The 57,671-nt window shown below is 68.5% G+C and carries 43 protein-coding genes and 3 pseudogenes; 31 read left to right on the top strand and 15 right to left on the bottom strand.

Annotated elements, in window-relative coordinates; genetic code table 11:
• Positions 1–1,178 precede the first annotated feature (1,178 nt).
• Together ABZ914_RS04020 and ABZ914_RS04015 are read left to right on the top strand one after the other, a co-directional pair.
• A pseudogene (locus ABZ914_RS04020) lies at positions 1,179–1,988 on the top strand (PIN-like domain-containing protein); the annotation flags it as partial.
• Between the two features lie 60 nt (positions 1,989–2,048).
• Positions 2,049–2,423, top strand: coding sequence for a hypothetical protein (locus ABZ914_RS04015; protein WP_500191490.1), 375 nt, complete (start codon positions 2,049–2,051; stop codon positions 2,421–2,423).
• A 713-nt stretch (positions 2,424–3,136) separates the two neighbouring features.
• On the opposite strand, the gene ABZ914_RS04010 is transcribed toward ABZ914_RS04015, so the two are convergent.
• Entirely contained in the window at positions 3,137–3,442 is a 306-nt protein-coding gene (locus ABZ914_RS04010; protein ID WP_500191484.1) for a hypothetical protein, read from the bottom strand.
• 361 nt (positions 3,443–3,803) lie between these two features.
• On the opposite strand from ABZ914_RS04010, the gene ABZ914_RS04005 reads away from it, so the two are divergent.
• The 4 genes and pseudogenes from ABZ914_RS04005 to ABZ914_RS03990 all read left to right on the top strand — a co-directional run bounded on the left by ABZ914_RS04005 (position 3,804) and on the right by ABZ914_RS03990 (position 7,385).
• Complete coding sequence (locus ABZ914_RS04005) at positions 3,804–4,265, top strand: pyridoxamine 5'-phosphate oxidase family protein (protein ID WP_500191483.1); 462 nt, start codon at positions 3,804–3,806, stop codon at positions 4,263–4,265.
• Positions 4,266–4,386: 121 nt separating this feature from the next.
• Positions 4,387–4,950, top strand: a complete 564-nt coding sequence (locus ABZ914_RS04000; RefSeq protein WP_500191482.1) for a DUF4158 domain-containing protein — start codon at positions 4,387–4,389, stop codon at positions 4,948–4,950.
• Positions 4,951–4,972: 22 nt separating this feature from the next.
• Positions 4,973–5,914, top strand: a complete 942-nt coding sequence (locus ABZ914_RS03995) for a hypothetical protein (RefSeq protein ID WP_500191481.1) — start codon at positions 4,973–4,975, stop codon at positions 5,912–5,914.
• Positions 5,915–5,966: 52 nt separating this feature from the next.
• Positions 5,967–7,385 (top strand): annotated as a pseudogene (locus ABZ914_RS03990) (Tn3 family transposase).
• Positions 7,386–7,419: 34 nt separating this feature from the next.
• Here ABZ914_RS03990 and hemE read toward each other — a convergent pair.
• On the bottom strand, positions 7,420–8,562 hold the full coding sequence (gene hemE / locus ABZ914_RS03985) for a uroporphyrinogen decarboxylase (RefSeq protein ID WP_500191480.1): 1,143 nt from the start codon (positions 8,560–8,562) through the stop codon (positions 7,420–7,422).
• 327 nt (positions 8,563–8,889) lie between these two features.
• Here hemE and ABZ914_RS03980 point away from each other — a divergent pair, with 327 nt between their 5' ends.
• Positions 8,890–9,882 carry a tyrosine-type recombinase/integrase gene (locus ABZ914_RS03980; RefSeq protein ID WP_500191479.1) on the top strand — a complete coding sequence of 331 codons (993 nt, stop codon included), beginning with the start codon at positions 8,890–8,892 and terminating at the stop codon, positions 9,880–9,882.
• Between the two features lie 50 nt (positions 9,883–9,932).
• Here the strand turns inward: ABZ914_RS03980 and ABZ914_RS03975 are convergent, their stop codons facing one another.
• Together ABZ914_RS03975 and ABZ914_RS03970 are read right to left on the bottom strand one after the other, a co-directional pair.
• Positions 9,933–10,130: a hypothetical protein gene (locus ABZ914_RS03975; RefSeq protein WP_500191478.1), complete on the bottom strand. Its 198-nt coding sequence runs from the start codon at positions 10,128–10,130 to the stop codon at positions 9,933–9,935.
• A complete protein-coding gene (locus ABZ914_RS03970; RefSeq protein ID WP_500191477.1) occupies positions 10,130–10,372 on the bottom strand; it encodes a hypothetical protein in 243 nt (80 codons plus the stop codon). Before ABZ914_RS03970 ends, ABZ914_RS03975 begins: the two co-directional genes overlap by 1 nt.
• Positions 10,373–10,577: 205 nt before the next feature.
• Here ABZ914_RS03970 and ABZ914_RS03965 point away from each other — a divergent pair, with 205 nt between their 5' ends.
• Genes ABZ914_RS03965 through ABZ914_RS03955 form a run of 3 tightly spaced genes read left to right on the top strand, consistent with a single transcriptional unit; the run spans position 10,578 to position 12,265 of the window.
• Positions 10,578–11,387 (top strand): alpha/beta fold hydrolase, encoded by an 810-nt coding sequence (locus ABZ914_RS03965; RefSeq protein ID WP_500191476.1) that lies wholly within the window; start codon positions 10,578–10,580, stop codon positions 11,385–11,387.
• A complete protein-coding gene (locus ABZ914_RS03960; RefSeq protein WP_500191475.1) occupies positions 11,384–11,938 on the top strand; it encodes a TetR/AcrR family transcriptional regulator in 555 nt (184 codons plus the stop codon). Before ABZ914_RS03965 ends, ABZ914_RS03960 begins: the two co-directional genes overlap by 4 nt.
• 3 nt (positions 11,939–11,941) lie before the next feature.
• Complete coding sequence (locus tag ABZ914_RS03955; protein WP_500191487.1) at positions 11,942–12,265, top strand: SDR family oxidoreductase; 324 nt, start codon at positions 11,942–11,944, stop codon at positions 12,263–12,265.
• A gap of 51 nt (positions 12,266–12,316) precedes the next feature.
• On the opposite strand, the gene ABZ914_RS03950 is transcribed toward ABZ914_RS03955, so the two are convergent.
• Entirely contained in the window at positions 12,317–13,213 is an 897-nt protein-coding gene (locus ABZ914_RS03950) for a LysR family transcriptional regulator (RefSeq protein ID WP_500191474.1), read from the bottom strand.
• Between the two features lie 147 nt (positions 13,214–13,360).
• Here ABZ914_RS03950 and ABZ914_RS03945 point away from each other — a divergent pair, with 147 nt between their 5' ends.
• Both ABZ914_RS03945 and ABZ914_RS03940 read left to right on the top strand, forming a co-directional pair.
• Positions 13,361–14,125, top strand: coding sequence for an alpha/beta fold hydrolase (locus ABZ914_RS03945; RefSeq protein ID WP_500191473.1), 765 nt, complete (start codon positions 13,361–13,363; stop codon positions 14,123–14,125).
• A gap of 36 nt (positions 14,126–14,161) precedes the next feature.
• A complete protein-coding gene (locus ABZ914_RS03940; protein WP_500191472.1) occupies positions 14,162–14,668 on the top strand; it encodes a recombinase family protein in 507 nt (168 codons plus the stop codon).
• A gap of 177 nt (positions 14,669–14,845) precedes the next feature.
• On the opposite strand, the gene ABZ914_RS03935 is transcribed toward ABZ914_RS03940, so the two are convergent.
• Positions 14,846–15,064, bottom strand: coding sequence for a TetR family transcriptional regulator C-terminal domain-containing protein (locus ABZ914_RS03935; RefSeq protein WP_500191471.1), 219 nt, complete (start codon positions 15,062–15,064; stop codon positions 14,846–14,848).
• A 29-nt stretch (positions 15,065–15,093) separates the two neighbouring features.
• Between ABZ914_RS03935 and ABZ914_RS03930 the strand changes: the two genes are divergently transcribed.
• Entirely contained in the window at positions 15,094–16,104 is a 1,011-nt protein-coding gene (locus ABZ914_RS03930; protein WP_500191470.1) for an MFS transporter, read from the top strand.
• 88 nt (positions 16,105–16,192) lie between these two features.
• On the opposite strand, the gene ABZ914_RS03925 is transcribed toward ABZ914_RS03930, so the two are convergent.
• Positions 16,193–16,501: a 2'-5' RNA ligase family protein gene (locus ABZ914_RS03925; protein ID WP_500191486.1), complete on the bottom strand. Its 309-nt coding sequence runs from the start codon at positions 16,499–16,501 to the stop codon at positions 16,193–16,195.
• Positions 16,502–16,784: 283 nt separating this feature from the next.
• Here ABZ914_RS03925 and ABZ914_RS03920 point away from each other — a divergent pair, with 283 nt between their 5' ends.
• The gene (locus ABZ914_RS03920; protein ID WP_500191489.1) at positions 16,785–17,030 is read left to right on the top strand and encodes a hypothetical protein; all 246 of its coding nucleotides are present in this window, start codon (positions 16,785–16,787) and stop codon (positions 17,028–17,030) included.
• 63 nt (positions 17,031–17,093) lie between these two features.
• On the opposite strand, the gene ABZ914_RS03915 is transcribed toward ABZ914_RS03920, so the two are convergent.
• Positions 17,094–17,255, bottom strand: coding sequence for a hypothetical protein (locus ABZ914_RS03915; protein WP_500191469.1), 162 nt, complete (start codon positions 17,253–17,255; stop codon positions 17,094–17,096).
• Between the two features lie 211 nt (positions 17,256–17,466).
• Positions 17,467–18,876 (bottom strand): hypothetical protein, encoded by a 1,410-nt coding sequence (locus tag ABZ914_RS03910; protein ID WP_500191468.1) that lies wholly within the window; start codon positions 18,874–18,876, stop codon positions 17,467–17,469.
• A 338-nt stretch (positions 18,877–19,214) separates the two neighbouring features.
• Between ABZ914_RS03910 and ABZ914_RS03905 the strand changes: the two genes are divergently transcribed.
• The 3 genes from ABZ914_RS03905 (at position 19,215) to ABZ914_RS03895 (ending at position 22,942) form a co-directional block, all read left to right on the top strand.
• Entirely contained in the window at positions 19,215–20,411 is a 1,197-nt protein-coding gene (locus ABZ914_RS03905; RefSeq protein ID WP_500191467.1) for a tyrosine-type recombinase/integrase, read from the top strand.
• Between the two features lie 1,346 nt (positions 20,412–21,757).
• Positions 21,758–22,744, top strand: coding sequence for a DUF4190 domain-containing protein (locus ABZ914_RS03900; protein ID WP_500191466.1), 987 nt, complete (start codon positions 21,758–21,760; stop codon positions 22,742–22,744).
• Positions 22,745–22,816: 72 nt separating this feature from the next.
• On the top strand, positions 22,817–22,942 hold the full coding sequence (locus tag ABZ914_RS03895; protein ID WP_500191465.1) for a hypothetical protein: 126 nt from the start codon (positions 22,817–22,819) through the stop codon (positions 22,940–22,942).
• Positions 22,943–22,947: 5 nt separating this feature from the next.
• Here ABZ914_RS03895 and ABZ914_RS03890 read toward each other — a convergent pair.
• Positions 22,948–23,322: pseudogene (locus ABZ914_RS03890) on the bottom strand (serine hydrolase); the annotation flags it as partial.
• Between the two features lie 158 nt (positions 23,323–23,480).
• On the opposite strand from ABZ914_RS03890, the gene ABZ914_RS03885 reads away from it, so the two are divergent.
• A complete protein-coding gene (locus ABZ914_RS03885; protein WP_500191464.1) occupies positions 23,481–24,122 on the top strand; it encodes a hypothetical protein in 642 nt (213 codons plus the stop codon).
• Between the two features lie 164 nt (positions 24,123–24,286).
• On the opposite strand, the gene ABZ914_RS03880 is transcribed toward ABZ914_RS03885, so the two are convergent.
• The 4 genes from ABZ914_RS03880 to ABZ914_RS03865 all read right to left on the bottom strand — a co-directional run bounded on the left by ABZ914_RS03880 (position 24,287) and on the right by ABZ914_RS03865 (position 36,741).
• Positions 24,287–24,631: a hypothetical protein gene (locus ABZ914_RS03880; protein ID WP_500191463.1), complete on the bottom strand. Its 345-nt coding sequence runs from the start codon at positions 24,629–24,631 to the stop codon at positions 24,287–24,289.
• 946 nt (positions 24,632–25,577) lie between these two features.
• Complete coding sequence (locus tag ABZ914_RS03875) at positions 25,578–26,039, bottom strand: hypothetical protein (protein ID WP_500191462.1); 462 nt, start codon at positions 26,037–26,039, stop codon at positions 25,578–25,580.
• A gap of 85 nt (positions 26,040–26,124) precedes the next feature.
• On the bottom strand, positions 26,125–33,057 hold the full coding sequence (locus tag ABZ914_RS03870; RefSeq protein ID WP_500191461.1) for an RHS repeat-associated core domain-containing protein: 6,933 nt from the start codon (positions 33,055–33,057) through the stop codon (positions 26,125–26,127).
• Positions 33,058–33,237: 180 nt separating this feature from the next.
• Positions 33,238–36,741 (bottom strand): LamG-like jellyroll fold domain-containing protein, encoded by a 3,504-nt coding sequence (locus ABZ914_RS03865; RefSeq protein WP_500191460.1) that lies wholly within the window; start codon positions 36,739–36,741, stop codon positions 33,238–33,240.
• A 1,039-nt stretch (positions 36,742–37,780) separates the two neighbouring features.
• On the opposite strand from ABZ914_RS03865, the gene ABZ914_RS03860 reads away from it, so the two are divergent.
• The 9 genes from ABZ914_RS03860 to ABZ914_RS03820 all read left to right on the top strand — a co-directional run bounded on the left by ABZ914_RS03860 (position 37,781) and on the right by ABZ914_RS03820 (position 52,699).
• The gene (locus ABZ914_RS03860) at positions 37,781–38,092 is read left to right on the top strand and encodes a hypothetical protein (protein ID WP_500191459.1); all 312 of its coding nucleotides are present in this window, start codon (positions 37,781–37,783) and stop codon (positions 38,090–38,092) included.
• Complete coding sequence (locus tag ABZ914_RS03855) at positions 38,089–39,225, top strand: NUDIX hydrolase (protein ID WP_500191458.1); 1,137 nt, start codon at positions 38,089–38,091, stop codon at positions 39,223–39,225. Before ABZ914_RS03860 ends, ABZ914_RS03855 begins: the two co-directional genes overlap by 4 nt.
• Before the next feature lie 989 nt (positions 39,226–40,214).
• Positions 40,215–40,694: a helix-turn-helix domain-containing protein gene (locus tag ABZ914_RS03850; protein ID WP_500191457.1), complete on the top strand. Its 480-nt coding sequence runs from the start codon at positions 40,215–40,217 to the stop codon at positions 40,692–40,694.
• Between the two features lie 85 nt (positions 40,695–40,779).
• Entirely contained in the window at positions 40,780–42,423 is a 1,644-nt protein-coding gene (locus ABZ914_RS03845; RefSeq protein WP_500191456.1) for a hypothetical protein, read from the top strand.
• A gap of 312 nt (positions 42,424–42,735) precedes the next feature.
• Complete coding sequence (locus tag ABZ914_RS03840; protein ID WP_500191485.1) at positions 42,736–46,296, top strand: helicase-related protein; 3,561 nt, start codon at positions 42,736–42,738, stop codon at positions 46,294–46,296.
• A 669-nt stretch (positions 46,297–46,965) separates the two neighbouring features.
• Positions 46,966–47,361, top strand: coding sequence for a helix-turn-helix domain-containing protein (locus tag ABZ914_RS03835; RefSeq protein ID WP_500191455.1), 396 nt, complete (start codon positions 46,966–46,968; stop codon positions 47,359–47,361).
• A gap of 207 nt (positions 47,362–47,568) precedes the next feature.
• Entirely contained in the window at positions 47,569–50,799 is a 3,231-nt protein-coding gene (locus tag ABZ914_RS03830) for an NACHT domain-containing protein (RefSeq protein WP_500191454.1), read from the top strand.
• 572 nt (positions 50,800–51,371) lie between these two features.
• Positions 51,372–51,656 (top strand): hypothetical protein, encoded by a 285-nt coding sequence (locus tag ABZ914_RS03825; protein WP_500191453.1) that lies wholly within the window; start codon positions 51,372–51,374, stop codon positions 51,654–51,656.
• A gap of 329 nt (positions 51,657–51,985) precedes the next feature.
• Complete coding sequence (locus ABZ914_RS03820) at positions 51,986–52,699, top strand: hypothetical protein (protein WP_500191452.1); 714 nt, start codon at positions 51,986–51,988, stop codon at positions 52,697–52,699.
• A gap of 773 nt (positions 52,700–53,472) precedes the next feature.
• On the opposite strand, the gene ABZ914_RS03815 is transcribed toward ABZ914_RS03820, so the two are convergent.
• On the bottom strand, positions 53,473–53,598 hold the full coding sequence (locus ABZ914_RS03815; protein WP_500191451.1) for a hypothetical protein: 126 nt from the start codon (positions 53,596–53,598) through the stop codon (positions 53,473–53,475).
• Between the two features lie 512 nt (positions 53,599–54,110).
• Here ABZ914_RS03815 and ABZ914_RS03810 point away from each other — a divergent pair.
• From ABZ914_RS03810 to ABZ914_RS03795, 4 genes are all read left to right on the top strand, one after another.
• Positions 54,111–54,638: a hypothetical protein gene (locus ABZ914_RS03810; protein ID WP_500191450.1), complete on the top strand. Its 528-nt coding sequence runs from the start codon at positions 54,111–54,113 to the stop codon at positions 54,636–54,638.
• Positions 54,639–54,689: 51 nt separating this feature from the next.
• Positions 54,690–55,301, top strand: coding sequence for a hypothetical protein (locus ABZ914_RS03805; protein ID WP_500191449.1), 612 nt, complete (start codon positions 54,690–54,692; stop codon positions 55,299–55,301).
• A gap of 129 nt (positions 55,302–55,430) precedes the next feature.
• Complete coding sequence (locus ABZ914_RS03800; protein WP_500191448.1) at positions 55,431–56,243, top strand: tyrosine-type recombinase/integrase; 813 nt, start codon at positions 55,431–55,433, stop codon at positions 56,241–56,243.
• An 825-nt stretch (positions 56,244–57,068) separates the two neighbouring features.
• Positions 57,069–57,239, top strand: coding sequence for a hypothetical protein (locus ABZ914_RS03795; RefSeq protein ID WP_500191447.1), 171 nt, complete (start codon positions 57,069–57,071; stop codon positions 57,237–57,239).
• Positions 57,240–57,671: the final 432 nt, after the last annotated feature.

The raw sequence follows: 57,671 nt of genomic DNA, 5'->3' as shown, positions 1-57,671 counted from the left end.
GACGCCGGCGGTGGCGGCGGCCGTGGCGGGGCGATGCGGCGCCGCGCTGCCGCTGCATCCTCCGCACCAAGCGCGCCGGGGTCCGTCCCACGGGACGAGGCGATCTCGCGGGCGTTCGATGACGCGAAGTCGTTCGTGCCGCCGCACCCCGGACGTGCCGCGGCACATGCTGCTGGAGCGGGCCGCGATGGTCCAGAAGAAGCAGGTGTGGAGAGCCTGACGCGGCGGCTGGCGCATCTGTCAGACGAGGAAGTACTCGGGCCGGCGGCGGCGAAGGTCCTCGACGACGTGCGGGCTGAGCCGGGGCTGCGGTACCCCCGGCCGTCGTCGAACTGCGCCCCGGCGAGACCGTGCTGGATCTCGGGTCGAGCGGCCGGCTGGATGTATCGCCGCCACCGCCGTCTCCGACCGGTGCGCCTACGCCGGCATCTGGACCGTCCAGTCCGGCGTCCTCCCTCACAGAGCCGCCAGCCTCCGCCTGCACGCCAAGGCAGGATTCGGCACCGTCGGCACCCGCGAGAAAATCGGCTGCCACCACAGCCGCCGGCGCGACATCGTCCTTATCGAGCGCCGCAGCCTCGAGATTGAGCCCATTCCGTAGCGCATCCACGGTTGGGCTGCTGCGGGACTGCCTTCACCGGCCGGCCCTATCGAAGGCCCGGGCGCGGGCAATTCGGTTACAACGTTCCGGCATCGGGTGGCGCAGCGGATCGATCCGGAGCGGCGCGCGGCCGCGGTGGCGCGGTTGCTGGATCTGCGTGAGGCGGAACGCTGACGTCCGGGCATGTGCGGGATCATGTTCGGCGCGGGACTGGCCCTGCTGTGAGGCCTGGCGGCGCTTCGGGGGCCAATGGCGCCGCCAGCGCCACTTCGTCCCGTCCCGACCTGCCTGCCTCCCGCTGGTCTCCAGTTAGGGGTACAGAAGGCCACAGACCGGAAGGGCATTGCCCGCCCCGGGCCGCTTCCGAGCGCCACGAGGAACACCCAACAGGGCCCGCTCATCGGCTCGACTGTCGTGGCGACTATGACTGACCAGCAGCACGTGGACGATGGTGAAAGGCCCGTGACGATCGGAAGCGTCACTCCCCTCCCCCGGCGCGGCACACCGGGCGCCCGTGGTGCCAAACCGTTACGAAAACCCCGCGCGGCAAGTGAGTGCAGCGCTCTATCCTCGCCCCATGTCCACCGCTGACAGCCCGGACGAGCAACAGCCGCCCGCACCGGCGTCTTCATTGCGGGACCTGTTCCCTTGGCATTTCGCGCCCGACCGCACGCAACTCAAGGAGCATCTCACTCGCGGGTTGGTGGTGTTCGACACCAATGCACTCTTCGACGCCTATCGACTCAACAGCACAAACCGTCGCGAGTTCCTTGACACGCTGAAGCTCTTCGGTGACCGCCTGTGGGTCCCCCATCAGGTTATGGAGGAGTTTCTGTCGCGCCGCCTGAGGGTTATCCACGAATGCGCCCAGGCCGTCAAGAAGTTGAGGGACGACCTTAGCAAGGAGGCGGCAACGGCTTTTAACAAGGCCAAGGCTGCAGTGGAGGACTTCGGTAAGCGTCGCGGCCTTTCCCAGGACGCCGTCAAAGACATGATTGGTTTGCTCGACACTGCCCGGCAGTTGACCACCAGCGGCGTCGCCGATAAGGCCGCCGAACTTTACGAATTCGACCTTACGGCCAGGGATAACCGGCTCAACGACCCAATATTAGAGGAGATCGACAGCATCTTTCGTGGCCGGATAGGCCCGCCACTGCCTGATATGTAGCGTGCGCGCACGCAGGCCGCCTACCGTTACGAGCACGGCATCCCTCCCGGCTTTGCCGACGCAGACAAGCCGGACGGCGGCATCGGCGACTACCTGCTATGGGCTCAGACATTGGTCGAGGTCCGCAGGAGACAAGTTCCCATCCTACTCGTTACAAACGAAAGTAAGTCCGCGGAGGACTGGATCACCCAGCAACCAGGTGGAGTCTCTCCCCGTCCACGAAGCGAACTGGGCGCAGAGATGAGAGCCGAGACTGGGCAGCCGTTTCACTTGGCGAACGTGCAGAGCTTCCTGCGACTCGCCAATGAACACATGAATGCACGTGTCAGCGACGCAACGATCGCTCAGGCCGACAAGCTTCTAAGTGCCGAACCGGGCCCCATCGCCAATCGCCGGCGCGATCTTAACCTCGCTACGCAGAACGTGGGTGCGGCATCCGCTAGATATCACGCGGCTCTTGAGCGGATGGCCATGATCCAAGATCAACTCAAGCTGGCGTCACGGCATGACCCCCAGTACCCATCATTGGCCGCCGAGTTCGAGGTCGCACGTGCCGAGGTCCTCGCCGCAGAGGACGATCTCACTGACGCCCGGCGGTATCAAACAATGACGCAGACTGCATTGATGGAAATGGAAAGCAAGAAATTCCTTTAATGGGGCCTCGGCCTCATAAGGTGCGGACACTTCAGATGGAGTATGGCGGCGGCGCGAGTAGCGTATTCCGGTACTGTGCAGCAGTTCGTTATCGCCGCGATGTTCCAGCCCGCGGAGGCGATCGACACCCGGATGGCCAGCGGCAGCCGTTTGGCGGGGGGCCGCCCATCCCGTTGCGGCCCCACCGCCGCCAGCGGCCAGCCATCGAGGTCGTAGAGGGCATGCCACCAGTGGGTGGGGTTGGCGGCGGCGGTCGCTCCGGAGGTAGCGCCAGGCTGGTGACGGCCTCACCGCGCGCCAGGAAGATCCGGACGCGATCGTGGAGCGCCAGACACTGCGGTGCCCAGGCCGACGGGCGGTGACGCCGATGAGTGCACGTTTTGCGGTTCGGCCAGGTAAGGACGGGTCCTGGTGGCAGGCAGACTCGGGCGTCTGCCCGCTCGCGTGATCGGCCTGGGGATGCAAGGACCGTCTCGCCCACCGCTGCGACTGGGATGCCGTGTTGTGCACGGCCTCAAGATCCGCCGCTACCAGGTGGTTCCCCGGGGGGCGCTCCGAAGAACGTGCGGCCACTGTTCGACCACGACCTCATCGTCGTCGAACTGGAACTCGACTGTCACCCGGCCGCACGACCACAGACACTCGACCAGCTCTCGCGACGGCCCTGCTCTGGACTGCTGTAGCTATTAAGAAGTCATAACAAAATGACGCTCCTATGTCTGCGCAACCCGTGGCAGGAGTGCCGTCGAGCGGATGATCACCTGATAGACCTCACGTGCGACGTAGCGCTTGAGGCAGCGGACGATCTCCTTCTTGGTCTTGTCCTCGGCTGTGCGGGCGCGGTCCCGGTCGGCCTTGGCGGTCTGCAGCGCGGCGCGCAGCCGGTCCAGTTCACGCTTGGCGGCGGTGAGCTGCTCGGCGAGGGGCTTGGTGGGCGTGCTCGGCCGGTGTGCCCGGCCGACCGTTGCGCCCCCGCTGGCCCCCCGCGCGCCCGCGGCCGCCGACATCTGGCCGGTCACCGGCCGAGGCCGGCTGTCCTACCCGCGCACCGAGCACCCATTCAAGAGCGCCACCGGCGATCTGGTGCCTTCACGCCCGCAGTTGGACGCTCCGCCAGCTCCGCTCTACAACACCTGGCGGCGCCGGACGCACCGCCGCAGATCTGCAGGCCAAATCCCGCTACGCCCATCTGGCCAGCCTCGGCGCCTACATCTCCCTCGGAGAGTAGACCTCCGCCCGCCGCCGACCTAACCGCCTGTCTTAATCCCCTGCACGATCTTGTCCTCAGCGGCCCATCATCACCTCGTTTGCGGCTCGTGAAACATCCGTTAACGGCTCCCCTCATGCGCGCTTTGAGCGTGCTGGCTATGGTCGGGACCCATGCAGACCCCCCCGGGGATCGTTCGCCGCCGGGCGGCTGAGCGTAAGCGCGACACTCTGGAACGGCTCGTCACCGAGCGGGATGTATGGGTGTCGACAGCACATCCAGATCACGGCCCGCACCAGGTGCCGCTGTGGTTCATGTGGGACGGGCGAGCAGTGTGGATGTGCACCAGCGCCACCTCCGCGACTGCGCGGAACGCCCGCGAGGAGCCGCGCGTGCGCCTGGCACTGCCGGACACCTTCGACGTGGTGCTTCTCCCGGGTGAGGCGGAATGCTTTCTGGACCAAGACGTGCCCGAAGACGCGGCCGAGGCGTTCGCCGCCAAGCTCGGGTGGGACCCGCGTGCGGAGGAAGGTTCCTTTCTGTACGTACGCGTGGTGCCGAAGAGTGTCCGCGCTTGGCGCGGCGAACCGGAACTAGGCCCTCCGCTCGGGTCCGTGTCACCAGCCCCAAAGTAGCTGTGGGTAGCGTTTCTGATTCGACACGTGGTGATCACGAGTGAGTGGTACTGATCGGTAGCGGCGTGGTCGCGGATCAGGGTTTTCCCGACGTTCAAGGCGATTCCGGAGGCTTGGGGCGATGCGTCGGGAGTGGGAGCTTGAGGACCTCATCGAGTGCTGGACGCTGGATGAGGAGGAGCGGGGGCTGCTGAGCAACAAGTCGGGTGCGACCCGGCTGGGGTTCGCGTTGATGTTGAAGTTCTTCGAGCTGGAGGCCAGGTTCCCGCGTCGGGAGGACGTGCCGCGGGCGGCGGTGGAGTTCATGGCCGGGCAGGTCGGGGTGGCGTCGGAGCTGTTGGGGGATTACCGCTGGTCGGGCAGCACGATCGAGTATCACGGCAAGGAGATCCGCGATTTCCACGGGTTCCGTCCGGTGACGGTGGCGGACGAGGACAAGCTGATCTTCTGGCTGGCGGGTGAGATCTGCCCGGAGGAGGTGTCGCGGGACCGGCTGCGGGCGGCGCTGCTGACGCGGTGCCGGGAGAACAGGCTGGAGCCGCCGACGGCGGGCCGGATCGAGCGGCTGCTGGGCGCGGCGGAGGCAATGTTCGAGCGGCAGTTCACCGAGCGGACCTTGCAACGGCTAGAGGCTGGGCCGGTGGCCAGGCTGGAGGACCTGGTCGATACCGGCGCCGGTTTCTGATGAGGGTGCCGCGGCGGGGAGCGTGGGCGGGGGCCGGGCGTTCCTGCAGGAGTTGAAGGAGGATCCGGGGCCGCTGGGGCTGGACACGCTGCTGGCCGAGATCGGCAAGCTGGGACGGGTGGAGGCGATCGAATTGCCAGACACCTTGTTCGAGGGGGTGTCGGAGAAGATCGTGGCCAACTGGCGGGCGCGGGCGATGAAGATGTACCCCTCCGACTTCACCGCCGCCTCACAGGAGGTGCGGATCACGCTGCTGGCGGCGCTGTGTCATGTCCGCAAGACCGAGCTGATCGACGGGCTGGTGGAGCTGTTGATCCAGCTCGTCCACAAGATCAGTGTCCGGTCGGAGCGGAAGGTCGAGGGAGAGATCAACGCCGAGTTCCGGCGGGTGTCGGGCAAGAACGGCATCCTGGTGAAGATGGCCACCGCGGCGCTGGCCCTGCCGGAGGAGATCGTACGCAGGGCGATATACCCGGTGGTCGGGGAGCGGACGCTGGCCGACATCATCGCCGAGGCCAAGGCGAATGAGAAGGCGTTCCAGACCCGGGTGCGGACCAAGCTGCGCGGCTCCTACTCCCACCACTACCGCCGGGGGCTGCCGAAGCTGCTGAAGGCGGTCACCTTCGGCTCCTCCAACGAGGCGTTCCAGCCGGTCATGGACGCCCTGGCGCTGCTGAAGCGGTATGAGGACTCCGACGCCGACTTCTACGACGCCGCGGAGACGATCCCGATCGAGCACGTGGTGCCTGAGGACTGGGTGGAGGCCGTGATCGACGCCGACACCTGGCTGGTGGAACGCATCCCCTATGAGTTGTGCGTGCTGGTCGCGCTGCGCAAGGCGATCCGCCGACGGGAGATCTGGGTGGAGGGCGGCAACACCTGGCGCAACCCCCGAGGAGGACCTGCCCGCCGACTTCGACGCCAACCGCGACGTCCACTACGGAGCGCTCAAGAAGCCCCGTGACCCGGCCGAGTTCATCGCCGATCTGAAGAAGCGGCACACCGCCGCGCTGACCATGCTGAACAAGGCGCTAAAGAAGGGCACCACCGGCGGCGTGAAGATCACCGCCAAGAAGGGCGAGCCGTGGATTAGCGTTCCGCCTGTGGCCAAGCAGCCCGAGCCGGAGAACTTGGCGGCGCTCAAAGCGGAGATCGGCCGCCGGTGGGGCGTGATCGACCTGCTCAACCTGCTCAAGGACGTCGACCACATTACGCACTTCACCGGCGACTTCGCCTCGGTGGCCTCTCGCACCGTCACCGACCCCGCCGTCCTGCAGCGCCGGCTTCTGCTCTGCCTGTACGGGCTGGGCACGAATGTTGGGATCAAGCGGGTCGCCGACGGCGTCGCGACAGCGCCCGGCGCTGATGAGTCCCAAGTGGATACGGAGGCGGCGCTGCGCCGCACCCGCCGCCTGTTCATCAACCGGGACAACCTGCGCGCGGCGATCCGCACCATCGTGAACAAGACCCTAGAGGCCCGCGACACCACGCTGTGGGGTCCGGGGACCTCGTGCGCGTCGGACTCGCGCAAGTTCGGGTCCTGGTCGGCGAACTTCATGACCGAGTGGCATCAGCGGTACGGCGGTCCGGGGATCATGGTGTATTGGCACGTGGAACGTAAGTCGGTGTGCATCTACTCCCAGGTCACCAGCACCACCGCGTCCGAGGTGGCCTCCGTGATCGAGGGGCTGCTGCGCCACCTGACCTCTGCCGAGATCGACCGGCAGTACACCGACACCCACGGTGCCTCGATCGTCGGGTTCGCGTTCGCGCACCTGCTGGACTTCCAACTCCTGCCCCGGCTGAAGAACATCGGATCGGCCCGCCTGTACCGGCCCGGCGTCGGCGAGGACGAGGCGTGGCCGTAGCTGGGCGGTGTGCTGTCGAACAAGACCATCGACTGGGACTTGATCGCCAACAATTACGACGTCATGGTCAAGTACGCCACCGCCCTGCGGCTCAAGACCGCCGCGGCGCACCAGATGCTGCGCCGCTTCACCCGCGGCGGCCCCAAGCACCCCGCCTATCAGGCCGTCGAGGAGCTCGGGCGGGTGATCCGCACCATCTTCATCTGCGACTATCTCGCCCACGAGGAACTTCGCCGCGAGATTCACGAGGGCCTGAACGTGGTGGAGAACTGGAACAGCGCCAACAAGGACATCTTCTACGGCAAGGCCGGTGACCTGACCGGCGACGATCGTGAGAGCGTCGAGATCTCCGCCCTTGCCCTGCACCTGGTCCAGGCAGCCATCGGCTACCTCAACACCCAGATGATCCAGATCGTCCTGCGCGACCCCGCGTGGCGCGGCCGTCTCAACGACACCGACCTGCGCGGCCTGTCGGCCCTGTTCTGGGGCCACCTCAACCTGTACGGCCGGTTCGATCTGGACATGACCCGTTTCATGGATCTCGATGTCGGCGAACCGGCCGCCTGACCCCGGGGTTCTCCGCGCCTGCCGGCATCGGGCGTCAGGTCTCGGGCGGAGCGAAGGATGGCGGTGGCGCGGGCGTGGTCCATGCGCGCACCTGCTCGGCCAGGGCAGTGACATGCTCCGGGGGCGTGGTCTTGACGATGCCGTGTCCCAGGTTGAACACGAACGGCCCCCCGCTCAGGGCGCGCAGGATGCGCTCTGTCTCGGCGTAGAGCGCGGGGCCGCCGGCGACCAGGAGCTGAGGATCGAGGTTGCCCTGCACGCAGCGCCCCAGGCCGTGCTGCAGCCTCTTAGCGGCCCATTCGAGAGGAACTGTGGCGTCCAGGCCGATGCAGTCCGCGCCGGTTGCCCCGGCGAACCCGTCGTAGGCTAGCCCGGCGCCCCGCGGGAAGGCGATGACCGGAATGTTCGGATGTTTGGCCTTCAGCGCTGCGACGATGGCGGCAACCGGCTTGACGCACCAGCGCTCGAAGAAGGCGTCCGGGAGTATCCCGGCCCAGGTGTCGAACAACTGGACTGCTTCCGCGCCCGCCTCGATCTGGCGGTCAAGGAACTGGATGACGGCGGTCGTGAGCAGGTCGATCAGGGGCTGGAATCCATCGGGGTCGCTCAATGCCCACTGCTTGACGACGGAGTGCTCCGACGTGCCGCCGCCGCGTCCTTCGACCATATAGGTGGCGATGGTCCACGGTGCGCCGGCATAGCCGATCAGGGCCACTTCGGGGGGCAGAGCGCGGGTCAGCTGCCTGACCGTCTCGTAGACCGGGGCCAGTTCCTCGTGGAGGCGGGAGGCGCTCAGGAAGCCGGCTATGTCCGCAGCCGAGCGGACAGGGGGCGTCAGAACCGGCCCGTCGCCGGGCCGGTAGTCCAGGGTCTGGCCCAGTGCGGCGGCGACCTGCGGAAGGTCCGCGAAGATGATGGCGGCGTCGAGCGGGAAGCGGCGGATCGGCTGCAGGGTGACCTCGACAGCGTGCTCGGGCGAATTGCAGAGCCCCACCATGCCCCCGGCAGCCTCACGGACCCGGCGATACTCGGGCAGATACCGTCCCGCCTGCCGCATCAGCCATATCGGCGGCCGCTCGGTCCGCTCACCAGCGAGCGCGCGCAGGAGCAGCTTCTTAGACTGGACGCTGCCGGACATCGGCTTCGGACTGACTTCTTCCCGGGTACCGATGTCCACGCTGTTCCATCCTGTTGAATTGCCCCGGGTATCGACGGGACTCAAGTAGCAGACTCCAGCCCCCTGTAAGGGGACGTTGTTATCGTAGCCGCGCCCAGTCTGGGTGGCCCGGCAGGGCGTCAGAGCCGAGCGGCGTCCCGGTACGCGGAGTTCTAGGCCCTGAACGCCGGCCGCAGAACCTGGCTCAGTCTGCGACCCGCGAACGCGCATGTCACAGATAAGGGTCCTTTACCTGTGGCATGGTGGATCACGATCTGCGGATCCCGCGACGGCCGAGTGCCCGAAGCGGTCCCTTTATCTGTGGCAATGGATGAGGAGGCGGAGCCCGTGCCGACCGTGATCACTCTGCGTCCCGGCGACACCCGCCCCGGCTCTACCGTCCGGTCGGCGGCCGACGCCTTCCTCGACTCACCCGCCTGCGCCAACCCCAACACCCGCCGCTCCTACACCACCACCCTCGACAAGCTCGCCGCCGAGCTCGGCGAGAGCCGGCCGCTGGCCACCGTGGCCGACGGGGAGATCGGGCAGGCCCTTGAGCTGCTGTGGGGCGAGGCGTCGGTGGCCACATGGAACACCCGCCGCGGCGCGGTCGGCGGCTGGCTGAAATGGTGCGCCGAGCACGGCGTCGCCGACGCGGCCGACGTCCCGGCCATCCCGAACTGGTGCAAGTGCCTGCCCCCGCCCGGCTCCGACACCCCCGTCCGCTCTCGGACCGCGATCGACCGGCTCATCGCCCGCCGCGAGGTCCACCTGCGCGAGAAGACGCTGTGGCGGATGCTGTACGAGACCGCCGCCCGCTCCGAGGAGGTCCTTTCCGTCAACATCGAGGACCTGGACCTGACGGGCCGCACCTGCCCGGTCAAAGCCAAGGGCGCCAAACCCAGGGCTCGAAAGCGCGGCACCACCCGGGAGCAGTACGTCATGGAACGTGTGTGGTGGGACGCCGGCACCGCCCGCCTCTTGCCCCGCTTGATCGGCGATCGCACCACCGGCCCACTGTTCATCGGCCACCGCCGGCCCGGGCCCGGCAGGAAGGTCGACGCCCGCGACCTGTGCCCCGACACCGGACGGGCACGCCTGTCCTACGGCCAAGCCCGCCTCCTCCTGGATGCGGCCACCTGCATCGGCGGCGAGGCCGGCACCGGATGGGACCTGCACGAACTCCGCCACTCCGCACTCACCCACCTCGGCGAGTCGGGGGTCTCACTACTGCTGTTCATGGCCAAGTCCCGGCACAAGAAGGAGCAGTACGCCCGCCGGTACTTCAAACCGTCGGCCGCCGTCATGGCCGAAGTCACCGCCGTCCTCGGGCCAGCCTGACCCCACGACCCAACCGCGACTACCCAATGTCGCGATCCAAAGCGCGAACGTTACTCACAGCTACTTTGGGGCTGGTGACACGGACCCGAGCGGAGGGCCGTCAGCGGGATCTCCAGGCGGTAGTCGGCGATCACGGCGGGCTGTTCCCGGGTCTCGATCAGCCCGAGCTTCGCCATCCCGGTGATCGTCGCGCCGGCGCCCTTGTCGCGGACTCCCGCCGCCTGCAGACGCTGCCGCAGCGCCCCCATCACGCCGAAGGTGTTCCCGACCGGCCCGTAGGGCCAGCCAGCGCCACTCCGACGCTTTCGAGCGGCGGCCGCCGCTGAACCACGTCGCTTTCTGGGCGGCTTCCGGGAAGGGTGCCGTGCGCGAACGCGGTCAGCACGTACCGGCCGAGCGCGTCGCGGATCTTGCGGTCCGAGCCGGACGCGGGCCCGAAGCGGCCGTGCCATTTCAGCAGGTAGGCGGTGCGGGTGAGGTCGTCCAGCAACGCCCGCTCGCCGCCTCCAGCTCCTGCGCCGAGGGGCGCCGCTCGGCGCCCTTGCGGCGGCGCAGAGCGGAGGGCTGGATCGGTCGGACCTGACACATCAAGCCCGCGATCCAGGACACACAGCGCAGAAGTTGTCTTCGCTCGGACAGGGAGTAGTCTAGTTCAAGAATGACCGACCGGTCGGTCAATGAATCGAGGGTGTGCGATGCCTTTCGTCCGAAGCAGAGCGGGGCAGGTGTTCTATGCCGAGCGGGGCCGTGGTCGGCCGGTGGTGCTGCTGCACGCCGCGCTGCACGACCACACCGACTTCGACGCGGTGGCCGAGCCTCTGGCGGCCGCCGGCCATCGCGTGCTGGCCGTGGACTGGCCGGGTCACGGTCGTTCCGAGCTACCGACCGGGGGGCCGCGGTCGGTGACCGCGCCGCTGCTCGCCGGTGTTCTCGCCGATCTCGTCGCCGAGCTGGACCTAGAGCGCGCCGTCTTCATCGGCAATTCGGTCGGCGGGTACGCCGCGGCCAGGCTCGCGCTGGACCACCCGGACCGGGTCGCCGGGCTGGTCCTGGTCAATGCCGGCGGGTTCGTCAAGGTCCCCCGCCTCGCGGCCCGCGCTTTGGGTGTCCCAGCCGTCAACCGGGTTGTGTTCCCCCGGCTCGTTCCCCGGTACATGAAGCCGGACAGCGACCGGCTGCACGCCATCACCCGCCGGGTCCAGGACAGGGCGCGCGGCAGGACGGGCGCCGCGGTGTCCGCCGCGCTGTGGCGCAGCATCGCCGATCCGGCCTACGACCTGCGGGCCGACGGGCCCCGGCTCGGTGTACCCGTGCTGCTGGCCTGGGGGGCCCTCGACGTCATCCTCCCCATGTCGGCCGCACGCCAGACGCAGGCGGCGATACCCGACGCGGACCTGCGGACACTGGAGACCGGGCACGTGGCCTTCGCCTCCGATCCGGACGGCTTCCTGGAACTGGTACTGCCCTTCCTGGAATCGGTGGAGACCGCCGGGAGCGCGCAGTGAGCACCGGCGTCCGGCAGCAGCGCGCGGCGGCCACCCGCCAGCAACTCATCACCGCGGGCCTGTCCCTGGCAGAGCGGACCGGCCTGGCAGGCATGAGCGTCAACCTCATCGTCGCCGAGGCGGGCGTGGCCAAGGGCACCTTCTTCCACCACTTCCGCGACCGGTCGCAATTCCTGCTGGCGCTGCACACCGAGTTCCACGACCGCGCATTCACAGAGATCAACAAGACAATCGCGGGGATGGCACCAGGCCGAGGCCGGCTGCTCGCCGCCGCGAACGCCTACCTGGACGAATGCCTGCGCCATCGCGGTGTCCGCGCACTGCTGCTGGAGGCCCGCGTCGACCCGGCGATCATCGAGGCGATCGCGTCCCGGAACAGAACAGTCGTCCAACTGACCAGTCCCGACTTCGCCGCCATGGGCCGGACGCACCCCGAGCCGAGCGCGGCCATGTGGAACAGCGCCGTCGTGGAGGCCGCCATCCTCGAACTCAACCAAGGCGGCCACCAGCCCCACATCCGAACGGCACTGGCCCAGTTCCTCCCCGAATAGCGGATTCCAGCGAATGGCGAAGCAAAGACCATCATCGCGGCGATCAACAGAGCGGTGGAAGCCCTCGTCAAGCCCATCGCGGTGGAACTGGCACCCATCCAGGTCAACGGCGTCTCACCCGGCCTCGTCGACACGCCCTGGTGGAGTGGCCTGCCCGACGACGCCCGGCAGGCCTACTTCGCCCAGGCCGCCCAGGCGCTACCCGCCCGCCACATCGCGACCGCTGATGACGTCGCCGACGTCGTGGTCCTCGCAGCGACCAACGCCAACATCACCGGCACCATCATTGAGACCGACGGCGGAGCTCGCCTGGTCTCCCTGGGCTGAACGAGCTCTGCAACCGGGTAAGCCGGTGCTCGGCATAGCCCAGATGTGCGGTCAGTTCGGTCTCCATCGGTCGAGTTCGTGGCAGGCGTCCAGGAGTGCGGCCAGCCGGCTGGACGGTGGACCGGGACGTACGGCCAGATAGGTCCGGGCGACCGGGGCGGGCGCCGCGAAGGGCCGGAAGGCGATGCGAGGAGCGGGCTGGATCTCGGCCTGGGCCGCGTAGTAGACCGTCCAGCTCGGTCTGCCGGAGGCGATGGCGGCGAGCGTGTCCTGGTCGGTGGTGAAGGCCGGACCCATGATCGGTTCGAATCCGGCCGCCCGGCAGGCGCCGACGACCGTGTCGACCAGGTGCGGGTTGGCGTCCCGGGGCACGATCCGCAACGGCAGGTCGGCCAGGTCAGCGAGCGCGACCTCCTCCTGGGCGGCCAGCGGATGCCGCGCGGGCAGGGCCACGACCAGGGCATCGCTCCAAAGAGAAAGGAGCTCCAGACCCGGACCGTGGTCGGCGCCCCGGATGAAGGCGGCGTCCAGGTCCCCGTCGCGCACCTGCTGGAGCCGGGACGCCGGAGCCGCGCTGACCAGCTCCACCATCAGCCGCGGCGCCCGTTCGGTGAGCGCGGTCAGCAGGGCGTCCAGGCGGCCGCCCAGCCCGACGTTCGTACCGAGCCGCAGGGTCGACTCCTGCTCGGCCCGCAGGGCGGCCATCGCGTCGGTCGCCGAGAACACGCTCCGCAGTATGGCGTGGGCGTGCGGCAGGAAGGCCCCGCCCGCGGCGGTGAGCGTCACGTTCCGCGTGGTGCGGTCGAACAGGTCCAGCCCGAACTCGCGTTCCAGCCGCCGGATCTGCTGGCTCACGGTCGGCTGCACGATGTGCAGCCGTTCGGCGGCCCGCCCGAAGTGCAGTTCCTCAGCCACCGCCACGAAATACCGAACCTGCCGGAGCTCCACACCCACCGTCCATTCATCACGATCCTTGATCAGTCTAAGAGCGGACTGCTCATTGGGCGCCGCCGGTATCTCCGCTGGAATTGCTCAACGTCAGCCCCGGCTCAACGGGCGATCCCGGGAACGGACCGCCGCGAAAGGAAGACGACGATGGCCTACGCGAATGTCAACGGGACCCGGCTCTACTACCAGGACCTCGGCGCCGGCCGTCCCCTGGTGTTCCTGCACGGCTGGGGCACCAGCGGCCGGGTGTGGGACGCCCAGGCGGCCGACCTGATGACCGGCCACCGTGTGATCACCGTCGACTGGCGGGGCTGCGGCCGCGCGGACCGGCCCGCCACCGGCTACACCATCGCGGACGTCACCCGTGACATCCTGGAGTTCATCGACGTCCTGGCACTGGAGCAGCCGGTGCTGATCGGTTCCTCGATCGCGGGTGCGTTCACCATCGAGGCCGCCCTCGCCGCCCCCGACAGGATCGGCGCGATCATCCCGGTCGACGCCGGCGTCCACCATTTCTCCGGGATGCGCGAGGCGATGGACGAACTGCTGATGGACCTGCGCGCCGACCGGGCGGGCACCCTCGCCGAGTTCGTTCCGCACTGGTACCGTCCCGGGGCCAGTGCCGCCGTGATCGACTGGACGGTCCGCCAGCTCCTGGACTCGACCTTCCTCATCGACCGGCTCGTCGTCGACCAGGCCGGTTACGACCCCCGGGCCCGCCTCGGCCAGGTGCGCGTGCCCACCCATTTCCTGCACGGCGAACTGGACACCGAGGTCCCGCTCCGCGTCCCCGAGGAGTGCGCGAGCCTGATCCCCGGCGCGCGTCTGACGGTCATCGAGGGCGCCGGCCACATGTCGCAGCAGGACCAGGCCGAACGCTTCACCCGAGCGCTGCGCGAGGCCCTGCACTGAACCCTCCACGGGTGCCCCACTGGCGACCTCGAATACATGAACGACCTGCGCGCCACCGCCTCCCACAGGCGAGAGCGACGGCCCTGTCGAGCTCGGGCCGGGGTGGCGGCCGGATTACTCGCTCCCGGCGGCGCGTTCGAGCGCCTGCGCGCGTTCCTCGGCGGCGTCGTCCCCGAACTCGACCGGCTCGCCCGCTCGGTGCCCGACGCCCGCGACATCGGGGACACCCCCGTCCAGCGGGGCGTGCGCCTGTCACTGGGCGGGAGCATCTACGACGCTGCTGCCCCGATGTCGGAGATGCTCTTCAACATGCTGGCGGTGTTCGCCGAGTTTGAGGCGGACTTGTTGAAGATGCGCACACGGGAGGGTATGGCCATCGCCCGCTCCCGCGGCAAGCTCAAGGGCCGTGCCCCCAAGCTGAGCGTGCGGCAGCAGGCCGAGCTGGTGCGGATGCACGCCACCGGCGAGTACACCATCGCCGATCTGATGGAGGTGTTCTTCGTCGGCCGCGCCACCGTTTACCGAACCCTGGAACGCGCCTGAGCCGACAGGACGGTCACGAACACCTACGAGTGGCACGGGCCTCGACGCCGATCCTGGTGACCGCCGGCGGCTGCGACGTCGTGGATCCGACGGGTCGGCGACGACATGTGCAGACCTGATTCACGTCCATGTGCACGGTGTCGTTTCGTGCGCGACCGAGCTCGCCGCTCGGCTCGGTCAGGGCGGTGTTTGTGCGGCCTGGGCTCCCTGCGTCGGCCCGGAGTCGCAGGCCAGCAGGGGCAGGATGACGTCGTCGACGATCTCGGCCACCGCGGTCGGAGGGATGGGTGTTCCCCGTGCGATGACCTCGTGACGGAGTAGGTCTGTCGGCAGGGCGACGGCTCGCGGCCTGAGCCTGTCGCCGCGGATCTGTCCTCGGGACAGTGCACGGTTCAAGATCGTGGTGATGCCCGAGGCGAGCAGTGGTGCTCGGGATCATCGTGATCGCCGCAGTCGTCCCCGAGTCGCGCAACCCGCGACGAGCCCGGCTGGATCTGACCGGCGTCGCCATCTCCGCTGTCGGCATGGTCGCGGTCACCTACGGTGTGATCGAGGCCGGAGACCGGGGCTGGAGTGACATCCGCCCGCTGGCCACGTTGGTCGCCGGCGCCCTCGTACTGGCGGCGTTCGTGCACTGGGAGCGGCTGGTCGGCCGTCGACGCGAACCCCTCGTCGACCTGTCGCTGTTCCGCTCGCCCGACTTCACCTGGGGAACGATCCTGGCCACCATGGTCAGTTTCGCCATGTTCGGACTGCTGTTCAACACACCTCAGTACTTCCAGGCTGTCCTCAACGCGGACTCCCTCGGCACTGGCCTGCGGTTGCTGCCGATGGTCGCCGGCCTCGTGATCGGGGTGCAGGTCGCGAACCGCCTGGTAGTACGGCGTGGTCCCAAGGTGCCGGTGTCGATCGGATTCGCCCTCATCGCCGTCGGGCTGATCACCGGAGCCACCACCACTCTCAGCACCGGCTATGGCTTCACCGCCGGGTGGATCGCGGTCTTCGGCATCGGGTTGGGCATGACGATGTCTACGACGACGATGGCCGCCCTCGGCGCACTGGCGAAAGAACGCGGGGGCGTGGGTTCGGCCTTGATCATGGCGTTGCGTCAGCTTGGCAGCGCGATCGGAGTCGCGCGCCTCGGCTCACTCGCCAACGCCGGTTACCGAAGCCACCTTCAGTTGCGAGGCCTGTCTCCGACGCAGGCCGCCGCAGCCCACCAAGGCGTCTCCTCCGGTGTGGCCGTCGCCGGACGCGATCACTCGCTACTGCGATCGGTCCGTTCGGCGTTCATCCACGGCATGGACACAACGCTGTGGGTGTGCGGAGGGATCGGCGCGCTCGGCCTCCTTTTGGCGCTGCTCTTCCTCACCGCCCGACGAGAATCCATCGATCAGCAGGGCCGGCCGGCCCCGAAGGTTCCGAGCACATCCTGAGCCCGAGTCCTCATCCGGGAGACCGTGCCGTTCGGCGCCCGAACGGCACCCCGCCGTCCGAACCGATCCGTGGCGCCCGGGGACACGGTCACCGGGAATGGCGGAAGAGCTCGAAGCTCTTTTCCTGGTGCCAGCGGTCGCCGTCGCTGACCAGCAGGTGGATTTCGTGCACCTGGGCGGACAGGGGCAGCCTGCCGGTCAGGTCGGCTTCGGCCTGGTCGAGGAGCTGTGCCACCTGCTGGTGAGCGACGGTGAGATAGGGGATAACCTCGGTGAATTGACCACCGTACGGCTCGCTCTCGGGCCACTGTCCGGCGATCGCCTCGGTCAGCGCCCGGAACGGCTGGTGCGGGGAGGGCACGAGATGGACGACGTCGAGGAAACGGCCGCATCCCAGGAACCGGACGTCGAAAGCCGCGTGGGATCCAATGAGGGTGGCGAGCCGGCGCAGCGTGATCTGATCGAGACGCTCGTGGTCGAGGACCGGTTAGAGAATGGTCACGTGTGCTGGTCGGCGTGCACCCCTACGTGCTGTTCAGCCTGCGCTACGAAGACGACACTCGCCCGGGCCCGCCAACGCGGCGAGGACCTGCCGCCCCTCCCCCATCGGGACTCGTGGCCAGGCTCCGTCGAGACCAGCCCGGACGGCACCGTCGCCGACGGCCCCACCTGCTGACAACATGTTCCTGCTGGCCAGCACGGTCCGCTCGAACTCCACCGCCCCGCCATCCCACACCTTGATCTCAGCGGCGGCCCTGCACCTGCACATCGGTGCCGATGGCTTCGGCCGGTTCGGCCTCTTGGGCGGCCGGGGAACGGCGGCCAGGCGGACCGCAGCGGGCAGCCGCAGCGGCAGCAACTCCTGCTCGTCGGCAGCGGTGCGGGTCTCGAACCGGTCGGCCGGGCAGGCCATGCCCAATGATTGATGCGGGCGGCGGGTGTTGTATTCGACCACCCAGCCCGCCACCGCGGCCCGCGCTGCGGCCAGGTCATCGAACGGCACCGCTGCACTCGGCGTCCAGGAGCGCGCGGGCCCGCACGCCCATCGCGTCCTCGACCAGCGATGGCTGATGCAGTTGCGGCTGCCGCAGGGCCTGCTGGATCCGGCGGGCCAGCTCGTCGATGCCGCGTTGCCGACCGGCCCGCCGCAACACCGTGGCGATGCGAGTGCGCGACAACCTGGCGGCCGCCGTCGGCGTGAACGCCAGCGCTAGGACGGCGCGGGTGCCGCGCCCGGCCAGGTTGGTGGACCGGTCGCCGGCGAAGGCGGCCAGGAAGGCCGGGAAGTACTCAGTGCGTTAATCCTGCGGAATGCCTCGGCATTAAGTGATGGTGGCTCGACCGAGAAGGGCCAACCGACCCTCAGCTCGGGAGCGGGGCGGCGGAGGAATCGCCGGGACCACTGTTCTTTTGACTGTCCTGGTCGTCCCGGACGGCGGGGCGGCCCCGCGACGCTGAGGCCTCGGCGCGGGCGGCGCGTTCGCGTTGCGTGGCGGCTTCGGCGCGGGCGGCCGCCAGATCGGTTTCGAGTCGTTCGCAGAGGGCCTGACGGGAGGCGGCCGCGCTTTGCGCAATGGCCAACTGCTCAGCGGCCTGCCTGGCAGCTTGCTCGGCGGTGGCCTGGAGTGCGCGCTGGTGGCGTTCAAGGGCATCGGCGCGGGCGGCGGCCTCGCGGCCATGCCGTAGCGCCTCGTCGCGTGCCTGCTCAGCGGCCTCAGCTCTGGTCCGCTGGGCGCGGGCCTCGCCGTGGGCGGCGGCCAGTGCCTCCCGCGCGGTCGCCAGCGCTGCCGTGCTGTCGGCCATCTCGTTCTGGAGGGTCTGCAGTTGGTCGGCCTGGGCGCGGGAGGCGGCCTCGAATCGGGCGCGTTCCTGCTCGTGGGTGTTGCGGATATCGCGGAGTTCGGCGGCCTTGGCATCGCGGGAGGCCTCGGCGGCGGCCTGAGCCTCGCGGGCGGCGTCGCGGGCGCTTTGGTGCGCGGCGATGGCCTCGGTGGTGTCGGCACGGACCTGCTCGAGGTCAGCGCGGTCGCGGGCGGCGGCCCGCTCGGCGGCCAGTTGAGCGGTCCGGGCGGCCTCGGCGGCGGCGACCGCTTGCTTGCGTGCCTTGTCGGCGGCCAGGGCGCGGCCTTCGGCGTCGGCTTCGGCCTGTGTGGCCGCGGTCGCCTCGGCCTCGGCCCGCTGTACCCGCGACAGCGCTCCCTCTTGGGCCTTGGTGAGAAAGTCTTTCAGCTCGGTCAACTGGCCCTGCAGGGCACTGATGGCCGCCGGTACCCGCTGGGCGAGCGCCTCGGCCTGCTGCAGCGGTTCGTCGACCGCGGCGGTGTCGGCGGCGCGGCGGTCCCGGCTGGCCTGGTCGGCGTGAGCCTTACTGCAGTACTTGGGGGGTCGGCCGCGGCCGCGCGCCGGTAGCGGTTCTGAGCAGCCGGCCAGGGCGCACTCCCCCGCCGTCGCGACCGCGTCGGCCGTTGCCCCTTCTTCTACGGCTTCACCGCGTGCCACCTCCGGTTCGGCCGCGGGTGCCGCCGGTAGCTCGGCCACGCCGCCCGTCAGGTCGCCTTGTTGTGCGGCTGGTCCGCCAACAGCCGAGGAGCCCGCCGGCGCCGCCGCCGCTGTGTGCGCCGATGCTCCCGAGGGCGTGGACGGGGCGGCGTCCGGCTCGCTGGCCGACTCCATGACCGCCGCTGTGGTCGCGGAGTTGTCGGTGACGTCGTTCGCGTTGCTCGTCTCACTGTTCACCCGCCTCACCGTAGCGATCTTTTCGCTGATCGGCACGCTTAATCATTAACACGACACGCGAAACGTGAAAATACGAGAAGGTTGAGGCTCCGGGATAATGACGGTTATCCTGGTGTGCATGATCAACAAGGCCGGCGAGGGCGGGATCGGCGTCACACGCGACGTCAGCCGAACATGCGGCGATGCGGGATGCGGCCAGGCGCCGCCCGGTCGGGGTGGTCCGTACGCTTCAGCGCAGAGGTCGATGCAGGCTTCAACGGTGGTTCAAAGCACCAAATCCGCAGGTGGTGGCCTTGTTGCAGCGAGTGTTGTAACACCCTTGTGAAGGGCGTTTGTGGATGACTACGCAACCGCTGCCGACTCCGGATGCTCCTTTGGAAGCCACGGCGCTGCTGCCCGCAGAGGCGATGACAGCGGCTCTGTCGCCGGCGCTGGAGGCAGCAGGGGCGGCGACGACGGCGGGCCCCGCGGCCGATCCGATCGGGCAGGCCGTCGCGCTGCTGCCCGCGCTGCCGCCCGACGACCCGGGCGACCGCTACGGCCTGCGCCTGCTGACCGCCGCCTGGCTGCGCGCCCAGAACAGCGACGCCACCCGCCGCGGCTACTACCGCGACCTGGCCGGCTGGCTGGACTACTGCGCCCGCACCGCACTGGAACCGCGGGCGGCGCGCCGAGCGGACATCGACGATTGGTCGGCGTCCATGACCGTCACCGTCGGTGGCCACTCGCGCCCGCCCAGCGCCGCGACCCGGGCGCGGCGACTCGCCGCTGTCTCCTCCTGGTACACCTACCTGCAGTCCAACGACATCACCGACCGCAACCCGACACTGCTGGTCAAGCGCCCGACGAGCGGGCAGATTGCCGCATCCGCGCGCAAGGCGCCCACGCTCAGCGTCACCGAGACGGCTCTGCTACTCGACACCACCGAGGGTCGCGCCGTAGACCTGGGAACGGAAGCGGCGTGGCGTGACGCGGCCGTGATCGCGCTGCTGTTTTACACCGCCCTGCGCGTCTCGGCGTTGACTGGAGCGGCCTTTGCGGATCTGAGCACTGAGGCCGGATACCGCGTGCTCTGGTACAGCGCTAAGGGCAAGGGGCCCGACGGCCGCGACTACGTCCGTCTCGACGGCGAACTCTGCCGCGTCCTAGACGCCTACCTGACCGTCCGCGCCAACCGCCACCCGGACGGTATCCCGCCAACCGGACCGCTGCTGGTGACGACCCCGCACCCCTACGACCCGACCAAGCCCGGAGACAAACGCCTCACCCAACGCGACGTCACCAACATCCTGCGCCGGCAAGCCCGGCTCGCCGGGCTGCCCGCCGCACCCCGGCTCAGCCCGCACAGCGGCCGCCGCACCGTCATCACCACCCTGCTCGGCAACGACATCCCGCTCGCCAAGGTCCAGGACCTGGCCGGCCATGCCGATCCCCGCACCACCCGTGGCTACGACGACACCAACCACAAACTCGCCTCCTCCCCCGTCACCGACCTCACCCGCATCCTCGCCAACCACCGCACCAGCACCCCAGCCAGAGCAAAGCAAGATGACCAGGTGGCGGACCAATGACTGTCGCCCTCAAAGGTGCGTCCTGGCAGATGGTGCGCCGCCTGGCGGGTACGGGCCAACCTGCACCGCACCTCACCTCACCTCACCTGGCCAAGGAGATCCTGGGGTTCGCCAACCGTGAGCCCCAGGTCGCTGCGCGGTGGTGCAGGGCAACGCCTACCTTGTGGTCTCCTCGCGCACGCGTCTTCGTGGCTATCGGCCAACGTCCAGGACGCGGGCCAAGGCCCGCTCGCCAGCGGCGATCGTAGTGTGCTGCGGTTCGGGTGCAGTCTCGGGATCCCCGCCCAGCGCGATGCGCAGGGCGGGGATGTCGTACCGGTAGCCGATCAGCTTCCAGCTCCTCGATGTGGCTGCGTCTGGCAAGGCCCCACGCGCCCGGCTGTACGCACACATACCGGAACGGTCAACTTCGATCGTGCGCCCTTGGTGACCCCTGTGTCATTTCCGCAGGGATCCTGCGCCATTCGGCAGGAACGGCTTATCAGTCTCCCCGCCCTTTGGCCGTCCGGTCGACGAGTGCCGGTCTGGGAACAACAGCCGGTGGCGCCGTCGGCAAAATCAGCTGTCGCGGCCTCCAACCGCTCGCCGACAGATCGTGAGAAGGCGGCCACAGCAGTGAGCCCGCGCCATCGAGATCGAGAGCGCCTGCGACGAGCGCGTCTGGGGCCGCGTCGGTGGGCGCCAGCGCCGATCCGTCCCTGGCCCCCGCCCGCCCCGTCGTCGCTGCCCTTCACCGCAGTGTCTCCCGGCGCGAGGCCGTACGCACTGATGTGTGAAGGCCCGGTCATGGCACCCCCCCGGAACAGCTAAGTCGTGTTCGCCCGCAACGGCCGCACCCCGTCATGGGAGCCAGACGGGGCCGCGCACCTGCCTTTTGGCGCTCGGCACCCGGACGACGGCGCCGACGCCGCAACCGGAGAGCCATTGGAGTGACGCCTGGCCCCCGAAGCTGCCCGGCAGCGGGCCCGCCCCTGATGATTTTGCACCAGCGCTTCGACTTTCGCCCGCGCCGACGAGATCCATCAGGTCACCGCTGCCGTTCTGGCCAGAGACCTCCCGCCTTCCCTGATCCGGCCCGGCGAGAACATGGCACAGCACCGTCCCGCCCTAGCGTCGTCTCGGAACTGATCACCGAAGGGTTCTTGGGGGATCACAAGTCGGCGACGACCGCCGGGTACGCACCATCTGTGATCTTGGTGCCGTATCTTTCCGCTGTGACAACGCCGCCAGCCGCTGACGACGTCCCGGAAGGTTCCACCCACACCCCCGGGCAGGGCTGGGCCCCGCCGGACATCCCCCACAACGCCCCGCCGCCTATCGGCACGATGTCGGGCAGCGTTCCCTACATGGCCGGCCTGCAGCCCGTGCCGGGTCGGCGCCGGACGAACCGGCTGGCGATCGTGGCGTTGCTCAGCGGGATCGCCGGGCTGGTGGTAGTCGCGATCGGGTTGGCCATCGCCGCCCTGGTTCAAGCTGGTCGCCGCGACGAGAAGGGCAGGGGCCTGGCCGTGGGCGCCCTCGCCGTGTCCGCTGCGTGGGCTGTCGCCCTGACGGCCATCGCGGTGACGAGCGTGCTGAACACCGGCCACGACGGCCCGGAGATCTCGGCCACCAGAAACGGCAAGCCGCGCGTCACCACCCTGGGTGCCGGCGCCTGCTTCACCGGCTACGAAGAGGACCTCAACCAGATCTACGCCGCCATCGCGGGGTGCACGCTGCCGCACGAAGGTGAGGTCGGCGCCCAGATCACCTTGCCCGATCGCCCCTACCCCGGCGACCCGGTACTGCTCGCCGAGGCGACCGGCCTGTGCAAGGCGCGCAACGCGAACCTGCTGAACAACCGCCTGCACGACCACATCGAGTTGCACGTTGACCGGCCCCGCCGCAGCACCTGGGAACACGGCGATCACCGGGTCACCTGCGTCCTGCGCTACACCGGCTCCCGCGAGTTGTCCACGCCGCTGAGCCACCTGCAGTGGGGGCCCAGGACACGCGAGGCGCTGGCCCCCGGCGACTGCATCGACACATGGCGCGACACCGAAACCGAGCTGACCATCGACTGCGGACGCGAGCACCGCTTCGAGGTGGCCGCCGCCTTCGACATGAACCCCGCCTACGGCCCCGCCTACCCGCGGGAGATGAAAGCAGTGGTCGCCCAAGGCTGCGGCGCGGAACTGAGGAAGCTGTACCGATCCGTCGCCGACCTACCCGGCGGCGTCAGCGTCCATCTGACCTATCCATCCAAACGGCAATGGGGTGAAGGCGACCGGCGCATCATCTGTCTGTTCCAAGCTATCTCCGAGCCTCTGCGGCACTCGGTAATACCCGGCTGAAGGCGCGCGCCCGACTCTGCGGGGTCACCGCCAGCCGCGGTACCCGAATCGTGCTCTGTGGACAACGCCGCGGTGGGACGCCGCGTTGGGGAGCCGGGTGCCAGGCTGGAAGAGCCGGGCTACCGGGAACTGATGGCCGCGGCGGTGTTGCTGCCGCGCACCCGGCACGAGGTGCGGTCCCGGGACGAGTCGGCGTGACCGGGCTACCGCTGGGAGGCGCGGCCGGACGAGGTCGCGCGAGCGAGGGCGGCGACGACGCTCGCGCACGCGTGCTCCACGGCCGCGATCCCCTTCTCCAGCGTGGAGTCGCGCTCGGACACGGCCGCGACCAGGAACAGCCGGCCGGCGTCGCGGATCAGGCCGATGCTGTTGACCGTCCAGCGCCCGTCGTGGATCCCGCGGGACAGCCAGCCGCTCTTGAGCGCGACCTGCGCCCCGTCCCCGGCCGCGGCGCTCACCCCCCACGCCTGCTCCGACGTCACGTCCGCCATCAGTCTCCGCAGGTAGCGGCGCCCGGAGGCGCGCAGGGCAGAGCGGTTGGACGTGAGCGCGGCCAGCAGCCGGACCTGGTCGGCGGCGCCGGTCGTCGTCGCTCCCCAAGCCCCGCACCGGCTCGCATCTACTCACGATCGGCTACTTCACCGGCGATCCGCTGCACGGCGTCACCGGACTCGACGGCTCGACCGGTCCGTATCGGCCGCCGCGGCAGAGAACCGCTGTACTGATCCTGTCCGAGATGGGCGGTCCGCACCCCAGGGAAGATCCCGCATCGGCGGCCCGGTGGTTGGACTTCGCGGCGACCGTGGCCGCCGCCGGGTGCAGGCTGACCGTCATCATCCCCTACCCGGAGCACAGACGCCCGGCCTGGACAGCCAACCTCAACCCCATCACCTGGGACGGATCAAACACCACCGGCGACCTCACCGATCTGACCGCGCTGCTGAGCATCGCCACCAGGATCGAACCAGAGCTCATCCGCGCGATCCGCCTCGAGCTCCTGCCAGAGCCGGGCGCGGCTGCCGAGGCCGACCTGTGGTTCTCCCCTTGGGTGGCGGCGCGCACGCCCGGGGCGATCGCGTTCTTCCCCGACGTCCTGCCGCAACTCCGCAGTCGGCTGCAACCAGACGACCAGCGCGCCCAGCGCGCCTTCGAGATCACTACCACTCTCCACCAGAACCTGACACCGGCCCTGTTGCTGGAAGAACAACTGACTGGCACAGCCTCACCGCAAACCAGGACGTCGCAGAACAAGACCTCGACACGGTTCTGCACAGCATCATCGAGGAGCACCCGCACCAGCAGCGCCTGGCGGCCGGGCTTCAGCACGCGCCAGCGCGAGCCGATCCGGCGATCAGCTCGGCCACGAAGGTACGGGTAGCGGGCGACAGATCCAGCGCAGCACGGGAGAACAACACCAGAGGCTCCTGGCAGGGCGGTTGTTTTGGTCGACTTCGCATCTACCAGGGGCCTCGCCGCGTCACCGGCCACCTCAGCCCACCGCAACCACCTTGTGACCAGCACGATCAAGCTGGAAAAGGCTCACTACTTGAGGACGGCCGTAGCGCGGGCGCCCGCTTCCTTGATCACATCCAGACAGACTGTGGTCGCGAAAGATGCCTTGGCCTGAGAGGTGGATAGCAGGATCGCGTGGTCGCTTCGCTGGCGGGTGAGCTGGCAACCATGAGTAGTTGCCCTTTCACCTCGGTCCTCCATGAGTTGGACGCGCTCTGAGGCGCCATCACGCTGTCGCACCGTGTCGCTTATCAGCTTGCGGAGGTACTTCTCCCCATCGAGGCTGTAGCGGTAGGCGCGGCAGGATTTCGGCACTTCGGCCGAGATCAGTTGCTGCGTGACCGCACCGGACAATTGCAGGATCGTCTCCTGCACAGTGATACCGCGTGCTCTGTCGGTCCACATGGCCACGGCGGCAGGCGCGGAACGGGCCTCGTCTCCGAGGTCTTGGATCCGCTTGGGGACCGACATCCACGTGAAGCAGCGTCCTAGCTCAGGAAATGCTCGCCCCCCTGCACTTGCGCGAGGATCTTCGAATAGCTTCCCGCCACTGGCCCGAAGCGGAGCAGGTCGTCCTGCCGGGCGGGCGGCATCAACATCAAGGCACGCTTCAGACGGTCGGTGCTGCTCGCCGCCGTAGGCGAGACGGACGGGGCGATACGGCTCTGGCCTTCCCCCGCGCGCCCTTCCCTCTCACCACCGAACGCACCGCCAAGAACAGGCCACTGCGGCAATCACCATCACGCCGGCGCACACACCGAACAAACGAAGCGGCATCAGGAGATCTTAAAGGAGAAGTGCGGTGGCGTCCCGCATCGTCGCCAGGCGGACGAGGTTCAGGCTATGGGCTCAGTGTCTGGCTACCGCCGGAGGTATGAAGCCAATCGGGCACCAGGTCAGCCAGAAGTTGCTCACCGGTGCGGGCCAGCTGGGCGTTCTTGGCGGCTTTGGAGCGGCGGATTCAGTACCGCAGCGTGGTCTTCGGATCCTTTGTGGTCGGGGTAGATCATGACGTGGTGCAGGCCTGCCTAGGCAAGTCCCACGCCGCCCTCCTGTTTCAGCGCGTCGAGCAGGTGGGTGATCCGAGAGGGGCCCGCCACACGTGCGGGGTAAGGTCGGCGCCATCCAGCACGCCGGCGGCGTGGCCCAAGCTTTCTGATCAGGTCACCGAGGTGGGCCGGGACGGCGTCGGCCGCCCCTCCTCGGACCGGAGGGATCCCTAGAAGAGAACCCTGCAGGGCCCGAGCCTGTTTCGAGTCACGACCAAGGTCGGAGCAGCCGACGCCATCCTTCGACCGCGTCTACTAAAGCAGCTCACCAGTCACGCCCGATCTTGCCAAATTGCAAATTCGCGTGGCAGCTTTCCGGCCACGATATTCATAATCGATGCCTGCTCAACAGAGGTCAGCCACACCTCGAAATCTACCCCATCACCAGGGAACCACCATTCTGAATAACTTTCCGTCGATGCAAGATCTTCATCCATCCGATACCTGAACTCGAATTGTATCTGAATATAGGCCTCATGTCCCCCGGAAGTGTCCACTGCTTCTAGTTGGCGTGTCACGCTCAAGACGAATGTCGGTTCAGGAAACCAACTCGCCTTGCCATATTGAAATAGATAGCCGTCAGCGTCAGACGTATCCGGTATGTCGAATTCGATGCCAGAAAACTCTCGCGCTAGTTCGACAAGTACGGTTGCAGGTGAATCAAGGTGGACGTCCGCGCTGGGGAGATTGCGAGCAATCTCGACGGCCTGTCCCAGTTGGTGTTTTATCGACATTAGAACCCCCTCCATATGCAGTGACCTGCATTAAGTTTTAGCGCCACCTGCAACAGTATTTGAGCGTAGCAGGTGGCGCTGCAGTCTATGGCCAGAAACCGCCCAGGAGTTGGTTTCTGACGTGATCAATCACGTCCAGAGCCTCGCTCCTGTTCCGTGCTCCGTCCATGAGGTAGTTTACGTAATCATAGTACTCGTTCGTGTGAATCCGAGAGTGAACTGAGAGCCCGTTAGGGTTGGGTGATGCGCTGCTACGGGGCAGCCATACACCGTTCTCTGCATCGTTCACTCCAATACCAAATTGGTCGAGTACCGATCTCGCCGGGGCAGCCTTGGGCGAGTTTCCTGCCACGATGTGGTGCGGCGAGTGAGGCGTAGCCGGCTCAATATCACCAGCGTTATTCAGAGCCTTTCTAAGCTTTTCAGCACACCCTGGTTCGGAGTTGTGGACGAGGACCGGCGCACTACCTGCGAGAACATAGTAGGTGTGGACATCGGCGACGGTGAGGTTGTGGGTTGTCTTGTGCCGAGCAGTCCAGCGCTTGGTGGCGGTGATCTGGGTGTAGGTGCCGGCGCTGGTGCGGAGCCACATGCCAGGTTGGAGGTCGCTGGCGTTGATCCACCTGTTGAGTCCCCCAGCGACCCAGAAGGGGTGGTGATCAGTTGCGATGATTGCGCCATGCTTGTGCGTACGGGTCAGCGGGTTGACTGTGTGCGGTTGGCGCTGGGTCGTCCACGACGGGCGCGGCGCTTCAGTATCGACTGTGATCTGTACGAATTTCTTGTCGCTCCGCGTGGTGATCGCGGCGAGCACCGGTTCGGCTTTGGTTGTTCCTGTGCCGGGGTCGGTGGCGATTACCTTGTCGCCGGTTTTGACGTCCTCGATGTCCTTATGGCTACCGTCGGCAAGGAGCACCTGAGTTCCAGGTATAAAACTGTTGGCTCTTCTGCATACACCCCCCGATTTTTCTATCGCTTTTCCTGTCGCACCGCCGGCCCGCGTCAGAGCTCTGAGCACTTTGCTGGGCTTTTTGAGGTGAGGAAGTAGTCTTGGGGCCCGTCGGAGCGGCTTGGCGAATTTGCCTCCGCCAGGGATGAATTGCATGGCGAACCATGCACATCCCATGCTCTTTCCCTTAGCTTTGATGCATTTTGCGGCGTCGGTGTAGTCAGTGAGCTGGTCGATGGCCCACATGCAGGCATCGCAGTTACGGCGATTGTCGACTGGCGGTTTAGGGAGGGCGTCCATGAACATCTGTTCAAATATGTTCGGCCAATTACACAGGCCGGACATGTACGCTATGGCCTTGCTGCAGTTCCCGGGAATTGTGAGGGTATGCCGTGTTGCGGGGGTTGTGGTGTGGCTGCGGTGACGCCGGTAGTAGTCCCCAGACGAGTTGCCCGATCCGCCGGACCCGCCGCCGCCGAACGTGTCACCTGAGTGGTCGTTGTTGGGTTCGGAGACCATGGTGCCGTCGGGGTCGCTTTTGGTGATGGGGCTGTTGTTGGCGTAGGTGTAGCCGTTCATCTGCTGGGGGTCGGCCTGGTCTATGAGGGGGTCGACGGAGATGAAGCGACCGGTGTCGGGGTCGTATTGGCGGGCGCCGAGCGTGGTGAGGCCTGAGGGTTGTTGGGTGCCGCCGACGAAGCCCTTGTCGTTAGGCCAGGTGGCGTCGTCGTCGAGGCCGCGGATGGCGCCGAAGGGATCGAAGCGGCGGACCGTGGATTGCAGGGTGGAGGCGTTGATCGCGACTTGGGCGGTGCCTTGGGCGTCGGCGGTGAGGTAGGTGAGGGTGCCGTCGGAGGTCCGCATCGCGACCGTCTGGCCGGCGAAGCTGTAGTAGCGGGTGCCGGTGGCGGTGGTCGCGCCAGCCAGGGCGCGCAGCTCGGTGCCGTCTGGCAGATACAGGGTTGATCCGGTGGCGTCCTTGCGGATGAGGGTGTTGCCGTCGGCGTCGTAGACGTAGCTGGTGGTGCTGCCGTTCTCGGTGACCTTGGTCAGTTCGCCTTCGGTGTCCCAGTCGAGGGTCTGGCCCGTATTGGTGGGGCTGTAGCCGATGGCGCGGGTGGTGGTGTTGCCGGCGTCGTCGTATTGGTAGGTGTCGGTGCGGTCGCCTTGGCCGCCGGTCTGCACCATCTTGTTGAGGCGGTTGCCGTGGCCGGGGTCGGCGTAGGTGTAGGTGCGGGTGGTGTCGTTCTTGCCGCCGACGCCGTGCAGGGTCTCGGTTTTGCGGTTGCCGGCGGTGTCGTAGGTGAAGGTCTGCCAGTACGGGGCCGGTCCGCCGATCAGCGAGGCGGTCGGGGCGCTCGCACAGGAGTCACCGGTTCCTTGGGTCCAGGCGTCTGTGAGGCGTTGTAGGTGGTCGTAGGTGAAGCATTGGTTGTCGACGCCGTCGAGGGAGGTGTCGGTGATGGAGGTGATGGTGCCCGCGTCGGTGTAGTGGTAGGTGGCGTTGTTGTCGGCGCCGCTACTACCCGCTCGGTTGGTGCGGACGTTGTTGAGGCGTTGGGTGCCGTGCTCGTAGCCGAATCTCTGCCAGGTCTGCTTTGCGGGGTCGGATCCATATTCCAGGACGGTGAGTTTGCCGGTGGGGGTGTAGTCGGCAGCGTTGATGTAGGTGGTGTTGCCCCTCACTAGGGTGGGGCGCTGCCAGGTGTCGTAGCCGTAGGCAATGGATTCGCCGGGGAGTCCTCCGGCAGCGGGCATCGTTTGGCCCTTGACGGTGCCGTCGGCGTTGTAGGTGGCGGTGAAGGAGTACCTGCCCTGGAGGGGCCCTTGCGAGGCGGGCACGGTGAGGAGGGACCCTTCGGGGCGTCCGAGAGTGTCGTACTTGGGGAGGCTGGTGACGTAGTCACCGTCTGCGGTGTGGCGTGTTGCCGAGGCGAGCTTGCCTTTACCGCGGGTGCCGGTGTCGTAGGTCCAGGACGCCAGAATCGGGCCGTCGGCTGCCCCGTCGTGAGTGGCGGTCTTGCGGGCCTGCCCGTCGTAGTCGGTGAAGATCTTTTTGCCGCGGGCGTCGGTGGTGGAGGTGACCTGGTCCAAGTCGTTGTAGGTGAGGCTGGTGGCGCCCTTGTCTGGATCGGTGGTGTGGATGACGCGGCCGCGCTGGTCGTAGGTGTTGGTGAAGGTGTTGCCGGACGGATCGGTGACTGAGGCGAGCTCGCCGGCGGGGGTGTAGGCGTACTTGGTGGCGTCGTAGTCACCGGTCGGCGTGGACGCCTTGTACTGTCGCTTCTCGATGACCTGTCCGCGGGCATCGGTGAGCTGTGCGGTAGGGGTCCCGCCGTTGGGCGGTGTGACCGAAACGCGGTTTCCACCGCCGTAGTCGTAGGTGGCGCGGAATAGTTCGCTGTCGGGCTGGTCGCCGTTCTCGGTGCTCAGGCTCTCGACGGTCTTGCGGCCCAGACCGTCGTATTGGGTGTGGGTCTGGGTTTCGATCTTGCCGGGGACGTCGACGCCGAACAGGGTGGCTTCGGGGGCGCCAGAGGCGGCGTAGGTGGCGTAGGTCGTGGTGACCTGGCCGCGGTCATCGTAGAAGGTGTCGGATATTAGACGACCACCGGGTCCGGGGGCTTGGACTTGGCGGGTGCGCAAGAGCCCGTCGAGAAGTTCGATCTGGGCGAGTTTCTGGTGGCCGTCGGCGGTGAGGTTCTTGCTGGTGACCGCGACGATCTGTCCGTCGGTGAAGCGGTAGGAGTATTCGTAGGTGGGGTCGTCGGTGTCCTTCTTCCGGTCGGGCAGCCACACTTTGGTGAGCCGGCCGAGCGGGTCGTAGGTCAGGTCGGTGCGCAGGTTGCCGTTGGAGACGTCCAGGCTGGTGACAGGCTCCCCCAAGGCGGGGTCGAGCTGCTGGGTGGTGGTCAGCGAGGTAGTGGAGTCTCCCGGCTTGGCGGGCGGCCCGGTCGTGGTGATCTGGGTGGTCAGGCCCTGTGTCTCGGTGTAGGAAGTGGTGGTGACATGCCCCGCGGCATCGGTGGTCTGCGTGGACCGCCCGTAGGTGTCGTAACGGGTCTCGGCTTCGGTCACGTAGGTGGCGGTGGTGCCGTTGTGGGAGGCTATCTCGTCTGTCTTGGTGACGTTCCCGATGCTCGGGCCGTCCCCGAAGCCCCCGTTGTCGTAATAGGTGCGGGTATCGGAAATGACCTGCTTGGAGCGGTCGGGTGTCGTCGAGCAGTTGACCGCGACCGTCTCGACGCGGGAGGGATAGTCGACCATCCAGCCGTCCGCGTTGTCGGCATAACTGGTCCGCGCGCACCTGTCGTCGGTGGCGGTGGTGACGTCGCCCAGGTCTTCGACCATGGTGACGCGCCCAACGCCCGGGCCAGAGTTGGCGTAGGTGTTGTTGGTCTTGGTCTGTGTCCAGCCGCCGCCGTCCTTGGCGGTCCAGGTCTGGGTGGAGCCGATGGCGGTGACGTTGGCGGTAGTAGTGCCCCATGATCGGGCTCGCGACGCGGTTTGCGCCTTCCAGGGGGTGTTGACGGTCTTGGAGTAGACGGCGCCGTCGGGCTTGTCGTACGTGACGGTCTTGAGGGGGAAGCCGGCGTAGGCCTCGTGGTCGGTGTGGGTGCCGCCCTCACCGTCGGAGACAGTGACCGTCTTGGTGCCGCCGTCCTTGTTCTTGCGGTCTCCGTCCATGCCTCGCAGGTAGAAGGTGTCGCTCTGGGTGGCGGGGTTGGCATAGGGGCCGGTGAAGGTGCGGACCTGGCCGTAGCCGCGCCATTGCGACCATGTCTTGTTCTTCTCCTTGGTCAGCCCGTCATCGTCGTCGTAGTGCCAGGCGGCGCCACCCAGGTACTCGTACCTGGTGACCATCTCCGGTGACCCGCCGGTGCGGTCGGACTGCATCACGCTGGTCACCACATATTTGTGGAACCAGTCGGTGATCGGGTCGTCCTTGCCGGGTGGTTGCCAGATCACCGGCATGCAGCGGCTGGTGTTGGTCTCCGGTGTCGGCAGGTCTGACTGAGAGCAGTTCGTTTCAGGCTTGGAGTAGCTGATGTCGATCTGGCCGCCGGATTCGTCATCGATCGCGCCGACCCGGTAGCGGACATACTTCAAGATGTCGTCGCCGACCTTGTCCAGCCGGTTGGGCAGCTGCACGTTGTGGAAGGTCACCATCGGCAGCGTGATGAACGCCCCGTCGGCGGCGTGGCCCGTGTGCTGAATGCTGGTCAGCAGCAGGTCACGTTCGATGTCGGCCTCTCCCCAGTCATGGGTGAGTGCCCAGGAATCCACCGGCCGGTATCCCGACCCGTCGGGCTTGAGGATCTGAGTGGTCACGCTGGTGAGGCGTTTGCGGGACCAGAACGTCGGTGCGAGGGTGCCGTGGGTGTCTTTGCAGTCCTGGCCGGAGTCGCAGTGCAGGTCCCAGGGGACGTCCCACCAGTAGTCCGGCTTGTCACCGATCTTGGCGGGGTCGCAGTTGAAGTTCGTGTTCGGGATGCAGCGCTCGGAGGTGTCGAAGCTGACCTGCGCGGGGGCTTTGGCGAACAGGCTGCCCTTGCGCAGTCCGTAGGAGATCGTCTGGAGATACCCGCCGCGGGTGTAAGGGGTTTCGTCCTCGGCCTTGAGGTTGCGCCCGTAGTAGTTGGTCTCCTTGGCGTAGTTGTAGACGATGGCGTTGCCAGCGGGGTCGACGACGTAGTCCAGGTTCCACCGGTAGGCCTGCTGGCACCACGAGTCGGCGAACGCCGACTTGTGGCAGGGCTCGTCATCGTCATCGCCGTACACCGGCGAGGTCCAGGTGGAGTCGGTCTCGGGCTTGCCCGAAGTCCAGCCGGGGACGCGGTTGAGGCCGAAGAAGTACTGAGTGCCGTCGGTCGTGGTGACCTTCCAGTACTCCCCATCGTTGTCGCCGTTGCCGGTTTCGGAGCTGGTGAGCTTTTCGAACTTGGTGCCGTCGTCGTCCTTAAGCCGCCAGGTGCCGTCAGCGGCCTTGATCAGCTCGCCGCCCTTGCCGTTCCAGGTGATGGTGGCGTTGTCGTACCCCCAGCACTGGTCCCCTGGGGAGTTGCCCCACTGATCCTTGGGAGCGCCGTCGTCTTCACAGGACTTGTAGCCGCGCTGGATGTATCCCGGCCACAGGTCGAACCCTTCACCGACCCAGGACGGCTGACCGTTGGTGTTGGCGGTCCGGCCGTCCACGCTTCCCGAGTTGTAGGTGACGGCGACGTTCGGTGTCAGACCGCCCGGGACGGCCGGCACCCGCATCGGGTACGACCAGGTGAAATCACCGCTGCTCCCGCCGGCCTGCCAGGTCGCCGATGCCTCCAAGGAGGTTGCCTTGTAGTCACCTTGGGATCCGGCGGAGCCGGCGGCCGCCACCAGCAGCGTCCCTACCGACTGCGTGGCCGCGGCAGGCGCGGGCGAGGGGGTGGCCGTGGTGGCGGCGGGCGCAGCGGTCACCTGCGTTGTGAGGGTCTGCTCCGTACTGTTATTGATCGTCTTCAATGGTGCCGCGAGTCGGCACTCGGGTTTGTCGGGGGTGCTGAGCGCACATGCGGGGACCTGGAAGAGCCGCAGCCGGGACCCGTAGGCGCCGCCGAACGCTTGTGAGAACTGCGAGTAGTCGAGTTCGACGCCGACCTGGCCGGCTTGAGGCTGGTCGGTGCGAGCGACCGTGAACGCCACCCCGTCCAGACCCGTCTTGGCGGCCGCGGCCCGGTCCAGTATCGATACCCGCACCTTTCCCGCAGCCTGTACCTGACTGCGGGCATCGGTGGTGGCCGCGGGCAAAACCCGCACCGGCAAAGCCCCCGCTCGCACCCCCGGCTTGCCCCCTGCGGGCGGAGCCACCTCGGTGGTGCCGGCTTTGGGCCAAACGGCCTTGGCAGCCGGGCCCGGCTTCAACGCCGAGTTCTTGCGTGGCCGGACCTTGAGGTCATGGCCCTTGACCGGATCCTCATGCTCGAGGGCGGCCGGACGCTGTGACGACGGAGCGGCCAGCGCGGGCGGCGGAGGTGAGAGCAACCCGGCGGCGACCGCGATGGTCATGACCGCGGCCACGGCGCGTGCCATCCGGGGGCGGGACAGCAGCAGGGTTCTACGGCCTGTAATCACGTCTTTCCTCCCGCGCACACGCGCCTGCACCGCCCCCGCCAATTGCGGGGCGCGATCACCATTCGTCGCCGTCGATGAGCAGAGGTCCGGGCGGGCGCACACGTTGCTGAGGTGTGGGCCGCGCATGGTGTGCGGTGTTTAGGGCCCGTTATCGGTGTCGAGCTCGATCTGCTGTCCGAGCAACGTGATCTGAATTGGTGTCAAGACCCCGCGGTACAGCCAGACGTCGTCCAGCGCGGTGGGCCAGAAGTCCGATCCGGCGCCGCTGCCTCCGAGTGCGTTGCGGCCGACCTGCAGGCCGCCGGTGCCCTTGAAGGTGTGCACGTTGCCTGTTGCCGAGTCGCCGTCCGGGCCGTTGGCCGTGGACCCGTTGATGTACAGGGTCATCGTCCGGTTCGTCGCGTCGTAGACGATCGCGATGTGATCCCAGTCGTCCTCGTTGTAGGCGGAGTTGCTGGTCAACCGCTGCGGCTTGGAGGCATCGGTGGCCAGCAGGTCGGCGTCGTTCATCTCGAGCTGCCAAGCGCCCAGATCGGCTGGTTCGGCCGCGTCCGGTAGGTAGCGGAGCGCGAACGCGTTGGTGTTCGTGCCTGGGAGTGAGAACACCGTGGCGGTCTTCTGCGGACGAGAGGCGAGGTTCTGCACCCAGCCGGTCAGGGTGAAGCTCTCGTCGGTAGACAGGGGCGGAGTATCGGTCGCGGCGTAGGCGCCCAGCCCGTCCAGCTGCAGCCCTGCCGCCGAGGCGAACGGGTCTTTGAAGCCGGCGCCTTCGACGATAGCCGCCTTGTTGTGCAGCGCCAGCGGCGGCACCGTTCCTCCATCGCGGGTCTCGCCAGGGCTGAGCGGGCTGGGCTCGCCGGTCGCCGCGTTGAGCTTCCATCGGGCTATAAGGATCGGGGCTTGCTGGTACAGGGTGGCGATCTCCGGGCCGGAGATGATCCGGTCGAAGACCTGTACGTCATCGATCATTCCCGTCCACTGGTCGGCGTTGTTGCCGAGCCACTTGCTTCGGCCGATCTGAAACCCGCCGGTGGCGTTCCACGCCGCTGGCACCGCCGCGCTGGCGGTGCCGCGTTGGCCGTTGACGTAGATCTGCAAGTGGTTGGTCTGGTCGTACACCCCGATCAGATGGGTCCAGGTGTTCAGCTCCGCTGGTTTCGCCGACACCGCTTGGTAGGAGCCGGTCTCCTCGGAGTCGGACTTCACCATCGACAGCACCCACTTGTTCAGCCCGCCGTCGTACTTGAGGTAGAAGCCGCTCTTGGACGTGCCGTCCTGGCTCAGCACGGTTCGGGTCACGCCCGCCTGGGTGAGGCGCACCCACACCGACACCGCGAACTGCTTGCTGGTGTCCAGCACCGGTCCCTCGGTGCTGGCATAGCCAGAACCGTCCAAGGCCAAGGCAGAGTGGATCTGCCCCCTGCCTCCGAAGGTCGTGCCGCCGTGGACGGTCGCGCTGATCTCCGGTTCTCCATCACGGGTCTGCGCCGCCGCAGTGGTCGAGCCCGCATCCTCATCCAGTTTGAAATGCGCCTTGGCCGGAGCGCCCTGGTTAGCCAGGAAGTTGATGCTCGCCTCTGCAGAATCCTGCCCCGATGGAGCAAGCGCCATCACGGTCACCGAGTTGGGGCCGTACCGGTTGGGAGCGAGCTTGATGGTCTGCGCGGCACCGGCGGTGGTGGGCACCGTCATGAGCAGGGTTTGGTTGAGCTTGACCTCGTACCGGTCGGCGACCTTCTGCGGATCGGTGATGGTGAACGACCCCACCTGCCCGACGCCACCGTGCCACTGGTCATCATCGGGGTAGTCGGTGGAAGTGATGGTCGGCGCCGGTTTGGCCGGCTCGTAGATGAAGTAGCAGGCCGGCGCCGACCCGGTCGATGACCAGGGCCCGTACTGCTCCCCGTCCCACGCCCGCGCATGCCAGCCGATAAGGGTCTTCTCCGGAATCGTGCTCGGCATAGTGGCGTGCCGAGGAGTACCGGTCTTGGCCGGCGGCGCGATCAGCCCCGATGTCCACCGTTGCACGAAGCCCTTGCCGTCACCGGTGTCCCAGTAGGCGGCGAACTCCGGCTCGACCTTGTTGGCGTCCTCGTCATCGGGGTCGAAAAACAACCCGTTGAGCGTCGGCACCTTGTTGATGACGACCGGCTTGCTCTGGGGCCCGCATCCCCCGCCCGGCGTGGTAGTCATCGTCTGGTAGTCGGGGGTCGACGGCGGGTTGTTGTACTGGATCGACAGGTAGGCGTCGTCGGAGAACCGCTTCCACCAGTCCATCGTCGACTCGCTGTAGGCCTTCAACCCGAAGGTGATGTCGCCGTAGCCCTTGTTCAACGCCGACTGCACATGCTGTTGCAGCAAAGACCCGCCGAACTCCACGGCGGTACTCGAGCAGTGCGCCACATCACGCGAGTCGAGATGCTCCCCCCAGGCACCGCCGTCGTTCCAGGAGCCGACCGTATTGTTCCAGGTGGCGTACGACTTCAACTGCAGGGTCCGCCACAGCTGGATCGAGGTCGGGTTCTTGCAGTCATAGGCGCCGGTCTCAAAAGCGGTGAACTCCACCGACTGGACGTAGCGTCCCTTCAGTGATGGCAGCTTGACCTTGTAGAACAGCCGCTTGGTCTGGTTGATGACGCAGTTGCCGTCCTTGGCGACCTCGCAGCGCCCGACGCCCTCGGTCGACTTGCCGTTGAACTGGTGGTAGCTCTGGTTCGGATACCCCGACGACACCATTCCCCAGTCGGAGGCCTTTGTGGCGCCCCACACCGGGTCGATGTACACCGGGAACGTGGTGTCCGCCGCCGTCAGCAGGTTCTGGTCGGGAGACAGGGTGAGCTTGCCGTCGGCAACCGCGACCTTCACCGGCGCGCTCTTGGCGCCCTCCGCGGGCCCGTCACTGGTGTCCATGGCACGTGCCTGCGGTGTTGTCGCCGTCGGCGATCCCTCGCTGGGCACGTCGGCCTTGGTGGAGTCCCACATCATCGGCGACGGCGCATCGAACACACTCATCCCTGCAGGCGTCTTCGCGGTCAGTACCCCGCTGGCCGCCTCCTGCGCCACCGACAGCCCCGGAGCCGACAGCGCCAGCGCCAACTGCGCGAGCCGCGGATCCTTGGCAGCATCGGCGGTCTTGACCACCAGAGTGTGCGCGAACCCGTCCGCCTGCGCCCGCAACTGCAGATCGACACCGTCCCCGAGCACACCCTTGTAGGTGGCGGTGTCACCGTCGAGAGTCGGCTCGGGCAGCGCCTGCGGCCATGTCAACGCCAGCTTGCGGCCAGCCCGCGTCATCTGCACCATCGGCCCGCTACCGCCCCCGGAGAACGTCAGCCCGACCGCCGTCGCGGCCGGGACGATCGCCTCGTCAGAGCGGCGCAGGGTGGTGTCGATATCAGCCCACGTGCCGTCCTTGCGGGTGCGGATCGGCTGAATGTGCTGTTCGATCTCCATGCGCCCATTCGGAAGCGCCCGAACCGTACGGCTTTCACCCCGTTCAGCCAGCACCTCTACCGGTTCACCCGATGTCTGGGCCGCCTTGAAGGCCTGCTCTTCGGTCGCCGCCGCCTTGGGGGCGGCTTCCTCGGCGTGGGCGATCGGCGCCGAGGTCACGCCCGGGATCTGCAACAGGGCGGCGACCATCAAGCACGCCAACAAACTGGCTGACCATGCAGAACACCGCAACACCAGCAATCTTGAACCAGACGCACGGCGACGCGCAGCACTGAAGGCACGAGGGCGCACAAAGACCCCAAGGGCATAAAGGACGGATAAAGCTCCCTCAAGGTAAACGGTTAGTTAACCTTCGTAAAGATGCCCAGTGATCTTCCTTTTTGTGATCTAGATCACTGCTCTTGTGCGTAGTCCAACGTCACCGTCGAAGCGTCGTCTAATCCACAATCGAACGTCACGACAATCGGCAACGCTCCACTTGCGGAACGTGCAGGGCGGGCGAGAAGGGCACTGATTGACCACTCAACGTGATCATCGGGTTGACGCCCTCGGCGTTCACCGACACCTACTGGAACGCACAGCTCACCCGTCCGGGACCGACCATGTCAGCCCGCCTGCGGCTAAGCCAGTACGTACTCTCCGGGGGGCAGATCCGCCAGGGCTCGGAGGTCATGGCGTCCGTCGGGGCGTCGACGTTGTTGTCGGGCTCGTTGTCCCACTCGCAGGTGTCGGCCAGCGGTTCACCAGTCCAGGTCGCTACCCGCATCGGGGGCCTCCGGTTGCACTGACCGGGTGTGATCACACTTTCACCCTCCAGCGCGCCAGAAACGACGGTGCCGCGCGTTCGATGATCAGTGTTTAAGGCCCGCAGGTGAGGTGGTGTGGCCGTCGCCCCGCTTCTGTGCCGGTCGCGGTGCGTCGGGCTCGAGCAATGCGCCGCAACCGCCGCAGTGCCAGCGCGGTACCAGATGTCGACGATCGGCCAGCGGCCGCCGCCGCGGACGACGCGTCGGCGGCCGGCGCATCGTCAGTTGGGGTCGATCCGGTCATCGGCGGCAGCCGGGCCCCGCTGCGGATGGCGTACCGCGGGTGGTGTCTCGCCCTGGGTTGGGTTCGTTTTGACGCTTTACCGCAAGCACCGTGCTCTACCTCGAAGAACAGGCTCTTTAGTGTCGGGCGGGCGCTATCGCGGGCGGCGATCGCACCTGCGCGCTGCCACCATGTGCGCATGAACAGCATCGTCAAGTCCTCCATCACTTCCCTGACCGTCGGCGTGCTCGCTGTCGGAGCTGTTTTCGGGCTCGCGGCCCTGATGGTCCTCAAGGGATACGAGGCCGCGGTCATCATCGCCGTCGTCAGCGGGACCAGCGTGGCCGCGGCCAGGCTCATTCACCGACTCCAGGTCCCACCAGAACCGCCGCACTCGAATCTCGAGGGTCGGCGGGAACACCGTTGGGAACCGAGGCGCGAGTTAGCCTCCTTCGACGAGGGGCCCGACCGCGGTTCGCTGCCGAACCGGCTCTGGCGGGAGCAGCCGTGATCCGGCCGTCGGTTTCGCTGATCGGCAGTTTTAGGCAGCACTACCCGCAGGTCCTCGCGGCCGCGCAGCTCTTCGCCGATGCCGGCATCACCGTGAAGTCCCCGCCGATGTCGCGCCCTACCGACCATGGACGACAGTTCGTGCGCTTCGCATCCGATTCCCCGTCGTGCTCAGACCACGCGATCCAGGCGGCCACGCTGGAGAAGATCTTCTCCTCGGACCTGGTGTACGTGGTCAATCCCGGCGGATACATAGGCCGCACCACCGCTTATGAGCTGGGCCGCATCCACGAGCGGGGCCTCGCCGTCTTCTACGCCGAGCCTCCTTGCGATCTCCCCATCGACGTCCCGGAGGGAACGGTGGTTTCCGCTGGCGACCTGGCAGCCGCTGTCGGTGGAGGCGGTCGGCGCCCCCGAGCGGTCAGGCGCCCACGGATCGCGGCGCTGCCGACGGCCGACATCGTCATCTTCACCATCCGATCCGGCGCCCTGCACGTCCTGCTGATCAAGCGCGGCACCGAACCGTTCAGCGGCAGGCTCGCCCTGCCCGGCGGGTTCGTCCGCCCGGGCGAATCGCTCCACGACACCGCTGCACGGGAACTCAAAGAGGAGACCGGCCTGGAAGGCTCCGGTATTGGATTGGAGCAACTGCACACCTACTCCCATCCGCAACGCGACCCCCGCGGACGGGTCATCACCACCGCGTTCCTGGCGGTCGCCCCGAACCTGCCCGAGGTGACCGGGGCGACCGACGCCCATCGGGCGGACTGGGTGGAGGTCGAGGAATCCTTGCTGGGCCCCGAAAGCCACCTCGCCTTCGACCACGGCGTCATCTTGCAGCGCGGCCTCGAACACGCCCGGCGGCTGCTGGAGCACACCACCATGGCGGCCGCCTTCTGCGGCGACCTGTTCACCATCCGTGACCTGCGCGAAGTCTACGAGGTGGTGTGGGGCGTGCCGATCAATCCGCAGAATTTCCAGCGCAAGATCCGCAGCACGAAAGGCTTCCTGGTGAAGACCAGACACAAACGCACCTGCCGGCCTGGCGCTCCCGCCGAACTGTTCCGCAGAGGACAAGCACAGATCCTCTACCCGCCCATGGTGCGGCCCCAAAGGCGAGGGGGGCACCCATGATCGTCGGCGAATCCCCGGGCGGCAGGCCACCTGCCTCCTTTGGCCACTGCCCTGGCGGCCACCCCGAGCGGCGCGACCTTGAGAGCGGTGCGTGCGTGACCCCGGCTTGGCCGAACGAGACACAGCTCGTCTTCCTCACCCGAGACCCCGCAGCCGTCCGATACTGGCGCGGCCGACGATCCGGGCTCCCGCGCCGGCGTTCGGGCGACACAAGAGGCGGCCTTTCACCAAAGCGGCGCCTCGGGCTTTCGGCGTTCCCAACGAGCCGTTCGTCGACGCCCCCAACTCGCCTTATCGGTGGCCAGCGGTCTCCTTTGCTCATCCTCGCCGGCGAGAGACAGGACCACCTGGTCGGCCGTGGGGGCGACCTGCCCCTGGGCGCCTGCGCCCTGGTCGGCTTCCGACTGGTATCGAGGCCTCAGCGGCGCCGGCCCGGTCATCCCGATGCCTGACGCAGTCGCCCTGCCGCACCAAGCACTCCGCACTCGCTTGCGGCGGGCCGTCACCGTTGACGACCGCTGCACGCTGACAAAAAGCTAGACCCGCTGGTCCACGTGTGTGGGGCGGGTCCGCATTTGCACCGTAACACAGCTCACCGGTGATCCCTCCGTCACGATCGCACCGTCGGCCGAAGAAGCCACGAACCGCCCTTCCTCGTCACCCAGCCGGGGCGTCGTGGCCGATCAGCCGCCGTTACCTCTCCTTCCGCCTGCGCAGCCAGGACCATCACGCGAAACCGGCCAAGCAGGCCTCGCCGACCAGCAGCAGACGGCGCAGCACCAGACCGCAGGGGGCGGGCGTGCCGCCGCCTGGGCCGGGCGCACGCTGTCCGGCCGGATGCGCCTCCGATGCGGTGGCCTCTGGTGGACTTTGCTGGACTTCGCGCTGGTTCCTCCGGCAACGAAGGTGAACCATCGTTCATGGTCGCGGCGCTGCCACCACCACTTCGCTGATCACTCTAAGGAATCGTCGAGGTCCAAGGAGTGAGCTTGTCTCATGGTCACGTCAGCTTGGACGGCGGCAAGCTGCGTCGGCTCCGCGTGTCCAGGGGGCTCAGCGTTGACGCGCTCGCCGCGCTGACCGGGGGGCGGGTGCCGGCCCGGCAGGTGCACGAGTACGAGGCCGGGCGGCGACGCTGCGACCCGCCGCGGTTCGCGGTGCTGTGCCGGGCGCTGGGCGTGAGCGGGCCGCAGTTGTCGGCGGTCACCGCCGAGCAGGCGCGGCTGGTGGACCTGCGGCATTGGGCCGGGCTCACCGCCGATCGGGCGGCCGTCATCCTCGGGATGTCGCAGTGGTCGTTGCTGCGGGCCGAGCGGACCGGGCGGCTGCCGCAGCACCTCACGCGCGCGGCGTTCCTGGCGGCCGCCGCGGCGGCGTACTCCTGCTCCCCCGCCATGGCGGAGGCGGCTTTGAACCGCAGCAAGAATATACCGGTCAAAACATCTGATCATGCATGTGACCTGCAGTGATGCTGCTTGGGCACGGTCGTGGCGGGGTATGGGCCCACCGCTTGCGCCATGCGAGGCGGTTCTCGCTTAACGACAGTCGTCAACCGTGGGGCTCGCCGTGTTCGATCAGCCGTTCCCGTTCGATCAGCCGTACGTCAAGCTCGCCGACCTGCTCAGGATGCTGGCCGAGGGCGAGATCGACGTCGTCCAGTTCGGCCGTCCTTTCCAGCGCAACGTCCAGTGGACAGCGGACCTGTGGGCCTCGCCGGCCCGACTGCCGCAATTCCCGATCGGCGGATTCGTGTGGTGGGTGCCGCCGCCCGGCGAGGCGCTCCGGGCCGGGCGGTACCGCAAGTTCTCCCGGGCGAGGCTCTTTTTGGTCGACGGGCAGCAGCGCAGCACCGCGCTGGCCGGCGGCGCCGGGATCCGCCCGGCCTGCTACCCGCCCGAGGTGTGGCGGGAGCTGGGCGGTCCGAGCCTGGAGGTCGGGGTGGTGCTGGAGTCCACCCGGCGGCTCTACATCCAGCCGATGCGGGCGCGCAAGTACCCGCAGATCCGGCTCGGTGACCTGCTGGGCGCCGAGCCCGGCGACATCCCGCGGCTGGTCGCCGAGGCCGGTGCCGGCGCCCGCACCCATGAGGCCAGCCAGTTCGCCGCCGAGCTGACCGACATGCGCAAGCGGCTGCTGGACGCCCAGATCCCGGTGGCGTGGCTGCACGCCGACGTCCACGACGCCGCCGAGTGCTACCGGGAGATGAACAAGGCCTCCTCCACCAAGACCGCGCACGCCTCGGAGATCGAGACGATGTACCTGGACGTGGTGAGCCCCGGAGTGCGGCGCGAGGTGCTGGACCCGCTGTGGCGGCACGCCCGCCGAGAAGGATTCGCCACCGCGGCGACCTTCCCGGTGATCAACGAGGTGGTGCAGCGGCTGCTGCCGCCCAACGCGCGGCGCATGTCGGTGTTCAACAGCTCCGCCGAGCAGGTCGATGCCGCCGCCCGGCGCGCCGGCCATGCCTGCACGCAGGTGATCTCGATGCTGCAGCGCCGCGGGCTGGTGGACGCCTCGCTGATCGCGATGCCGTCGGCGATCGGGGTGCTGTTCCACCTGGCGGCCCATTTCGACCAGGCGGTCACCGACGAGCTGCCCTACCGGTGGCTGGTGCACGCGCTGGCCCGCGGCCGCTACAACAGCGCCGCCCATCAGGCCGGCGCCGACGTCTCGGCGCTGCTGCGCGCCCCCGACTACCCGACAGCCCGCGCCACCCTGGCGCAGCTGATGCTGCCCGCCGGGCCTCCCCCGCCGGTGACCTGCGACCAGCTGACCGGCCGCCGCGGCCACTTCGGCGCCGTCACCAGCCTGTACGCGATGGCCGCGGCGAGCCCGTCCGGGCTCGGGCTGCCCGACCTCGCCGAACCCGACGCGGTCTTCCCCGAGGAGCAGATGCGGCTGGTGACGCTGTGGCCCGGCCCGCTGGAGACCTCGCTGGGAAACTTCATCCTCGGGACGCCGGCGACCGCGGAGGTCCTCGCCCAGGCCGGCGGCTGGAACCGCGACGCCTACGAGCGACTGCGCTGCGGCGACGACGCCCTCGCGGCGCACTGCCTGCCGACCCCGTCCGCAGGAACCGCGACGATCGCGGCGCCCGAACTGGTCAAGGCCCGCGAACAAGACCTGCTCGGCGTCATCAACGGCTTCCTGCACCGCGTCGGACCACTCGACCTGGACGCCGGTAGCAACGCCGCCTAGCCGCCCTCCCAGCTCACCCGCAGTTAGCACCCCGCCCACCACGCCGGCCAGCGCCCCGTTGAACCGTGGCAGGCCGTTCAGCCAGTCGCCCAGCCACTCGCCCTGCCAGTCGGAGCGCCCGCACAAGGAGAGCCAGCAATGCCTCATACTCCGCCTTCCAGCACCGCTCACGACGCGTCTCCGAGCGCGTCCGGCTGCGCCTCGCAGCCACCGCCCACGTCTCCACCCGGCAGCACGCCACGCGAGGGCGCTGCGCCTGCGGGTTCGCGGCGAGACGAGGGTTCGCGGCGAGACGAGGCGTCGCTGGTGCTGATGAACACACCCGCGGGCAGTGTCGCCGCAGGCCTGACCGAGTGGCTGATCCGAGTGGCTGGGCGCCGGCCCAGTCGGGTCCATCTGGTGACCGGATTCGCCTCGATCCGCGGGCTACTGGAACTCACTCCCGCGCTGGAGCAGCTGACCGGTGCGGGGCACCGGGTGCGGCTGTTGATGGGCATGTGTCTGGAGGAGTCCGCGCAACTGTGGCGTCGCGCGCCGCTGGAGCCCTACCCCGCCGACCGGCAGGCCGCCCCAGAAGCCGACCTGGGAGCGGCAGCCCTGCCGGTGGCCGCCCTAGCGTCGGTGTTTGCCGCCCTGTGCGGTCGAGCCGACCGGTTGCTGCGCGCCGATCTGGCAGGGATCGTGTTGACCGGGGCTCGGCTCCGGCTGTCGGACCTGCTTGGCTGCGAGCTGCTGGAAGCGCGCCGCTACGAGCGCGGCTACCTGCACGCCAAGACCGCCGTGGTGGACCGGGACGGCAAAGTCCGGGCGGTGACCGGCTCCTCCAATCTCACCGCGGCGGGGCTGCGGCGGAACCTGGAGTTCAACGCCGCGGTGTCGGCGCCGCAGGCGCGTGCGGCGCTGGAGGCGGCGCGCGGCTGGTGGCGGAACGCGCGTGACTATGATTTGGCCGCGCTGGTCACCGAGTTGTTCCAGGCACACCCCCATGAGCTGGTGTATCTGCGGATGCTCGCCGAGGCCTACGACCACGAGGTCAACGCCCCCGCCAGCCCGGTGATGGACCTGGCCGACTATCAACGCGACGGTGTCGCGCGGGTGCGGGCGATGCTGGCCCGGCACGGCGGCGCGCTGATCGCCGACGAGGTCGGGCTCGGCAAGACCTACATCGCCGGGGAGGTCGCCCGGCTGACGTTGCTGGAGGGCCGCGGACCGGTGATCGTGGTCGCGCCCGCGGGCCTGCGGCCGATGTGGCGGCGCCGGCTGGCCGAGTGGGGACTGTCGGGCGTCACCGTGATCTCCTACGACCGGCAGGTCCAGCTCTACCGCCGGGTCACCGCGACCGACGATCCGCACGGGAGCCCACAGGACGGCACGGACCACAGCCCAGATAGCGGCCGAGATAGCGGCCCAGATGAGAGCTCGGATGCCCGCCCGACAAGTACCGGCACGACAAGCGCCCGCATGGTGGTTTCCGATGGCCGGGCCGCCGAGGTCTGGCAGCGGTGCGGGCTGCTGATCGTGGACGAGGCGCACGCGCTGCGCAACCCTCTCACCGTCCGGTTGCAGGCGGTGCGGTCCCTGCTGGACGCGCAACGCGGCTACGGGCTGGACCCGCAGGTGCTGCTGATGAGCGCGACCCCGCTGCACAACGAGACGGCCGACCTGTTCGAATTGCTCGCCCTGGCCGACCGGTCCCTGGACCCGGCCTGGGTCGGCCGCGGCACCTTCCACAAGGCGCGCGCCGCCGCCCGCAGCGGCACTGGCCGGCGGCTGGCGGAGGTGCTGGCCCGCCCGCACGCCGCACCGCCAGCCGAACGCAGTTGGTACCACCAGGTGACGCACGCGCGGATGCTGCGCCGCGACCGGCCCTTCCTGCGCCGCGCCTATCCCGGCGCGGGGTCTCTGCGCTTCCCGACCGTGCACCACGAAGGGGTCGAGGTTCCCCTGCCCCCGCGGCTGTGCGAGTTGTATGTGGCGGTGCTGGATGCGGTCGGCCACTCAGACCGCATCCAGGTCGGCAAGGCCCCGCCGCTGCCGCCGGCGCTGCAAGCGGCTGCGGCGGCCGTGCGCGGCGGCACCGGGCAGCCCGCCGCGCTCACCCTGGCGGCCTACCTGACCGGCGCCTACCGGCTCGACCCCGATGACCCGAAGGCCTCGGCGGGCGTCCCGGCATTGCTGACCGGGCTGTTGCGGGCGTTGCTGTGCAAACGGCTGGAGTCCTCTGCCGCCGCGCTCGCCGCGACCGCTGGCGCGATGGCCACCACCGCACGGCAGGCCTTGGCGGCCCTGGACCGCGGCACGGTCCACACCCTGCCCACCGACCCCGCCGGGATCCCGGCGTCGGTGGTCGCGCTGTGGGACGGCGACGACGCCACCGACGACGCATTGGACGACCTGGTCGGCGGCACCGCCGATGCGGCCGCGGGCGCTGACGTGCACAGCGCCGACGGCTTCGACACGGCAGCGCTGCGCGCCGACCTCGAACACGACGCCCGCATCCTGGAGCGGCTGGCGGGCCGGGCCCGCGCGCTGATCGACGCCGACCCCAAGAAGGAGGCGCTGGCCAAGGTGCTGCTGAAGGCGCTGCACGATCCACGCGGCCCCAAGATCGTGGTGTTCGCCGGATCCCGCGAGACCACCCACGACCTCGGGCGCTGGTTGGAGCAGCTGACCCGTACCGATCCCCGCTTTGCCGCACTGGCCGGCCGAATCGCCAACCTGGGCCACCGCCAGCCCCCTTCTGCGGCCGCGGCGCAACAGATGCTGACCGGGTTCGCCCCCGCCACCGCCGCCACTGAGACCACCGAAGCGACCATCCCGGCCGCCACCGACCGCTACGACGTGCTGATCTGCACCGACAAGTTCTCCGAAGGCGTCAACCTGCAGCAGGCGGCCCTGTGCGTCAACTACGACCTTTCCTGGAACCCCCAGCGGATCGGGCAGCGGATCGGCCGCCTGGACCGCGTCGGCAGCCCGCACCCGACAGTGACCTGCTGGAGCATGCTGCCCGCCGACACCCTGGACACCATCCTGCCGATCATGGGAATCCTGACCCGCAAGGCCCACCTGGCCGCCGACACCGTCGGCGTGCCCACTCCACTGTTCCCCGGCTCCCCCTGCCGCAGCTACATCAGTCTCCTGGACGCCTGGCACCCCGACGCGGCCGCCGCACTCGCTGGCCCGCGCGCCGACACCACACCACCGGCCCAGACACCGCCCCAGACTGCGGCCCAACCAGCGGCAAAACCAGCGGCCCAGCCATCGGTCTCCTCTGCCGCTTCCCTCGACGCCGGCCCGGGCGCCAGCCTGGACGCCGGTCAGGCCGGCTGGGCGCACGCCCGACTCGGCAACGCCCGCCGGATCAAACACCTGGACGCCGCGATCACCGCCCTGCCCGCCGGCGCGGGAGCGGTGGTGGCCGGCCACGCCCGCGACACCAGCGCCGTGCTGTGCTTTCGTGTGCACGCCGCCGACGGCCGCTCGCACACCGCCGGCTTCGCCCACGTCTACGCCACCGGCCCCCACGCCGGACACATCAGCGTGGACACCGGCCGCTGCCTGCACCGCGTCAGCATCGACCCAGCCCCCTGGATGCACACCGCCGCCCACGACACGACCAGCAGCAGGCGCCGCACAACCGGCGGCAGCGGGCGCGCCGATGAGACGACTGGTGGGGGCGCAGGCCGCGATCCGCAGCCGCTGGAACGCCGCCACATCGAAATGATCTGCGACCTGGTCGACCGAGCGCGCACCGCCGTCGCCACCGCCCACGACGTCCCCGCAGAACACAGCCAGCAGCGACTGCACCTGGTCTGCTGGATCCTGCTCACCGGCACCGGAGGGGGCAGGGGCGGTCGGGACGGCCGGCCATGACCGCCGGCCGTCCCCGTCCCCATGCCTCCCCCCGCTCGGTCGAACACCCCGCCGAACCCGGCTCCGCCCGCCAACGCGAGGGTGGACCTGCGGGTTCGGCGGCCGACAGCACGAGAGGCGATCTGCGGGCGGCGCTTCCCGAAGCCCTCACCCCGCAGACCCGCCCGACACCGACACTGTCGCAGGCCGACGCGGCGATCGGCGCGCTGCGGGCCGGATTAGGGCCATGGGCCGCTCGTCCTGCGCCCGGCCGAGACCGTTCGCACCCGCGCACCGAGCAGGACCCGAACCCGGCGGGGAGCCCGGCGCGAGGTCACGTGGGATGCGCTGCCGCATGGCAGCCGGAAGGTCAGGCGTCATCCAGGTACGCGACGGTCTGCGCTCTGGGCGACCGTGCCCCAGCCGTCCTCACCAGCATCACCGACCGGCTGTTCGCACCCGACGGAACGGTGAACCGCTACCAGGCGGCCGCCCGCCACGCCGCCGACGCCCCGCACGGCCTGGAGCAGGCGTGGGGACTGGTCGCCGCGACCCTCGCCGACGTGATCGACGACTTGTCGGCAGCATGCCGGGGTCATCCTGGATCATCCGAACCCCACACACCCTGACCTGCGGATCCTGAACTATCGTTCATGGTGCCTGTGGTGGTGGCGCTGCTGGCATCGCTGGGTGCCCGTTTCCGCTCCCGACCCGCGCCTGCAGGCCTTCGGCTTTGCGGTCCGCACCGCGCGAGAGCAGACGGGAATGACCATCGAGGCCCTCGCCGAGGCCGCCGGGATCTCCTGGCGATTCCTGCTCAGCATCGAACACGGCCGCCGCAACCCCTCGCTGCTGACGATCCTGAGCATCGCCGACGGACTGCAACTCCCCCCTGGCGACCTGCTAGACAACGCTCGCCGGCCCAAGGACCCCACCCCCCAGCCCCACGTCTCCCCCCGGCCAGGCCGGACTTCCCCTTCCACAGCCTCCTTCTGCGTTCCTTTCCCGCAGGTCCCCTTCCACAGGCCTCCGGCGATCCCCGGCGGGCGGGTCAAGTGCGGGAGTCGGCGGACACCGAAGTCGTAGAGCTGCGCCGGATCATTCGGTGAGGTTCTTCCATGGCCTGGTCGGCGCGTACGTCCTGACCACGGGACTAGATCACGGGCGTCTGGGATCAAGGGGCCGGCGCCCTAAGGCCGCTAATGGCCGCATCGGTATTTCGTGGCCAGCTGACAGCCGCGCACTCCGATGCTGGGATCGGGCCATCGGCGGACCGATCGTGAAGGGGGCGGGTTGCGCGTCATTCGGTGGGCGCTGCGCATCGCCGCGACGGCGGCGCTGGCGGTGGCGGTCGGCGTCGCGGTCAACCAGATCCTCAACGGCGGGACCTTCACGCTGCGGTGGGCCGTCGCCGCGTTCGTTCTGAGCCTGGTGTCGGAGGGCGTGAACCAGTGGCTGGCGCGACGCGACGCCCGCCAGGCCCCGGCAGGCCAGGGCGGCCCCGGGCAGCGGGCCGTCTACCTGCGGCAGCTGCGGTCGCACGTCCAGCGGCTGGAAACGATCGGGATCACGACGCGCGGCGTGTACGTCCCGGAGCTGCGTCAGGTGTACGTGGACGTGAGCCTCAAACCGCAGACCCCGCAGGACGCCGCGTCCGCGGCCTATGTGGGCCACGCCGGGTCGACCACCGGGCACCGCCGGTCGCTGCGCGACTTCTTGGACGACGACACCGGCGGAGTCTTCGCGATCATCGGCGGCCCGGGGACCGGCAAGACGACGCTGATGCAGGCCACGGCGCTGGAGCACTGCCGCCGGTGGCGCGGGCTGCGGCGCCGACGGCTGCCTGTGCTGCTGTATCTGCGCGACCACGCCGCCGCGATCCTCGCCGACCCCGCATCCGGCCTTCCCGAGGTCTGCGCCGCCGCCCCCTGGGTATCGGGCAGGACTCCGGCGTCGTGGCTGGCACGGCAACTGGACCGCCGCAGATGCCTGGTCATGCTCGACGGGCTGGACGAGGTCGCCGACCAGGCGCAGCGGGAGACCGTGGTCACTTGGGTGCGCCGCCAACTCGACCGCTATCCCGGGAACGTCTACCTGCTGACGTCCCGGCCGCAGGGCTACACCGCTAATCCGTTGCCGCGCGCCGAGGTCCTGCAGGTCCGCCGGTTCACTGGAGAGCAGATCTCGAGATTCCTGTACGGCTGGTACTACGCGACCCTCTGCCGGGAAACCGGCACCAAGGGCGCACGCGTCCGGCTGGACGCACACGAGGCCGCCGAGGACCTGCTCGCCAAGCTGCGGTCGCGGCCGGGCCTGTACGACCTCGCCGCGAACCCGCTACTGCTCACCATGATTGCCAACGTGCACAAGTACCGGCCAGCGCTGCCCCGCAGCCGCGCCGCGCTGTACGCCGAGATGTGCGACGTCCTGGTCCACCTGCGGCAGGACGCCAAAGGCCTGCCCGACCCGACCGGGCTCACAGGCCCGCAGAAGGATCACCTCATGCGCGTCCTGGCGCTGACGATGATGGACGGCCGGCTCCGCGACATCCCGACCGGACAGGCGGCCGACGCGATCGCGGGCGAGCTGGCGGGCACCTCCACCACCCTCTCACCCGCGACGTTCCTCCAAGAGGTGCGCCGCAGCGGCCTGCTGGTGGAACGCGAGCACGGCCGCTACGGCTTCGCCCATCTCACGCTCCAGGAGTACCTGGCGGCCGCCCGCCTCGGCTCCCTCCCCGAGGCCACCGGGCGGCTCGCGGCCAACGTCGACGATCCATGGTGGCGCGAGACCACGTTGCTGTGGTCGGCGACCGCCGATGCCACGCCGATCGTCTCCGCCTGCCTGGCCAGCGGCACCGTCCGGGCCCTGTCCCTGGCCTTCGACTGCGCCGACGAGGCCCGCACCATCGCCCCGGCCGTCCGCGCCGAACTGGATGCGCTGCTCACCGAGGAACCCGCCGACCAGGCCCGCAAACGGCTGGTCACCGCCGTCCGGGCGGCCCGGAGCCTGCGCGAGGTCATCTGGCTCAACGAGAGCACCACCGTCTGCGCCCACCCCGTCGACGCGGAGTTGTGGGCCCTGTTCGCCCGCGCCGACCAGGCCACCGGACGATGCACCCCGATCGACCTCCCCACCACCGGAACCGCCGCCCACGGCGCCGGAACCAGTGGCTTCGGCGCCGTGCTCGGCATGTGGGCAGGAGATGCCGAGCGCTTCCTCACCTGGCTCAACGGCCACTTCGACGACGGCACCGCGTACCGGCTGCCGACCCCGCAGGAACTCGACGACCCCGCCATGGGCCTGGTCGCCGACCTCACCCGCCACCCGGCCTGGAGCGCCGAGGCGGACCAGAAGCCGAAAATCCACAGGCCCAGCACCGGCACATGGCCGCACCCGCGCATCGAACTGAATTTTCAGAACCATCTCCGAGAAGACCGCAGGACAACGGCCCACTACCTCTATTCAAGCATCGAACCTACGCCCCGGTTCCGCAGAAATGACCGCATTCTCACCCGCGTGATGGAAACACAGGGGCGTGACAATTCGCCGATCGCGGTCCGCATCCGCGCCTTGACCCTGGCGTTCGGGCTCCTCTTGGACGAGACCGGCGCGTCCGACTTCCCGGCCGACGCCCTGGCAGCCGAACTGGGCAAGGAATTCGGAATAAGCATGCCCTTCACCATGGCGAATGCGATTTCGACCGCCATGCTGCACGCATTGAGCCTCGACGAAAAAATCGACGGCACGGGCAATGTCGCCCTCGAACGGAAACTCGAAAGACTCGACGATGCCGACCTCCTCGCCGGCAACTTGGCGGACGAACTTCTCCGCATCGCCGCGGCCCGGCTCGACCACGCCCTTGAGAACGCATCCGCCGCCCTCCGCAGGGAGCCATGGCCGCACGCCGACCTCAGACCATCGTCGCCGTATTTCAAGCCCCTGGCACCCCGGATCGTCGCCGAGATCTACGCGATGTTCCCCACCAAGCCCGAGACCACCGAACTGATGTTCGCCGTCATGATGGCGCTTGAAGGTCGCGAAGACGCCCGGTTGTCGCCGCCGACCACCAACCTGCCCCTGACCAGAGGGACAAACACCGTGGCATGCTACTACGGGCTTCTCTATGACTGGAGCCGCCAGGTCGGAAAAGGCAAGCCCGGCGACCTTCTCACCGACTTCGACCAGTTCTTCGACGCGGCTCTGTCGGTCATCGAACCCGCTGGCATCGCCGACTGGTCGGAAGCGACCGACCTCCTCATCAAAATCCGCTCCCAGGTGCCACTGCGCACACAAGAGATCGACCATGTGCATCAGCTCTTGCGGCAGATCCTTGATCGTACCGCCCCACCCAGCGACCGGCTCCTGGCGAGCATCCGGATCGAGCTACTGGCCGAGATCAAGAACCGCGAAGACTCAATAGCGCAACAGTTGATGACAGTGTTCTACGCCGTGACCGCCCTGCAGAAACGAATATCAGGGTTGGACGTACCCGATGAGGTGCTTATTCTGGTGCGGGCCTGAGCCGGGCCAGCGTCTGCGGCGCGATGCTCAGGCCCCAGTGAACGCCTCCATTCACCGGGGGCGAAGGCGGCACCACCAGCACGGGGCGCGTCCGCCCAGCCAACCGAGGGCACGACCGACCGGTTCGGCCCGGACGCTCCCGCGCCTCGACCTGGGGCTCCTGTGGCCGGGCAGCCGGTCCAGAGCCATTTTGTTGCGGATACTGGAGATCCCGAAGGGGCGCGCACAGCTGCATGCCAGCACCCGTACCGGCATCACATCCACCACAGCAAAACCTGTAGCACCGGTCCTCCAGCGGAGCTCGCGCCCGCTGACCTCAGACGGAATCAGGCTCGACCAGGTGAGACCGACGCCGCGCCGCGCCCTCACGCTGCTGGCCAACCCCGCCCGGAATCGGCACGATGATCTGCAGGAACGTTTGTGACCTGCGGATACGCAAGGCGCGTCGTGAGCGAGGCGATCGCGAAGGAGAACAGCACATGCCCGGTCGACCGGCTCGACTGCGCCACCGCTGACGCTATCTGCAGAACCTACGGCGCAGACACTCCGATGCCGCCGCCCGGATGCGCGAGGTGGCCAACGAGGATCTGGACGACCAGCACCTGTGCCGGGACCTGGCTCTATGGGTCCGCGCCTACGCTCACCAACACCACGGCCGGAGGCCCAGCTGGACCCTCATCGCCCGGCAGGCGCGACCGGAGTTGTCGGATCCACGGCCCGACTCCGACAACCCCGCCCCGGCCGCGGTACTGCTGGGCGCCTACACCGAACGGCTCCTGATCGGCCTGAAGAATCGCCGCTGGCTGTCCTGCGACGACCGGCCAGGCTCAGCGCGCCAGGGCCCCCCGCCTGTATGAGGAGGAAACCCTCCCCACCAAGGCGGCACGACGCGCGGCATACTCGCGACCAGTCCCCCGACCGGCTGCCGCACCGCGACCCGCCGACGGCCACCACGACCGGCGAGCGCAGCCGCCATCCGGCGATCGCGCCGACACACCCTCGCCCAGCACCGCTGCCCGATCACCCGGCGACTCCGACCGCCGACCAGATGACGGGGCAGATGACAGCTCATGCGCAGAAACTCGCCCCCGCCTGAGCAGCCCGAACACCGGTCGTGATGACGCATTCGAGCCGAACGCGCCATCGGCCTCGCCATCAGGCAGCCGCCCGCGCCACGAGCACCGGGGTGCTGAAGCGGCCGCCGATCATCGTGAACGTGTACGCCCAGCCGCACCACGACGAGGAGGAGATCGCCGGGATCGTGTCGCTGCGACAGGGAGGGGAGCTGCAGAAGTGGGAACTCCAGTGGCGTCGCCGGTCTACACCCTCGGCGGGGACGGCGGCGGGCAGGGCAACGTCATCGACGACGCCGGCTGCATCTGGGTCGTGCAGCTGGTCTGGCAGCTCCACGGTGGCCGCCGTGGTCGAGGACCGGGAGCACGTCGACGGCGCGTGGACCGGGCCCGGTTCCTTCAAGGCCCGCGTCATCACCTTGTCCGGGCAGTGCCTGGCACCCAACCGGCTGGAGATGCTGCGCGCCAAGAACCGTTTCGCGGCCGCCGCGTCCCCAACCGACCTGGTCGACCTGGTGGTGGAGGAAGCACACCTCACGCGCCGAGCGGCGGTCCGGCTCACCGACCGAGCCGACCGAGCCGACCCCACCGACAAGGGCGCGAGGGCGTTCACCTGGACGCTGACCCTCACCGCCCGGGCCCGAGTACGGTACCCGCCGCGAGGCTCTGGTCCAGGTCGCCCTGCAGCACCGCGAGATCAGCAAGGCTCGTCCCCGGCGGCGGTGCCGCTGACCGGCGCCGACCACGCGCCCGACCCTCGTCAGCAGGGAGAACCACATGAGCTGTCGGACCGGCTGAGCTGGTCCGATGCGTTCGCATGGTCGTAATAATCCTCGTCGATTCAGAACGCTCTCATCGTCCGACCGTGCCCCCGGCCAGGCTCACCGTGGACCCCCTGATCCGGTTGAATCACCCGATCAGCACAAAATGATCTTGATGAGTCACCAAGTCGGCTCGCTGAGTCGGCCCCTGGCGCGAGAACGCGACCCGCCGAAGGGGATTACCTTCACAAGAAGCTCTACACTTCTCCGGCGCCCTGAGGGCCGTTCACAGCCATGGCGGCGGACGCAATGATCAGCGAGTGTCCGTTTGGCCCTCGTTCATGCCTCGTTGGTTAAGTCGAATAGATAGCTTGTTCTATCGCGCGACTATGGTGCAGCACTGTATGCATCCACAGCGAAGGTACGTAGTTGGCGTTAAGAGGAAGGGGCAAGCGGAGTAGAGTCTATGGAACCTGTAGGGGAACAGTGGGCTTAAGAGACTGAACCTACTTGAGTGCGGCCTGTCCGCTACTACTGCAGTCTGCCCTTCGACTCTCTCTATTCATTAGGCGGGCAGGATAAGGGTACAGTTGATACGGCCCTTAAGGCGAGACGATGGAAGAACCTAGTCTGCTAAGTCGCCAGAGGCCCTAAAATACAATCACCTTTTAGCGACAGGACGCGGCACGACTGGAAGAGGGGAAGCTATGATGGAGTCTGAACCCGAGGAGATAAGCATCTTCGACTGCGGGTTACCCCGCCTCGTGCTCCGCCGGCTAAGCAAAGACACGAGACGGGGCGCTGGACCGTAGGGGCCTACCGATCACTCGGTCGGGCCCCTACGAGTCCAACCACTGGATGACGACGAAGATGAACTTCGCCGCGGCGAGCACCAGCGCGCCGGCCTTAAGGAGCAAGAGCTTTCGCTCGTGCGGACCCCTCGGCTCCTCCGGTGGGTGGGACATGTGGTTCCCCTCTCTACGCGACGCAAGCCGCGCTTCGAAGTGGTCGACACTGCCGCGTGATAGCGGGCAGCACCGCGCCCAGGCTTCGGCTGAGCGGGGGTCCAGCCGAGACCATCGAACCACCCAACAATCTACGGCATGCTCGGCATCGGAGGAGCGGGGAATGGCGTTTCTGCGTCACCGAATTTTCGTTGCATGGCCATCCCCGGCCCCAACCCAAGGGGGCGGTCGGGGTGCCCCGAATGGTCGCCGGTGAGTTTCGTCGGCTATTCTTCGCGCCTGCTCGCTGGCGGATCGCTCATGTGTTCGATGGCCTGGCTGGAGCTGGCCGGTACTGACCGGCGCCTTCACCGGTCGCGATCTTCTACCTCCGATAACGTCCTTATCGGAGGTAGAAGATGACCGACCCTGACCCGGATCTACCGCCCCCCGGCCTCCGTCGCTCGGATGACGATCGGGGCATACCGCTTGAGGAGATCTTCAAAGAACTTGAACCCGGCCGGAGGTCATGGTTGAGCCGGCACCGCTGGCTCGGCCGGCTGTGGCTTCCTGTCCTCCGGCTCCGGGAGCGGTGGCAGATCCGGCGCGCCTTCAAGCGGACGACGGCCACGAGCGGGTTCGGAGACGCCTCCACCTGGACGCAGGTCCTGGACTGGCTGGAGCACGACGCCTTCCACTTCTTTTGGACCTCGGCCGTCGCCGGCATCATCGGCAACCGGATGGACGCCGGCGGGCTGCTGGCCAAGAAGCGTCTACTCCGCAAGTTCCGTCCCGGCGAGGCTGCGCCCGGCGATTCACCCCCGCGGCTGCCCCTGGAGCGGGCGCTCGCCGCAGCGACAGCCACCGCAGCGAACGCCGGCTACTCCGCCCGGAGGGTCCGGCTACTCGCTGCCGTGCACACCGGTGACCACGCTTGGCAATTCGCGATGCGGGTGAGCTGGAGCCGCACCGTCCTGCTGGTGCGCATCCCCGACGCCGCCCCCGACTCCGGTGAACTGACCAGCATCAAACGGCCCCTGCGACCCCTGCGGATCGAATGACCCGCACGCACCGATGCCCCTCGACCAGCAGTGAAAGGATCACCAACCCCGATGACCGGCCTCACCCCCGAGACCTCCGTCGCGCGGGCTGTCCCGGCAGCGGGCGGCCCGCCCCGCTGGACGATCACCCTCGCGATCACCACCCCGGCCGGCCAGACCGTCACCTACACCGCGACCACCGGCACCCAGCCCGCGGTCACCTGGGACCGGCCGTCCCGCCGCGACCCGAGCGCGCCCGCGGTCGCCCTCGGCGCCCCCACCATGCTGGAGGTCGACCGGACCTTCGACCTGGCCGGGCTGCCCGTGGACGCGGCCGCGCAGATACCCCGAGCTCCGGCCGGGCGGCCAGCGGTGAACTTCCGCGGATACAGCGCCTTGCAGCTCGCAGACCACCTGCTGGCGCTGCCGGTCATCAGGCACAACTCCGACGTCTTGGTCGCCCTGGACTCGGCCGTGCTGGACTTCGCGCAGACGCACCAGGACGTGGAGCCAGTGCACCGCGCGTTCGCCGCGGCGCGGATCACGCACCGGGACGCCCTCACCCGCCGGACGCCGCGCACCGGCCCCGAGCCCGCCACCGAGTGGAAGGCCGTGCTGACAGCGGCCGCCGGGCTCGCCACGGCGCTGCGCCCCTATGGCGAGGCCCGCGTCGCCGCGGAGTGACCCCGATGGTTCTGGAGATCGCACCGGAGACCGTGCAGCGCGCGCAGGCGCTGCGCGACCTCGCCGCACGCGTACGCGCAGGGCTGGACGAGCTGGACCGAGTTCTGCGAAGCGCTCGACATCCCGAAGGTGCCTGCGACCCGCGGCTCGCTGACCGCGTACGTGAAGTGGCGGTGGCTGGCCGGGCACGCCCCCGCCACCATCGAGCGGGCGCCCGCCGGCATCGCCGCCGGCCACGCCGAGCGCAGCGTGCAGATCGACCGGGCCGCCACCCGGCAGGCCCGGACCGTGCTCGCCGCCGAGATCCGCGCCGAAGCCGAAGCCGGGCACCCGCCGCGCGGCCGCAGACAGGCCCCGCCGCTCACCCTCGCCCAGCTCCAAGCGATGCTGCGGGCATGCCCGGACACCCCGGCCGGGCTGCAGGACCAGGCGCTGCTCTTGGTCGGGGTCGGCATCGCCGCCCGCCGCGGCGAACTGGCGTCGCTGCGCGCCCGCCACATCGTCGACCTCGGCGACGCGCTGCGCGTGACCATCCCGTACGGCAAGCGCGGCGGCCGCACCGTGACAGTCTCCTCGGGCGAGCACGAGCTGACCGACCCAGTGCAGGCAAGGCTGGGCTGGGCCGCCGTCGCCGATCTGGACCCGGACGAACCGGCGCTGCTCCAGACCACCAGGTGGGGCGGCATCCGCCAGTCCCGCGCCGGGATGGGCGACAAGGCGATCAGCGAGCACGTGCAGGCGTGCGGGGAACGCGCCGGCGTCGAGGGCCTGTCCGGGCACACGCTGCGGGTCAGCCTGGCCACCCTCTCCCGGCAGGCCGGCAAGCGGACCGAGGTCATCGCCGACCAGGGCGGCTGGATGCGGGACAGCCGCGCCCTGCTCGGCTACATCCACATCGTGGACGAACTCATCGAGAACGCCACGGTGGGCATCGGCCTGTGACATAGCTGGCCGATGCCCACCGTGGCGCCGGGCGACGGTCTTCAAAGCAACGAGGAGACGGTGGCCGCTGCCTGGAGGACTGCACACGCCGCGCTGATCAGCGCGCAGATGATCAGAATCAGCTGCACCAACCACCCGTTCCCAAAAGGGTCCGGCATTCGCTGCTCCCAAGAGGAGGTAAGGAGATTTCCAGGCATCTCCCGGGGGGCCTTCGCGAGGCCAACCGTAGCCGACCTGACAGCGTTTGCCCAGGTCAGCACCCTTAGTCGGGTACCATTAATTGCCTTATGCGCCCTGATTGGGCCTGCTCTGAGCTGCGCTTTTCGTGCGCCCCACCTTCCTCGGATGCCCAAAAAATAGCCCGCGCTTCATACCGCCCTCGGCCGTTATTCAGCGGCGGCGCTCGCGCGGCCGACCGGGGGCGGACCGGGGCACCCGATCAGTGCCGGGCGTCGGTCCGGCTCACTCGTCGCCCTCCCAGAGGCTGGCCGTCGGTTCGGCGAGGAGCGCCTCCCGGGACACTGGCTCGCCTCCGCCGCCGTTCGCGCGGAGCTGCTCGGCCTCTTCGGCGCTCCTCGGTGACGGCCCCCACGATCGCAGGGCACTGCGGGCACGCGCCCTCCGGGTCGACCTGCCACAGCCGTCCGCAAGCGTCGCACGTCGCTCACCTCCTTCACCGCCTGGGCGCAGCGCCAGGAGCTCCTGGAAACCAACCCAGCCCGGCGGCTGACCCGCCGCAAGCCCGCCCGCCGCGGTGATCGCTCGATCCCTCGCGCCCGCCTGGACAAGCTGCTGGCCGACGACGCCAACGCGCTGCGCGAGCGGGTGCTGTGGCGGACGCTGTACGAGACCGCCGCCCGCGCCGAAGAGATCCTCTCCCCCGACATCGAGGACCTGGACCTGGAGATCCGCCGGGCCCGGATCGTGTCCAAGGGGGCGCGATCGAGTACGTGCACTGGGCCACCGGCACCGCCCGGCTGCTGCCACGCCTGCTGAAGGGCGGCACGAGCGGGCCGGGTGTTCCTGGCCGACCGCCGCGCCCCCGCCTCCGGACCCCGCGCCCGCCAACATCTGCCCGGCCACCGCCCGCGGCCGACTGTCCTACCCCCGCGCCGAATACCTGTTCAAGACCACCACCCGAGACCTCGACCCGCATGGCAACGGCTGGACGCTCCACCAACTCCGCCACTCAGCGCTGCAGCACCTGGCCGCCGCCGGCCGAACCGCCACCGAACTCCAGGCCAAGTCACGCCACCAGCACCTGGCCAGCCTCCCGCCGACAGCTGACAGCTGCCGTACAGGCCCGCGACACCGCGCCGCTGACGCCGCCGTCACCGACATGCAGGTCAAACAGGGCCGCCACCAGGCCCCCGAGGCCGAGTTGCGGGGGGCGCGCGCGGTGGGGGGCCGGCGCCCCCCGGCGGGGCG

This window comes from Spirillospora sp. NPDC046719, assembly GCF_040645715.1.
Lineage (GTDB): Bacteria > Actinomycetota > Actinomycetes > Streptosporangiales > Streptosporangiaceae > Spirillospora.
The sequence above is the reverse complement of the archived record's forward strand: the minus strand, read 5'-3'. Positions and strand labels throughout refer to the sequence as shown.

Coding starts and splice junctions, on each gene's coding strand:
- ABZ914_RS03865 (WP_500191460.1), bottom strand. CDS start 36,741: ATGGTCGCCGCCCTGTTGCAGATCCCGGGCGTGACCTCGGCGCCGATC.
- ABZ914_RS03920 (WP_500191489.1), top strand. CDS start 16,785: ATGTTCCTGCTGGCCAGCACGGTCCGCTCGAACTCCACCGCCCCGCCA.
- ABZ914_RS03965 (WP_500191476.1), top strand. CDS start 10,578: ATGCCTTTCGTCCGAAGCAGAGCGGGGCAGGTGTTCTATGCCGAGCGG.
- ABZ914_RS03940 (WP_500191472.1), top strand. CDS start 14,162: ATGAACGACCTGCGCGCCACCGCCTCCCACAGGCGAGAGCGACGGCCC.
- ABZ914_RS03815 (WP_500191451.1), bottom strand. CDS start 53,598: ATGTCCCACCCACCGGAGGAGCCGAGGGGTCCGCACGAGCGAAAGCTC.
- ABZ914_RS03900 (WP_500191466.1), top strand. CDS start 21,758: ATGGCCGGCCTGCAGCCCGTGCCGGGTCGGCGCCGGACGAACCGGCTG.
- ABZ914_RS04005 (WP_500191483.1), top strand. CDS start 3,804: ATGCAGACCCCCCCGGGGATCGTTCGCCGCCGGGCGGCTGAGCGTAAG.
- ABZ914_RS03885 (WP_500191464.1), top strand. CDS start 23,481: ATGGGCGGTCCGCACCCCAGGGAAGATCCCGCATCGGCGGCCCGGTGG.
- ABZ914_RS03975 (WP_500191478.1), bottom strand. CDS start 10,130: ATGGGGGCGCTGCGGCAGCGTCTGCAGGCGGCGGGAGTCCGCGACAAG.
- ABZ914_RS03870 (WP_500191461.1), bottom strand. CDS start 33,057: ATGGCACGCGCCGTGGCCGCGGTCATGACCATCGCGGTCGCCGCCGGG.
- ABZ914_RS03840 (WP_500191485.1), top strand. CDS start 42,736: ATGAACACACCCGCGGGCAGTGTCGCCGCAGGCCTGACCGAGTGGCTG.
- ABZ914_RS04000 (WP_500191482.1), top strand. CDS start 4,387: ATGCGTCGGGAGTGGGAGCTTGAGGACCTCATCGAGTGCTGGACGCTG.
- ABZ914_RS03875 (WP_500191462.1), bottom strand. CDS start 26,039: ATGTCGATAAAACACCAACTGGGACAGGCCGTCGAGATTGCTCGCAAT.
- ABZ914_RS03805 (WP_500191449.1), top strand. CDS start 54,690: ATGACCGGCCTCACCCCCGAGACCTCCGTCGCGCGGGCTGTCCCGGCA.
- ABZ914_RS03945 (WP_500191473.1), top strand. CDS start 13,361: ATGGCCTACGCGAATGTCAACGGGACCCGGCTCTACTACCAGGACCTC.
- ABZ914_RS03860 (WP_500191459.1), top strand. CDS start 37,781: ATGAACAGCATCGTCAAGTCCTCCATCACTTCCCTGACCGTCGGCGTG.